Source organism: Bacillus sp. V5-8f (assembly GCF_002863565.1).
Lineage (GTDB): Bacteria > Bacillota > Bacilli > Bacillales > DSM-1321 > Peribacillus.
In genome coordinates this window covers 57,672-115,342 of the sequence record NZ_PGUW01000002.1, presented here as the reverse complement: position 1 = coordinate 115,342, position 57,671 = coordinate 57,672, and the positions used below count along the sequence as shown (strand labels likewise).

The following is a 57,671-nucleotide window of genomic DNA, read 5'->3' as shown; positions in this document are numbered from 1 at the left end:
ATCGGCCATTTACGCTCATCGTTTTTCCAGCCGTCAATGATAGGCGTGTTAATAACTCCTGGTGCAATAGCATTCACACGTATCTTTTTCCCTCCATACTCTAAAGCGGCATTTTTCGTTAAAATCTCTACCCCCCCCTTTGAGGCATTATATGGAGACACAAATTTTTTGCCTTTTAATCCAAGGATGCTTGACGTGTTTATGATCGAACCACCGCCCCGTTCTTCCATTAAAGGAAGTGCGTATTTCATGCCGAGAAAAACGCCCTTAAGATTTATATCTACAACACGTTCCCACTCTTCTATTGGCATGTCGGCAAGCTTCACCTCTGTGTTCCCTACACCGGCATTGTTAAATAAAATGTCAAGGCCGCCATATGCTTCAACGGTTTTACTGATCATCTCTTGCACGTTTTCGTGATTTGCCATATTTACCGTCACACAAATGGCTTCTCCGCCTGACGTTCTTATCATACTTACCGTCTCAATGGCAAGCTCTTCATTAATATCTGCCACTACAACCTTTGCCCCTTCCTTAGAAAAGAGACATGCGGTAGCTCGACCGATTCCTCCACCCCCGCCTGTAACAATTGCAATTTTATCCTCTAATCTCATCTTCTTTCACCTCTAAGATTATTTGTATTTTAAAAATCTATCTCTTGGGTCGTTTAAATACCAACTGGTTAGTATAATTATAACATAAGAGTGTATTCCTGAATATTCAATGTTTTAAGGATGAAAATCATACCTTCCTACCTTCTGTCCTTGGTTAAAGGGAGAAAACTAAATAGAACAAGCCAGGCGCCATTCCTAGGTAGACCCGGGCTTGTCATTGATAACTTCATCCGCTCTTGGTGATTTGTAGTCCTTCGACAGAAAGCGTGTAGGTTAACGCATGTTTTAACGTATTGAAGCATTTAAATTGTCTGATATCAATCTTGCTTTCTACCATCCCCAGGCTTACAGCAGGAGAAATTCCTACAAGGAAAGATTGTGCTCCTAGTAGCTTGACCGCCTGGGTGATGTTTCGTAAAATAGCAGGCGTGAATTCATCAAGCTCCTTCACAGCGGTAAGGTCAAGAAGCAGGTATTTGGCTTCGAATTTAATGATCCCGTTTAGGATCTTCTCAGTCAATTCAGCAGCAACCGAGTCTTCAAATTTGCCAAATAGCGGGATTACTACAATGTTTTCTAATACGGGAATGACAGGTGAAGATAGTTCCCTAATGGTATTGGTTAGTTCATTCTTTTTCTCTTCTACCAAGGTTTTGAGATATTCAATTTGTTCTTCCTCTTGGGTTCTTATAGGCTGGACAGGATAGTGGCTATTAGTGGATCGACTGATTTCGATAATGGAAGACATATGGTCTTCTTGTTTGTTCTCTGAAAAACGGTACCACATATTCTCATTGAAAAGGTAACTAAACAGGCCTGCGAAATGTGCAGAAAGAAAGATGGATAGATTAGTAGAAATCTCATTGGTTGAAGTGATTGCCAACCTCAATATCACTGTTTTCTTTTTTAGACATAAATGTTCAATCTCAACATTCCCCCAATCTGAAATTTTATAGATATGGGAGAGCCAATTTTCTATTTCTTGCAAATGATATGTTATATGTAATTTTTCCGCCAGGATTTTCCCCGTACGGAATCCCGCTGCCTCCAAAACGGATTCAGCCTTCTCTAAACCGTTAATTTCAGCTATTGTAGCCATGAAGCCATCCAGGAGGATATCCAGCTGTTCAATTCTTGTTTCCTCACTATCATAGGCGAGACTGCCTTGTTCTAGGTTATAGATAGAGTGTCTTCCGTTATTCATATTTTTCCTATCTTCAGACATAATCATGGCTCCTATCTTAAATTGAATAGTTTCCTACATGGCAAATTATAAAAGGGTAAATTTTTTCAAGTGTATATTGTTAATTCTAACCAAGATACGTTATCTATAATTTTATCGAATTTTCTGCCTAATTTACAAATATTTATTTTCCTCAACGCACGAACATGTTAATAAATAGAGGAGGAATTGGTTACCTGCTTGAAAAATCGTTTGGGTTTTTCCTATGCCTACTTTCCTGTATGATAAACAAATACGATGTAAGGAGGATACATAATTGTTTACGACAATTTCACCAAAAGATGGATATCTGCTATTCGAAAATGAAGATGAATATATTGCAAAAATCAGGGATTGGGGGCTTATTTCTGCTTCCGCTAAATCCCCTAAACGGGAGTTCCTTTACAAACGGGAAAACACTACATATATTGTATCAATCAAAGGATATGAAATGAATGGGACCCATGAGACAGCGGTGATCTGCTTTTCCAATGATGCTCTTCATTGTGTGCATCCCGCATACTTGAAGGAAATGCAAAGCCCTTCATTTGGCAGGGAGTCGGTTTTGGATGTACTTGATCAGCCATCTGCTGCAAAATTACCTGAATCAGGAGCGCGACTTCAGGACACAAAACCTGAGAAACCTAAAGCTAAGAAGCAAACAAAGGAAAATGACACAACAAAGGCGCTTGTTCTGCCAAGTGAAAAAGTATCAATTGAAGCTGTGTTAAAAGAGTTTTCAACAAAATATAACCATTTTAACGAAAGCGAGGATGAAATCCTGATACTCGAACAGGTTAAAATCGTTTCAGAAGATTCCCTTGACGTAGGAGACGCGTGGTGCGGTTATAGCAAAACCCTCAAGAAACTTGAACTGGAGGTTGGAGACTTTATCACGTTTGACGCAAAAATAGTGGATAAAAAATTAAATAAAGATATTCAATACAAAATTAATAATCCTTCTAAGATCACAAAAAAATCTTAAGAAAACCATAAAAGGATGACCAGATCTGTACTTTGGCCATCCTTTTAAAGCCCATTTCCTTCGAAACCATTTTGCTTTCTTAGGAGTAAGGTTAAATAATAAATAATTAGAACATAGAACTTTTTATACTAGGAGGAATTCCGATGTTTACACAAATTAAAAATAAATGGCCTATTCTTAGAATCTCCGTGGTCCTTCAATTAGTGTTAAATACAGCCCTCATCCTGTTGGCGATTATTCTTAGTGTATTACTCCTAAAAGAAATCGTGTATTTTATCAGTGTTTCTTTTTCAAACTCGGGCATGGATATTCATTATAAACTGCTGGAGCGTATTATGGTTTTCTTTTTGTATTTTGAGTTCATAGCAATGATCATTAAATATTTTCAGGAACAATATCATTTTCCGATCCGTTATTTTCTTTATATAGGCATTACAGCGATGATACGTCTTATCATTGTCTATCATGAAAATCCTGTCCACACGCTGCTGTTCAGCCTGGCCATACTTGTATTAATCATTAGTTTTTATATCATGAATTCTGCAACAGGTCGTAGAGGAAGGTATTAGTATATTCGTATAACTATTTTTATTTTGAAAATCCAAAAAGCACGGGCACCAAAAATAGCCCGTGTTTTTTAAAAGCTCTACAAATGAAATAACATTGGCGGGGTATTAGCCAATTAATTTCTTCTTTTCTTTCTTTGAAGTCATGCCCCCAGATAAAATAAACTTCATTGCATCTTCCGGTTTTACATCTATGGCTTCAATTTCATCTTTTGGAATCAAAAAAGTGAAACCTGCTACCTGAAAGGTTTGCTGAATATAAACAGCGACGTAGTCCTTTAAGGGATCATAGAGGCTTTCCAAGTCTTCTGATGTGATAAATCCCATGCTTTTCATATTCGTTCCGGGAATCGTAACAAGTACTACCTTTGAAAAGGACTTTTTCTCGCCAAGGAATGAATTGATGGTATCCTTGATGACAGAATAAACCGTTTTTACAAGCGGTATCTTTTCTAGAAGCCTATCGATCAGCCGAATAATGGTACCTGTTAGGAATTTAGTAGACAGCCAGCCTAAAATTGTGATGAGGGCAAGTGTTACAACCAATCCTATGCCCGGTATATAATCATCCTCTAAGTAGGGTTTCAAGTATTTTCCGAGGATTCCATCCAGAAACATAAAAGTTTTATACACCACATATACCACCAGAATAATCGGTACAATGGTTAAGACACCGTTAATAAAATTTCGTATTAGACTCTTCATTTCAATCTCCTGCACTTTTAAAGTTTATAAAGTTAGTTGCTTTTCCTATTATTCCATAATTATTTGTGCAGGACAATTTCTTATTATGCATCCATTACAACAACATGCTATTCGCTTCATCTTCTTTATTGCATGCTTTGGAAAGTCCTTGCCAATGTGTATTCAGTAACTTTTTGTCAAGGCTAAGCCATTGTTCTGCCTTTAGCCCTTCCATAATATAAGTCGAAAACTCCCAAACCGTATTCTTTATTTTCTGCCCATTTGTTTCGGCGACCAGTGATAAAGCTTTTAAAATGGAAACCATAACAGAAACATCAGCTCTTCCATAATGGCGGATTTGATAGAAGCTTCCGTACAAATAGTCTGAGAATGACGGCTGCTCCAGTATGACTCGTAAGTTTCCGTCTTCATCGCAATAATAAGGATTTTCAGGTTCGATATTAGCGATTTTAGTAAGTATTTGGCCCAATTGCTGAATGCAGTTTATCGCAGTTTCAGGGTCATTTTTCCCAGGTGCAATTGCCCTTAAAGCAATTTCAGCTAATTTTTGGATTCCGAGCTGTACATCTTCTATGGATTCTTGATCAGGTGTAAGGAAAATAAAATCAAGTAAATGTTGATTAAATGATTCATTACTGTTCCACACGGATACAAGAGGAGTATCTACATCCACATAATCCCCGGGAATTTTTTCAAATTTAATGATAAGGTTATTTTCTACTGAAAAGTCTATTAATTTTTCCAGTTCAATATATTGAATGTACCCTTGATCCTTGCTCCTTACTTCGTTTGCTTTTTTGCTTTCAAGCTGAAGATCTGAATATTTAGAGGAAGTACATGGCGAAGCTCCCATTTTACTCTTATGTTTATCCACCGAATATAGTGTTTCTTTCGTGATATAGGAAATTAAATTTCCAACCTTAATCCATTCTGTTACGTGGTGAATTAAAAAAACGAACATTCCTAGACACACAAAGGTTACCATTATGGCAAAAGACGGAATAATAAACACGTTTCCCGGCTCATTTTCTCTAACTTGGATGAGTAAGATCAGGGCGTACACATACCCACCAATAAATGTGCCTAGACCATGCTGTATTTTTGATTCGGCGTTGAAATTCTGTAAGGTACGGGGAGAATATTGCGCCAAAAATGTAGTTTCTACAACTAATACGGATGAAAAGGTGATCGTAGTCATTGTAAGCAAGGAAGTGGATATTGCACTTAAAATCGTTTGAGCTAATTCTTTATCAGTAAATAAAACAGCAGGAAGCCAGTTCATCAAACCGCTTTCAGTTGTTACGAAACGATCCAATTGCATCGTAAGAATTGCCAGGATAAAAAAACAAATACCGTATAGTGCAGGCAAAATCCAAAAATTTGCTTTCATTTTATTTAATACGAATTTCAGTGACATGGCACCATTCCCCCCGATAAACTAGTGGATAGAGCGTTGTTATAAATTTTTATATTACCCAATTTTTAATGTATGTAACATTTTATAAGTAAGTTTTTTGGATATGGAACGGCGAGAAAATCCATAAAAAAATAAACGACCTCCGAAAAACAGAGAATCGCTTCACTTTTACCTTGTTTTTATTTCTTGCATAAAGGTTATTTGGTTTTTGGCTAAGCCCTCACAGTTTTTTCAATAAAGAGCGGTCGATTTCCTGGATTGATTTTTTTCCTGCTAATGCCATTGTGAGATCAAGATCGGCTAGTATATTCCTTAGTACCTGCTGTACACCCTTTTCCCCTGCCAGTGCTAGTCCGTATATGTATGGGCGGCCAATTAATACGGCTTTGGCCCCTAAAGCAAGCGCTTTCACGATATCAGCGCCCCTGCGGATCCCACTGTCCATCAATACTGGGATGTCATCACCTACCGCCTCACAAATTTCAGGCAGAGCATCCAACGCAGCAATCGCTCCGTCCACCTGTCTTCCACCGTGATTACTGACGATTATGCCATCTGCTCCATGTGCTCTGGCAAGCTTTGCATCTTCAGGATGCAGAATACCTTTCAGCAAAATAGGCAGGGAGGTGTGCATTCGGATGTACTCAAGATCCTTCCAAGTGAGAGATGGATTTCCAAATACTTTAGACCACAACATAATGGCTGATTGCATATCTTCGTTTGGAGGGCACTCAAGTCTGGAGCAAAACACCGGGTCTTCAAGGTAATTCCCGATTCCTTGTCCTAAAAGAAAAGGTAAATAGGCGTTTTCAATGTCCTTTTCCCTCCAGGCCATCATTGGGGTATCCAGAGTAATGACAATCGCACTGTAGCCTGCCTTCTCCGCTCTTTTCACCATGCTCGCCGCAATTTCACGATCTTTACTCCAATACAATTGAAACCATTTGACTCCATCCCCTGCTGCTTCTGCCACCTTTTCCAGGCTATGGGTAGAAGCAGTACTGGATATAAAAGGGACCCCGGCTGAGGTAGCTGCCCGTGCAGATGCCAATTCACCCTCTGGATGAACAATTGACTGGACTCCTACAGGAGCACATAGTACAGGAAATGGTAGGGTTTTTCCGTAAAGCTCAAGACTTAAATCCCTTTCGTCCGTATCACAGAACATTCTCGGTACGATTTTCCATTTATAAAAAGCTTCACGGTTGGCCCTCGCCGTTTCTTCTGCACCTGCTGATGCAGCTACATAATGGTAGGGACCGGATTCCAGCTTGTCCATTGCCTTCTTTTCAAGTTCTTCGTAGGTTACCGGCACTACATTTTTTTCGATATTTTGATAGACTTTTAGTTGGACTGTATTGCCAAACTTCATCTCTTCTCCTCCTTCTCCCCTGTCCTTTATTGTTTTACCCTCCCTTCTATTTTACCATATGTAACCAGATGCGGTTTATATTTTATAAAAAGCTGTTTCTATTTTCCAAAATTTGTTGGGGGACAGACCCCCAACAGGATTATTGGCGCCCCTCTTCACGATTCATTGATCCACTTTTCTCAATAGACACATGATTAGGTTGTTTAGGATAGTTACGTTTTCCTGGATCATCAGGGCCGGTTAGGTCTTGCCTTTGGTCTAAATTACTGTACTCCGTCTGGTTTCTGAATGGCATAGACGTTTCACCTCCTTGGTTTAGGATTGATGAAAACCAATGCTTAAATTCAGGTAATTTCTACAATATACTTAGGTGGCCAACCGAAGATGACTTTATTTGTGGCGGCTTCATTCCTTATTGAATAAACTGTGCCTTTCTTTCATGAGTAGAAATTAATTGTTATGTGTTGGGATACCATAAGGGTATATGTAAGTTTTCTTACATAAAACATTCAGGAGTAAAAATATCATTAGTTGGAGGAAAGAATCCGTTATGGAAAACCAAAACGATGTAAACCAGCACCAATCTAGCGAAATGCAAAAGGAGATTTTTGAAACACATACGTGGGAGTGGTTTTTTGCCAAGGAAGCGGAAGGTATAACCGCTTCAAGTGCAGGAGTTGAATACTCCCATTTCATCAAGAGGCATTTTGGGTTAGATATCGATTATAGCAAGCTTATTATGGAGTCGGTAAAAGAACTTTCTGAAAAGGTACATGAAGATTTCAATGAAACTTCGATCAATGGCTTACTTGCACAGTGTGAGAATATCAGGAGTCGTTACTTAGACTATCTTGAAACGAAAATCAAGGGTGATGCAGGGATTGTACGAATTCAAGAAGACAAATTGTTAGAGCTTGAAAAATCAGCTGGGAATACGGCAAGTGACACAACCAATCTGACACCCATTACACCTGTACTCGGCCTTATTAGTTATGCATGCTCCTTACATTTACTGGTGATTATTGAAGTGATACCGGCAGCTGCGGAATTTAATGAGACACTGACACGGCTGGCAGCTGAATATGGAACTATTTTGGTAAGTGGAGCTAATGAAATTGGTGAATCCATAGGAGGCAGGGAACAAGAACTATTCAGAAACCTTGCAAGTGCATGGCGGCTGCTGCCTAATAAACATGGACTATAAAACACTGAAGAGGCTGGGCGAGCCTCTTTTTGGTGTTACACGAGTTAAATTTTGTACATATGGGATGCACCAAAACATGTGGGAATTACTAATACATTTTTTAGTTCATCCTCTCTCTCCATAGCTGCTAAAATAGTTGTGTATAAGCCTCCTGAAACCTTTGAATACTTCGGAACAAGCTAAATCCATGGATTTCCCTCCCTCATCCATAATATCGAACAGGCATTTCCAAATCACGAAGAATCACTCACCTAGTTAACGAGCGCATAATATATTATAGATAGGTGGGCATATGCATTTTGGAAATAGCCCTGTATGAAAAAATAACAGCTGAGTAAACTATTTATAAAATATGCTATTATTCTTTACCTTTTTATAGAAGAAAATTAATAATCTGCTGATAATCTTAAAAAGTAGTTTAAAAGAGATGGGAGATGGGCAGATTGAAAAAAAAATGGATGTCGGCGCTAGGTGCGCTGGTAATTGGGATTGGTATTGTGGCAGGGGGAGAAACAAGTATGGCAAAGGAAAAACATAAAGATATTGTGAACGTTTCCCATCGGGGAGCTTCTGGTTATGCGCCTGAACATACGATCCTCTCTTATGAAATGGGCGAAAAAATGCATGGTGACTATATTGAAGTTGACTTGCAAATGACAAAAGACGGCAAGTTGATCGCAATGCATGACGAGAAACTTGATCGAACAACAAATGGAACAGGTCTTGTAAAAGATTACACACTTGAACAGATCAAGCAGCTGGATGCAGGCACATGGTTTAATGAAAAATACCCGCAATATGCAAAGCCTGAATATGTTGGAGTCCAGGTCCCTACCCTAGAAGAGGTTTTCAAAAAATTCGGTAAAAATAAAAGTTATTATATCGAAACTAAATCACCTGAGGTTTATCCTGGAATGGAAGAAGAATTACTAAGACTTGTTAACAAGTACGACATTAATAAAAGAGCACTTCTTGTGCAATCATTCAGTGACGAAAGCCTGCTAAAAATGAATAGTTTGGATCCTTCCATCAAACTGATTCAATTGCTTTCTTATAAGTCTAACGCATCTATAACTGAGGAGGATATCGCAAAAATAAAGCAATATGCTGTCGGTGTCGGCCCGAATTATACATACCTCAATCCAGAATATGTCCAAAAGGTTGTAAACAGCGGTCTAGATATCCATCCTTATACCGTGAATGACAAGGAAACGATGCAAAAACTGATTGACTGGGGAGTAACCGGAATGTTCACAAATTTCCCGGACCTCCTTCATGAGGTAAAGAAAGGAAAGTAAACTTGTTTCGAGGATATTCAAAGAAAAGTGTTACCTCCATTAATTATAGGGCCTACCAAGGGATAGAGTAATTAATCGCTCTATCCCTTTATTTAGTAATCCCGATATATTTCACACAACACTGTAGGAAAATATGTCACCTCGTTATCTTTTACTTTTGTGCATCTCCTGTATGACCATATATAACCTCCCCTCCCCTTCTACGACGCTTCAAAAGGACTTCCCTTTCTCTATTCAAAACGCAACCAACTAGTAAATATGTTATCACTTTACACACCATTTTCTAAGAAAAGAGTCGTTCCTTCCGTATTAAGACAATAGTTTACTAATGTCTACGCTAATGATGGTTATTTCTAACCTTATTTCTTTTGGGTTTTAGGTGTGTTGTAGTCAGTATTTCCATTCAATTTATATTATGAAGTTTTTTAAAATTTATTTAAAATGTTAGCACGCGTCGACGAAAGAACTTTACACTTCTTTAACACCGCTTGCTGTCAGACGGTGATTAATAAGTAGATAAACTAGGAGCTTGTATCTCAGTAACCCCTTTCCCTATGTCCCTCAGAAAAACACCTCTTAATTTATGTATAAAATTTCCGTTTAATGAAGAAATTATATCTGTTGGTAATACTTATACATATATGCCATGAAAAGCGATTCATTATGTATAACTTGGTTCTGCAGACATAGTTCACATAGTGATGCTGCTGCAGAAGATCACTATGTTGTATTACCTGTACAACACTCTTGTAGGACATTCGGTTATCATGCATCATGTTAAAACCAATCCATGATGTACCGGGACTGTCCAATAGAGCGTATCAGCAAGGAGGATTGGAATGGAAAAAAATGAAGAAAATTTTGGGACAAATGTAGAAGGTGTGGGCGGTCCTGATGATGATCGATTGGGCAAGGGAGAAGATAAGAATACATTAACCAATCGTCAGGGACACCCTATTACCGATAATCAAAATGTTAGGACGGTCGGCAATAGAGGTCCAACAACTTTAGAGAACTACGATTTTTTTGAAAAAATCACCCATTTTGACAGAGAACGTATTCCTGAAAGGGTAGTCCATGCACGCGGAGCAGGAGCACATGGATATTTTGAAGCCTATGGTAAGGTTGGAAATGAATCCATCTCAAAATATACACGCGCCAAACTATTTCAGGAAGAAGGAAAACGAACTCCTGTATTCGTAAGGTTCTCAACAGTGGTAGGTGCACGGGAATCATCTGAAACTGCCCGGGATCCACGAGGGTTTGCGGTAAAGTTTTATACAGAAGATGGAAACTGGGACTTAGTAGGAAACAATTTGAAAATATTTTTTATCCGTGACCCAATTAAATTCCCTGACATGATCCATGCTTTTAAGCCAGATCCAGTGTCAAACCTGCCAGATCCACAAAGAATGTTTGACTTTGTCTCCCAATCACCTGAAGCAACACATATGATTACCTTTGTCTTTTCTCCTTGGGGCATACCTGCAAATTACAGGCAGATGCAAGGATCAGGTGTCAATACATACAAGTGGGTAAACAATGATGGTGAGGCGGTGCTGATTAAGTATCACTGGGAACCAATAAAGGTACCTATTAAAAATTTGACACAAAAAGAAGCTGAACAGATCCAATCTAAAACAACGAACCACGCTACCCAAGACCTGTATGAAGCCATCGAACGCGGAGAATACCCTGAATGGGAAATGCAGGTTCAAATCATGAGTGATGATGAACATCGGGAGCTTGATTTTGATCCGCTTGATCCGACAAAATTATGGCCGCCTGAGAAATTTCCGTTTTTACCGGTTGGAAAAATGGTACTTAACAAAAATCCGGAAAATTACCATGCTGAAGTTGAGCAGGCTGCTTTTGGAACTGGGGTACTAGTGGATGGATTAGATTTCTCTGATGATAAACTTTTACAGGGTAGAACCTTCTCCTATTCAGATACTCAGCGTTACCGTGTGGGAACTAACTACCTGCAACTTCCGATTAATTCACCAAAGAAAAGGTTTGCCACTAATATGTGGGGAGGCAAAATGCTTTATCGTGTGGATCGCGGGCCAAACCAAAATCCTCATGTCGATTATGAACCTTCTACACTTGGCGGCCTGAAGGAAGCCGAACAAATCGGTAAAGTCCATGAACCTTTTTACAGCGGGAAATTAGTCCGTGAAGGAATAGACAGGCCGAACAATTTCGGCCAGGCCGGTGATACCTACAGGGCCTTTGAAGAATGGGAAAAGGCTGAGCTTATCAGCAACCTTGTTGACGCCCTTAAAATATGCGAACCGCAGATCCAAGAGAAAATGATTGAGAATTTTACCAATGCAGACCCTGATTATGGACGAAGGGTATCTGAAGGCTTAGCCCTAGCTAACCAGACTGGTACAAAGGAACATACAAGTTCTGCGGACGCAGATCAGGCAACACAACAGGCTAAACAGATGGGCCATGAAGCAGATCCATATTAATCCATAAGATATAAAACTAGCCCTCGATTTTCATAAATCTGAGGGCCGTTTTTTTGGATTAAATTTGTGAATCATTCAATTAAATATTTTGCAAAAAAAGTAATGGACTTTTTGCATTGGCACTTATTATTCTAAGCTATCTAATGCTTGTTTAAGATGACCAAACGTTGCAATGGAAGAAACATTAATTGTTGCTTTTACCACTGTTTTAACTAACTCAGGCCGCAATCCTGTTATAATTACTTTCACCCCTAACAAGTTGAGTACACTTGATATTTGATTGAGGTAGAAAGCAACTTCTTCATCTATATCCAAAATTCCTGAAAAGTCGGCAATCAGGTAATCTAACTGAAGGTTTGCAATTTTGGGAACAACATTGTCCATTATATATTGTGCTCTGTAATGATCAATGGAACCAATTAAAGGAAGAACGGCGATACCCTCTCGAATGGGAACAATGGGTGCTGATAATTTAGCCATTTCCATTTTATTCTCTTCCAACATTTTTTCGGTACGACGCTCAAATGCAAAGACAGCTTCATTTAGGCTGATGTCTAGCAATGAATTGACTCGTTTTATTAAAAAACTGTTTTCTTCAAGAGAAAGCTTTAACTCTGTTCCGATTTTCGTTAAGATATCGGTGAAGACTTCCCTCGTTGGCGGGTAACGAACGACTTCGTTCGAAATCTTTTCTCCTGCAGCAGCTATTCTTTCGCCATTTTCTTTACTCCACTTAAGAAGTTCAGCGGGTACTCCCTCTTTATCTTCAGAGAAAGCGGTCCCTAAAAAACCGATGAACTCCACATACATTTTCATTGCTCGTTCTTTTTCATGTTCACTTATGCTTCCATTTATTTTCTGAATAACGCCATTAACGATTTCAACAGCTAGAGATTGTGCTTGATCGATAAAGTATTAAGAGACTTTTAAAGTCATTGTCATTTCTTTCGCCCACACCTTCTAAGTATTTAATATAGTTTATTAAAAGTGAAGGAACTTAATTTAACTTGTATTATACTATATTATTATAAATGTGTATGCTGAAAAAAGCCTTTGTTGTGATTCTTAATCTGTTAGAGCTTAGTAAGTGGACTTAATTTGGACGTTATATATTAAATCCTAATCGTCACTACGATATCGGATATAGTCATAATAATTGGTAGGAATTCTTTTTAGAACTGTTCCGTCTTCGGATTTATATATCTCCACCTCCTGGTATTTCTCAACAATTTCCCCGTCGATTGTTTCCGATTCGACCAAAACCTTTTCGAATTCCGGCATGATTCCTGACGTATCATCTTCTTCTGCTTCACTGTTAACCGGTTCCTCCATCTGGCTCATGGGAATATTGGCCGGGAGCTTTTCCATCACCTCATGGTCTTTCGTTTCTATATATGAAATGATTGCTATCCCAAATAATATCACGATTAGTGGTATACTTTTTATATGCATTAAGTCGTCGTCCTCCCTTGATTTAATTGATCAAAATTAATAAAATTTATGGAGTTTGGCCAAAAAATATGACAAAGCTATTCACGATTGTCTTTCATCTGTCCAAAAACATTACATATAGCATAAAAGGATGAGTAAAAGTACATTGTGTTTTCTTTATACAAAACATATCAGAAGGTGAAGACAGTAAAGAAATGGTTAGTGCCGTGTAGATGGTGTCACAACTTATAAAAAGCGTTTGCCCGCTTACAGCAACCGCTTCAAATGAACAATGGATATTCCCGTTTATTTTGTTTCAATGTATATCAGGAAAGGCTCTTTTTGCCGTTCTATTTAGTCCTTGAAATTCCCCTGTTTACCAAAGTAGTTTGCTTTTGGTTTTTAAAAAAAGGTTGTTAGGGATTTGATATCTTTTCCATTTCCTGTTACTATAATATTGAATTATTTTTGTTCGGTGAAATGGACAGTAAAAGTTTACACATTTTGTCTTATCTCACTAAGAGCAAGGATAGTAATATTTTGTGTGTTAACGCACTAGGAGGCAACAAAAATGGAACAAGGCAAAGTAAAATGGTTTAATGCAGAAAAAGGTTTTGGTTTCATCGAACGCGAAGGTGGAGATGATGTATTTGTCCACTTTTCAGCAATCCAAGGAGAAGGCTTCAAAAGTCTAGAAGAAGGACAAGAGGTTTCTTTTGAAGTAGAACAAGGCTCTCGCGGACCTCAAGCTGCCAACGTTGTAAAATTATAATTGCTAGAAAATATACAAGCAGGCTCTATACTTAGGGCCTGTTTTTTTGCGTAAGCTTCAGGAAACTCCCTAAGGTTTGATCCACTTTTTTGCAGGCTTTCCATCATTTTCTTTCGATGAATAGAAATCCACTCTTAACCTGATTAATACGTCTATCCCTTATTACCATGCATGAATATATTGCTCATATAAATGTAAAGGAGGAAAAAGAATGGCTGATTCAGATAGCCGCGCACGCGCGGACTTTGATGTTGACAACAATTTTGATAATGAATTTGATTCACGAAATAGAAACGATGTAGAAAACGATAATAAAGTAAGAAATTCCGACCACAATAGAAACGTTGCTAAACTTTCAAATTCCGGAAATTCCAGAATTTCACTCGATATTGATGTAGATTCTGATTCAAGAGCACGTGTACGTTCTAGATCCACTTCCAACTCCGATTCAGAGGCAGATCAAGAGCAAGATACTAACCAGGACCAGGAAGCGGACCAAAACCAGAACGTTGACGTTGATAGATAAGAACCCAGTCAACCAGAGCTTTCTGGTTGGCCGTTTTTTTTATTTCATTATTCTACTGTCCTTTCGTTATGCTGGGTACTCCATAATCTGTTTGTTTATAATTCAAACGAATGTATGTAATCTCCGTATCTAAAAGAAGCAACAGCAGTAATTTGGGAAGACAAAAAATAACTCGTTGAACTTCATGATGTAAGTTTTGTTTAGATAGAGGATTAATTAGTGGGAGCCTAACAAAAAGAAGGCAGACTGCGCTAACACTCGTTTGCCTTCCTGAAATTAACGGCCGTTTACAATGGTATGACGGTAAATCACTATTAGATAAACAATAACAAGCTAAGGGCCATCACTGCCATCCCACCTATCAGTCCATAGATGGATAAGTGGCCTTCATCATACTTTTTTGCTGCAGGCAGCAGTCCATCGAGGGAGATGAAAACCATTATGCCTGCAACAGCGGCAAAAATCAGGCCAAACATAACATCGTTTAAAAAAGGCATTAAAATCAAATAAGCGGCTAATGCTCCGATCGGTTCAGACAAACCAGATAAAAATGACAGTTTAAATGCTTTTTTCTTATTACCTGTAGCAAAATAGACCGGTACAGAAACGGCAATCCCTTCCGGTATGTTGTGTATCGCTATCGCCACAGCTATCGCTATGCCAAGCGCAGGGTCCTGCAGTGCAGAAGTAAAGGTAGCAATTCCTTCAGGGAAGTTGTGAATACCTATGGCCAGAGCTGTAAATGTCCCCATTTTTAACAACTCCTGCTCCTTTATAGGTTGGTTCATATCCTCAACACTCTTTAATTCATGTGGATTCCCCTGCTTTGGAATCAACTTATCGATCAAAGTGATTAAGAGCATTCCGCCAAAAAACCCCGCAGCGGTGACCCAGTTCCCTAACACATTTCCCAAAGATTGTACAAGAGCATCCTTCGCCTTAACAAAAATCTCAATCATAGACACATAAATCATGACACCCGCTGAAAACCCGAGAGTTAAAGATAAAAATTTTTTATTGGTTGTCGATGTAAAAAAAGCAATGACACTTCCGATTCCAGTAGCAAGGCCGGCGATTAAGGTCAGCCCGAATGCCAACAATAAATTTTCTGCCATATCTCCCTTCTCCTCTAACATTTTTTTGCTGAAGCATTAATTTACATTTCACTTGATACAATAGTATGCGATTACGCTAAAAATGTTTCCCTCACGAAACATTTTACACCAAAGTTAAAATATTGATCAAAGCCAAATGGTTATACGTAAAAAAAGCAGTGGACAATTTCCACTGCAAGCTGACTACTATGCATTGTCAGGAATCTTTACGGTTACGAAAAGAAAGAACAGCAATGACAAACATCCCAAAACTAAGCATCAATGAAATGACTTCAAAAGTGTCCATCATTTAGCCCGCCTCCTCTTAACATCCTGCCCCAATTAAAGATTGTCCTATACGGACTTGGAGATAAAACAGTACAAATTAAACTATGTACACTTCTAATGACGAAAGACTGCTTTACATGGAGTTTGTACATTATAGTGGAAGAATGAAAAGATATTTAAACAGATTTTCAAATGAAAAAAATGCACCACCAACTGTTGATCTTATCCAAACAATTGGGGTGCAGCTTACCGAAAGATCCTGTTATTTAATAGACTTAAAGACTTTTTTAAGCCCTTCTATACGTACGGTACAACATCATTCCGGCAAATATCATACATAAGCCGAGCAGGGCGTTCATTGCATAGTTGCCCGCAGTTTTTGGCAGCTTGCCACCCTTTTCGGTTTTTACTTTTGTTGATTTTACTTTTGTTGATTTTACTTTTGTTGATTTTACTTTTGTTTTTTCTTTTACGACGTTTTCCACTTTCTTCGTTGCCGTTCCAAGATCTTGTCCGATATCCCTGACAGTATCCCCATCTACCATTTCTCCAGTGATGAGAAGGTCAGCCAAAAGTTTTCCTTCTAAATCGTAGATATTGATCTTTAACTTAGCATTGAAAAGCTCTTCCATTTTTAAAACTTCCAATAATGTAATTGGAGTTTGCTTGCCATTTTTCACAATCACAAAATCCAATTTCATGTGCATCATGGTGAATAATTCATCATAAATAGCAAGTATTTCACTTACTTGTTCAGGTGTTAAGTCATCCAGTGTCTCAAAGTCTTCAAACGCCATCATTCTTTCTGCGAGCTGTTCAAACTTCGCTGTGGCTTCCGGGGTGGAAAGTTCTTCCTCTAATGACATTAAATGTTCTTCCAGATTTGTCAGTTCCTGTTCGGTAAGACCAAGTTCTTCTTGAAAAGCAACCAAAAGGTCTTCAGTGAATTCCTCATCGAATTCTTCATCAAATTCTTCTTCCGGGTTTAAATAGAATGCCACTGATTGTGCTAGGTCATCGACGAAAATGTAATCCTCGATGGATTCACCATATTCAACCAATAACGCTTCTAATTCTTCCATAGTCATTTCATAAGCAGACAGCATGTCTTCAAGGTTGCTGTAATCTGCTGCAATTACTTCTCCAAGGAAATCTGTTAGCCCCTCTTCCCCTTTGACGCTTTCAAAATTAGCCAACTCTTCATCATACAAGTTGTAAAGGACGTTTTCGATATCATCCTTGGTGACCTCAAAACCTCGGATGTCGCTAATTTCTTGTAAATAGGCTTCTAGATCATCATTAAAGGTTGGACTCTGTGCTGCGAACGATTTCACAGGCAAGATTGATAGAAATAAAATGAATGCAAGTACACTACCAGTAAGTTTTTTCATCCGTTTCCCTCTTTTTCCGTATGTAAATAATTACAGACTAATTATATTCTATCTATATAAAACAAGGCTACAACCAAAAAAAGGATATAATAAACTTTATTTGATGCAGATTTCTTTTCTATAAAAATAGTTGTAACTTTCCATTGGCAGCTTTTGAGACATCCCACGCTCCCATTGGTCTCCTGAGCTTTAGGTGAATTGTTTGACAGTGCGGCTACTGCTTTTCCTTTTGAATCTTTCACAAGAATACTAACCTTTGCAGTCTCGTTAATTTCGTGTTTAAAATATACCTTGTTAACCTCTGAATCAAAAGATATTGCTGTATTTTTGATCGATGAAGCCACTACATCCTTGGATAGAGTAAAAGGAACAAACGTGTTAACTTGCTCTATGGTTGGTTCATAAGCTTGCTTGATCGTCGTATTTTGATAATAGAAGGCAAGGATTTCTCTATACGATTTTCCAAACTCACCGGCAATTTTTGCTCCGTGTTGGCTCAATCCAACCCCATGTCCGTACCCTCTCCCAGAAACATTACTTATATCTCCATCTGTGTCAACTTTATCGACAAGATAACTCCTCATAAAATCCAAGCCGTTAATAGCCCTGATTTTTGAAGCACAAACGTCTACTAGATGAATACTCTGCTGTACTGCTATCTTACTTTACGAGGAATTCAATCAAAATACTCCCTTTACCTTACCCTTCCGCCTGATGTTTGAGCATGAAGCGATAGGAACGGGACAATGATTCCATGTTCCAGGAAGCGGGCATTTCAGCTGGGACAACACTTTTTAATTGTCTTCCAGATCAACAATGTTTATGGAGCGAACATATTTCCCGCATTCATTCGAAAAAGAAAAGCTTCCTAAATAAAAGTGTCCATCTATTGAAAGCGGACCGTTCCCTTTTACAGATTTTACTTCTATTTGGGCAGCTTTCCCCAACATGCTCGGCCATTCTAAAAGAGAGGGTTCAGCACCATCGATTTTCATAGTGTATGTCTGGTTTGCCTCCAGTTTAATAGTATCTATGCTGGCTATGTATGAAACTTCCGGTTTGTATATGGTTAAAATAAGACTAATCGGGGAAAAGAAATTCTACACTTAAAAATAAGGAGGAAAAGACATGAAAAATAAAAATATGATGATGGGAACCTTAGCCTTAGGAGCAGCTGCATATATGCTAAGAAATAAGGAATCCCGCGACAAAGTGATGACTCAAGTCCAATCCTTGGCAATGCCGGAGAACATTGAAAAAATCAAAAATCTCCCATTTCTTAGTAATGACTATGGCAGATCCATTTTAAATACACTTCAAAGTACTTTAAGTAAAAATACTAGTAACAATGGGACTTCATACAAAGACCAAACTATTCAAAAAGGGGCATCCGTAACGGATCGACCAACTTCATACAAAGAAGACTCTCTGCTGGGAACGGATTTTGCACAAAAAGAAGAAGACGACACACATTCCCTGGCAGAGGCCCCTAAACTCTTATAATCGTGATGCGGCCAGCTCACAACCAGCTTTGCAGCGGATGGGGCTTGTCATAACTATGATTATTTCGAATATCACAGGGTATAAGAAAACTATTCTATTATATTAGGAGGTTTTTTATGAAAGCAGTTACCTTTCAAGGAGCAAAGGATATTCAAGTAAAGCAGGTAGAGGACCCTACTCTACAGAAGAAAGATGATATTATCGTACGAATTACATCGACAGCTATATGTGGCTCAGATCTTCATATTTATCAGGGAGCCCTTCCGACCCGGCCTGGATATGTGATTGGGCATGAACCGATGGGAATTGTTGAAGAGGTAGGCCCGGAAGTGACAAAAGTAAAAAAAGGCGACAGAGTAGTCTTGCCATTCAATATCTCTTGCGGCCAATGCTACTATTGTCAGCATGATATGGAAAGCCAATGTGATAATTCTAATCCTAATAAGGAAATCGCTGATACCGGTGGTTATTTTGGATTTACTGAACGCTATGGAAATCATCCAGGCGGGCAAGCCGAATTATTGCGAGTACCATTTGGCAATTTTATGCCGTTTGTGATCCCAGAATCGTGCGAACTTGAGGATGAAGCCTTGTTATTTATGTCAGACGTCCTTCCTACAGCCTATTGGAGCGTCGAAAATTCAGGTGTTAAGCAAGGTGATACTGTTGTTGTGCTTGGTTGCGGACCGGTTGGGTTAATGACACAAAAATTCGCCTGGATGAAAGGCGCCAAACGCGTTATCGCTGTGGATAACATCCCCTACCGTTTGAACCATGCAAAAAAGATGAACAATGTAGAAATTGTTAATTTTGATCAATTTGATGATACCGGAGCACACATAAAAGAAATAACTGAAGGTGGAGCAGATGTAGTGATCGATTGTGTCGGAATGGATGGAAAAAAGTCTGTTGTCGAAGCGGTAGAGCAAAAGCTAAAGCTACAAGGAGGAACGATTAGCGCCATTAAGATTGCCCTAAATGCAGTGAGAAAGTTCGGAACGATACAGTTAACGGGCGTATACGGCTCCGTGTATAATATGTTCCCGCTTGGTAACATATTTGAAAGAAATATAAACCTCAAAATGGGACAGGCACCTGTAATCCATTACATGCCAATGCTATTTGACAAAATCACGTCCGGCGAATTTGACCCAACTGAAATAATTACGCATAAACTTCCGATTGATGCGGCAAGTGACGCTTACAAGATATTCAATGATCATGAAGATGAAGTTATTAAAGTTGTTTTAAAACCTTAATAGCATAAAATCCCCTTTGGTTTAAATCCTGGGATTTTTTAATGCTTTCTTTCGAAATAATCTTCCTATATTTGGAATAGGAAAATGGTTTCCATCTAACTCAGGAAAGGTAATGTAATAATAAGAACACTATAACGAATAATGGAGGCGATACGAATGGCAAAGGATGTCCTTTGTGAGGTAAACAATTGCAAGTATTGGGCTACAGGGAATAAATGCTGGGCTGATTCCATTTACGTAGTTAGCCACAAAGGAAAACAAGCATCAACTATGGAAGAAACCGATTGTAAAACGTTTGAACCAAAGCTGTAAAATAAATAGGGGCAACCTCGGCAGGTTGCCCCTATTTATTTTCTATTATATTAACAAATTGAGTCAGTCGATTTTGGGTTTTTCAGCCCGAATAGAGGACGGATGTACAGTGCCAAGAATGTGCCAAGCATCGCCATGACCATCCATACCCAACCATGGAGACTAAAGGATGCGATTCCTCCAAAATAAGCCCCAATATTACAGCCAAATGCAAGGCGAGCTCCATAACCCATCATGAGCCCTCCAATGATGGCTGCTCCTGCTACACCAGGCTTAATTTTCTTAGGCTTAAACGTTCCTTGGAAAGCAGCCGAAATGAACGCGCCCAACATGATACCAAAGTTCATTACGCTTGTAGAGTCAGCTAATACCGTTTGAGTTAAAGCCACTCCGTTTACCCCTTGGAAGTAACCCCAGCTGGCTACATCAACTCCAGCTATAGAAAGAGCTTTTCCACCCCATAAAGCGAAAGCGGAAGTAATCCCCCATGGATTTCCCCTGATTGCTAGCGTCAGAGCATTTAATACAGCTAGAATGATGGCAGCTGCGAATAGCGGCCAAGATCCACGGAAAATCTTTTTCCAACCTGATGTGGTAGGCAGCGGCTTCATCATCGGTGGGTTTTTCTTTTTCGCAATCTGAACTGTTATCCAGTAGATAGCTGCAAACATCGCCATTTGAACAAGCCAGGCCCCAAAATAACCGAGTCCGGTAGATTCAGCGAGGGAAATTGGCTGAAGCTTTGGCATATCTTCCATCCAGAATGTGAAATGATATGCACCAAGAACAGAGCCTGCAATGAAAGAGATTAGGGTTAAAACCATCGAAGACGACCCTCCGCCTACCGAATACAATGTTCCGGAAGCACAGCCATTTCCAAGCTGCATCCCTATTCCAAAAATAAATGCTCCAAATATTACACTCGCCCCTACAGGCGAAACATAGCCTGCCGGTTTAATCCCAGTGAAACTAAAACCGGTACTCAATATAATGGCAAATAATGTTGTGGCAATTGCAAGCATAAGCATATGTGCTTGGAGTCCCTGTACATTTCCAACTGAAACAAGCCTGCGGAATGCTGATGTAAACCCAAAGCGGGCATGCAATAAAGTTGCACCAAGGGCAAGGCCGATTATAAACAAGATACCCTGGGTCCAGTTTGCCATGTTGACAATTGCTATTAATAGAATGATAGTTGCTAGAATCCCGGCCGCCACTAATGGCTTTTGCACCGGGCTAAGCTTCGTGACAACTGTTGTGGATTTATGATCCCAGTTTGCGGGCGTATTTAAAGTAGTCTGTGCCACTGAACTCACTCCTTATCCAATAAAATTACTCGGATTTTGATCCTTATATACCATAATCCCATTCTGCTTAAATGTAAAGTTCCTTGCTTAAGTAAAATGATTAGGAAAACGTAAAATTTTCTGTAACATCAACATTAATATTCTGGACAGTGTCACCAATGAATCCATTGGTAAAAAAGCTTTCTCAAAAAAAAAACGGCCGCCCTGTTAAGAGCGGCCGCCTTCCCCTACTAAAATCCTTTTCTACTTGGTTTGCTTTGTTTCCAACCATTTCACGCTCTCTTGCTTTTCTTGATTCACATGCAATTGAAATACATCAGGCCGTGAATAATGTCCCACGACATCAAAATCAAACTGGCTGGAAGCAATATCCCTTATATCCAAGTCGGCGATCAGGATATCCTCTTTGCCGAATACGGGTCCCGCTAGATAGTTACCCAATGGACCAACGATGGCACTGCCCCCGATGCTCATCTCGTCTTGTGAGGAAGCCAGTTCTGCGTAGCAGGCTAAATCTGTTGGATACATATCCTTTGTTACATATTGGTTAGAGGACAAAACAAAGCATCTTCCCTCCGCAGCAATATGGCGGATAGTCGATTGCCATAATTCCCTAGCATCCGCAGTCGGGGTTATGTAAATTTGGACACCTTTGGCATACATAGCTGTTCTCGCCAATGGCATGTAGTTTTCCCAACAAATTAATGCCCCAATACGACCATACGGTGTATCAAAAACGGGCAGTGTGCTTCCATCCCCTTCTCCCCAGATCAAGCGCTCAGAGGCTGTCGGTTTTAATTTTCGATGTTTCCCAAGAAGAGCCCCATCCGGTCCAAAAAATAATACGGTGCAATAAAGCGTCCCTCTGCTGAACTCATTATCTTTCTCGATAACACCAATAATGAGATAGACTCCAGCTTTGCGTGCTGCCTCCCCTAATAGGTTTGTCTCTTTCCCGGGCACACTTATAGAATTCTCCCAGTAACGAAGCCAGTCCTTTCTCCCCTCCTGTGAGCGGCTGCCAATGCTTGTACCAAAGCTTAGGCCTCTTGGATAAGCAGGAATGAATGCCTCAGGAAAAACTACAATGTTCGCCCCTTTTTCCCCCGCCTCCAGTGTCAAAGCTATAGCCTTTTTTGTACTTGCTTCCATGTCCATGATTACAGAAGCTGCTTGAATTACAGCCACCCGCACTTTACTTATTTTGTTGGCCATTTTGAACCTCCTTTTCCTTAGATTATATCTTCTTCTTTTCAGTGTTCAGAATCTTGGTTGTATTCAGATTATAATATATTTTAGAGGTTTAAGCATTTAGAGAAACGGGAAAAGTGTTGCATACTTTTTAGATGTTTAAACTAACAATACAGTATGCCTTTTCTTTTGTGCCTTATAATATCATCAATGATTTGAAAGTTAGGATGACATCAAATGAATAATATCAGAAAGTTCTTGTTAAATCTTATAAAAGTCAGGACCCAGATTTTTTTCCCTTTTTTTCTAATTTACATAATCACTGCAGCCTTTATCGCCTATTACTTGGAGCCGGACACATTCGGTTCTCTCCTCACCTCTTTTTATTGGGTGCTGACAACACTTTCCACGATTGGATTTGGTGATTATGCACCGGTTACGGATGCCGGGAAAATCTTCACCATTTGTTTGTATATTTCAGGGATAGGTCTTGTAAGTGTTTTTATTGGAAAAGTCGTCCGTTCGGTGAATCATTTTGAAAAACGCAGAGTTGGTGGAAAAATGGATTATACAGGAAAAGGGCATATCATCTTAATCGGATGGAGCAATAAATCGAAAATAGCCACGGAAGAAATACTGCAATCCGATAAAAACACGGAAACTGTCATCATAAGCAATCTTGAAAAATCACCTTACGATCACGACCGTGTTTTTTTTGTACGCGGAGATGCAACGAACCAAAGGACATTACTGCGTGCTAATTTGCAAAAAGCAAAAGGGGTTATCATTTTTGCAGACCATATCATGCAGGATCATTACACTAAAAAAGATCCGTTATTGATTGACGGGAAAACTCTTTTGGTTGCCACGGCAATCACTTCGATTGAAGAAGAAATGAACCTATCAATCCATGTTACGGCAGAGGTGATTGAACAGGAGCATATCCGCTTATTTAAACATGTTAACGTTGATGAATTTGTACCTACCCAGGAAATGATTTCCCAAGCGGCAGTCAGCTCCCTATTTCACCATGGTGTCACCCGTATGTATACGGAATTGATGAGCAAGCAATACGATGAAGGCATGCATGAAATAAAAAGGCGCCCTGAATGGAATACCTACCGTGATGCCTTCATCGACCTTCTTGATAAGGGAGCCACGCTAATAGCTGACCATAATGACCTCAAAATCCATAAAAAGCTTAGCCACCCAATTCCTGAAAACGCACAGCTGTTTGTCATTTGTGATAAAGAAACCCTGAAAAGAATAAACTCCGGAACTTAACATATTCCCTTCATTTAGATATTTTTTAAGTTGAATACTTTTAATAGAAAGAAAGAAGGCAATAGGTAAAAAGGTTGAATTGTCTTAGGGAAATATGCATAAAAATAAGTATTACGCTTATTTGAAAGATTAAGCATGTATTTGTTAAGACAAAGACCTGGGAGTGGAGAAAATGGAGCAAAAACCGTTTTATTATGATGGAAGTGCAATGCCCACCCATGTAAAAAGAAATGAAGAAAACGAAAAAATACGCATCAAGATTACACCTGACATGCGCAAATATATTTGCTGTAACCCATATCATATTTCCGGAGAACAATAAATCTAGTAGTCCACTGAAAACCCCCAATCCATTGGACGGGGGTTTTCGGGTTTTCTCTTTCTATTTAATTTGCTTCAGACTGCCAGACTTTTGGGTTAATACTTCCGGTCCCTCAAGCTTGGCCTTTGGTTTGCGGGAGGAGAGATATACACCTGCGAAAATAATCAAGAGGCCAACGATGACATTTGGCGTTATGGATTCACCAAGCAGTACATAGCCCCACACCATGGCGGTACCAGGAATTAAGTATGTTACTGTCGCAGCTAACTCAGGGCTTCCCTTCTTATTTATGTAGAAATAGATAAGCTGGCCTAGGCCGGAACCAAAGCAGCCCAGGCCAATAACGGCAAATATGGCAATAGGATCCATCAACTGCTTCATATAAATGGGCTCCGTCAACAGCATCCCTGTCAAACCAATCACCGCTCCGGTCAACAAGGTGAATGCTGTAATGACCAATACACCAATATTTGAAAGATACCGTTTCGTCAATTGTCCTGCAAATCCATAACAAATGGAAGCCAGCAGCATCGTGCCAATCCCAATAAACTCCTTGCCAAAAAGCTCACCTACTTGAAAATCCATTAAGACCAATATTCCAAAAAAACCGATTACGATACCTGACCATTGACGGGCAGAAAGCACATAAGAAAATACAATAAAGCCAATGAGCCCCGTCCATATTGGAGTCGTTGCATTGAGAATAGATGCCGTATTGCTATTGATTTCGGTTTCACTTAAGGGAATGAGTGCCCAGGCCAAACCGCAATTAAAGATGCCAACAATTATTAATGCCTTCCAAGGTAATTTCCAATTAATTTCTGCCCTCTTCCGCCATAAGACAGGAAACAAAACTGCAGCACCTGCTAAACAGCGAAGAAACACAATCCCCCAAACTCCGGCCACAGGAAGCAGCCATTTCATGAACACAAAAGATAAACCCCATATTAGACTTAGCCCGAATAAGGCTGCATATAAGCGAAACATGATTTCACTCCTTTCAACTATTATTATGGCAAAATTTTAACGATATTTCATATGAATTCTTGCTTTTTAATTCATAACAACTTTAACACCGTAAATTCTGGTATTTTATTTTTTGTTTACATAATATTATTATAAAGTGATAATTACCACAAAAAACGCAAAAAAGTGGAAGGTTCTTTTTCATTAATTGAACCTTCCACACTCATTTTTTATATTATTATGTGAATCTTTTAATTTCTTTTCGCTAAATCTTTGCCCTCAAAATCTTGCAGAGAAGTCTTATCGATTCTAAATTTTATTCCAACAGATGCCAATTATACATGGCTCCCACGGATATTAAAATATCTTCACGAAACGTGTAGAAGCCGGCATAAACAGACATCGTTCATCTACCAATCTCCAATATGTATAGATTTCCTATACTATTGGATATAGCTGTATTTGTACAGGATATCCACCCCACAGGAATTGCCGCCTGGTGTATTAAATTCCTATTATGAAATTACATATATTGGTATCAAAAATATTGTTATTTCCCATTGATTCTATGGATTACCTCGCCAAGCACACTTTCGGCAGCCTTCTTCTCATGTTGGGTGAGGGTAGACAGTTAATGAGATACCTTAACACTAACCCCAAGTTCAATTGCTATTGTGGTTTCTCCTATCAACTCCCTCTGTACATTTACCGATTAAATCAATACCCAGTCATTTCTATTGAACTAAATTTCGAGAAGGAACAAATCCGGCTGTTCCAGAAATTCGATGACTCTCTTTAAAAAATTGGCTGCAAGAACACCATCGATTACTTGATGATCAAATGCCAGAGAAAGTCCGACAACATCGCCAATAGCAATCTCATTATTCACAATGACGGGCTTTTTATGAATTTTATTTACGCCTAAAATGGCTACCTCTGGATGATTTACGATAGGTGTACCATACTTCACCGATCTTGTCGCACCTATGTTGGAAATAGTAAAGGTACCGTCCTGCATGTCTTCCAGTTTAAGTTTATTATTTCTTGCTTTTTCACTGAGTGAAACAATTTCTTTTGCCAACCTGCGAATGCTTTTTTTATCGGCTTGTTTAATGACAGGCACCATTAGGCCGCTTGGTGTATCAACTGCTACGCCAATGTTATATCTTTTTTTAAGGATAATTTCCTGCGTTTCCAAATCAATGGTAGAATTCAAATAAGGATATTCCTGCAAGGCAGTAACCACTGCTTTGATGATGTAAGGAAGATATGTTAATTTAACCCCTCTTTTCATTGCCTTCTCAGCCATTTTCTCCTTCAAGGAAATAAGCTCAGTAATATTTGCGTCATCCATTACGGTGCTTAGTGCAGCTAAGGACGTGGACTTCATCATATTTTGTGCGATTTGCTTCCGGATTCCTTTTAATGGCACCCGTTCATCCAGCTCAAACTGTTCTTCGCCCAAACTTTGAGGATTCTCGATATTAATCGTAGTCTCCTGAAGTTGTCTTGATTGTGAATTATCTAAAAAGGATCTTACATCTTGTTCTGTTATGCGGCCACCCTTTCCCGTTCCTGTAACCATTGTAAGGTCAACCTTCAGTTCCCGAGCCAATTTCCTTACTGAAGGAACGGCTATTGGAAGATACTTTCCAGGTTTCCTTTTTTGGGCTGAACTTGTTTCAACAGACATACTCGTGGAGATTTCAGATGATGTTTTGCTTATGTAATTGTTTTTTTCACTGCTTTCTTTTGGCGGCTCAGATTTTGTGGATTTATTCGTTTCTATGGAAACCAGGATGGATCCTACTTCAATGTTTTCCCCCTCGTCACCATGGAGTTTTTCTATTTTTCCTCCTACCGGAGAGGAGATTTCAACAATTGCCTTATCGGTTTGCACTTCTACAATTAGCTGGTCTTCAACAATAACATCATTAGGTTGGGCGTGCCACTTTACTATTTCTCCCTCGGCAATACCCTCCCCCACATCAGGAAATTTGAATTCATATAACATAACATGTTCACCCTTCCTTTTAGTAGTCCATCACTTCTTGAACCGCCCGGATTAATCGATCCTTGTTAGGTAGCCACTCTTCTTCAACTTGGGTGAAAGGATAAGGTGTATCATATCCAGTCACTCGTTTAATCGGGCATTGCAAGTAAAGAAAAGCTTCTTCCATGATCCTTGTAGCAACCTCCGCCCCGAAACCGTTTGTCCTGACCGCCTCATGGGTAATAATTACCCTGCCCGTTTTTCTTACAGAATTCATTACAGTTTCATAATCAAACGGAACCAGACTTCGTAAATCTACCACTTCAATAGACACGTCCATCTTTTCTGCACAATATTCAGCGGTTTTTCTGGCCGTTCCAACCGGTGCGCCCCAGCTGATTAATGTAATGTCCTCTCCTTCCCTAATAATGTTGGCATCGCCAAGGGGAATACGGTAAGGTTCATTTGGAACTTCTACCTGAAAAGAACGGTAAAGTCGCATAGGCTCAAAAAAGATTACTGGATCCGGGTCATCGATAGCTGATAATAACAAACCCTTGGCATCATACGGATTGCTTGGTATAACTACTTTTAAACCGGGCGTATGTGTAAAAAATGCTTCCATGCTATCGCTATGAAGCTCCAGCGCCCTTACTCCTCCCCCAAATGGCCCGCGGATGACAATAGGTGTTGAAAAGCTTGCCCCTGTCCGCATTCGGCTTCGGGATAATTGTGAACATACCTGATCCATCGTTGAATACATGAATCCCATAAACTGAATTTCTACTATTGGTTTAAAGCCATTTGCCGCTAATCCAATTGAAGCACCAACAATACCTGATTCAGCTAAGGGCGTGTCAATGACCCGACTCTCACCAAATCTTTTTTGAAGATTATCGGTTACCCTGAACACTCCCCCGTTTGCCCCTATATCCTGGCCTAACGCAAGAATGGAAGTATCGGCTTCCATTGCCTGTGAAATAGCTTCATTGATTGCTTGAACCATTGATTTCATTGCCATAAACCATTACCTCCCATCTTTTCCATATAAGGCTTGAACTTCTTGTTTCTGTTTACGAAGATTTTCTGGCATCTCTGTATAAACCATTTCAAAAATTTCTTCTAGTCTTGTTTTTGGAGTTTTTTCAAATTCCTCTACAGCTTCTGATATTTCTGCATTAATTTTCATCAGTTCCTTTTCCACTTCAAACCTTTCCCAAATGCCGTAATTCTCCAAAAACTTTTGGTACCTCGCTAACGGATCACGCAATTTCCAATCCTCCACAACAGAACTTTCTTGATAGCGGGTAGGGTCATCCGATGTCGTATGAGGTTGGACACGATATGTCAATGCTTCAATCAATGTTGGCCCAGCTCCTCTTCTTGCATGCTCAATCGCTTCTTCAGTAACCTTTCGGACAGCTAGAATATCATTGCCATCGACAAGAACACCCTTCATCCCGTAAGCAATTGCTTTTTGGGCTATTGTTGGGGTAGCTGTTTGTTTAGAATAAGGTACGCTGATTGCCCATTGATTGTTTTGGCAAAAAAATACAACAGGGGCTTTCATAACTGATGCTATGTTTAAGCCTTCATGAAAATCGCCTTTTGAGGTTGCACCATCACCAAAATAAGTCAGGGCTACATTTTTCTCATTACGTAGCTTAAAAGCCCATGCAGCTCCCACCGCCTGAGGGATTTGCGGCGGAATCATAATCCCATACGGAAATATATTTACACCATTCCTAACAGTACCTCCTGTATGATGCCCGGAAAAATATAAGAGTGCAGTAACGAGATCTTTTCCAAACATTAAGGTCGCACAAAGATCCCTGCCATATGGGAACATCCAGTCAGATTTTCCAAGTACAGTAGCACTACCTACCTGCGCCGCTTCTTGTCCTCTATATGGAGGGTATGTACCAATTCTTCCTTGACGTTGTAATCGGAAGACTTTCTCGTCTAGCACTCTTGAGAAAAGCATTTTTTGATACAAATCCAATAAATTTTCATCCTCTAAATCTACTGAATATCCTTCTGCGATACTTCCATCGTCATTTATCACTCGAATCATGTCGAAATCTGAAACATAACCCAACCTTTACACCCCATTTTTAGGATTTTATTAAGTGTTTATTTAAGCGCTTTTATTCAATTGCATGAATTAATAGCTAAATAGATTTCTCGGTGAAAAAGTGATTCTAATTCTATTCTATTCATATAATAAAAATGATACAAATATATAATTGACTGAAAATTAATACTTATGAGATATTAATCAAAAAGGGAGAGGATTGAAAATGGAACTAAGATATTTGAAATATTTTATCGCGGTTGCGGAAGAGTTGCACTTTGGCAAGGCAGCTAAAAGGTTACATATGGCTCAGCCACCATTAAGCATCCAGATTAAAAACCTGGAAAAAGAGCTAGGAGTCCCGCTTTTTAACCGAAATAAGCGAAATGTTGAATTAACAATTGCCGGCACATTATTTTTGGAAGAAGCGCGAAAGTTGCTGTTACAGCTAGAGCATGCACAAAATATTGCAAGGTGGGCTCATCGTGGAGAAACCGGGAAATTGGTAATGGCTTTTATAGGATCTTCCAATTATGACATTATTCCGATAATGAAAGGGTATCGCAAGCGGTTTCCTAAAGTGGAAATTACCCTATTACAAATGTATACTCCAGTCCAATTGGAGGAACTGGAAAAGGGGACGATTGATATCGGCATCATGCGCCCTCCCTCTACCAATACCTCTCTTAACTGTGAAACGATTCGACGTGAGCGATGGGTAGCCGCACTTCCGGAGGGACATCCTTTACTGGATTTAGGCGAACCTTTACCCCTGATTTTTCTAAAAGAAATGCCTATTATTTTGTATCCCCGAAACCTGGTTGGGCCGAGATTCTATGATGCCATTATGAAACTATGTTATGATGCTGGTTTTAGCCCCAATATCGTATATGAAGCACCTGAAATGCAAACCGCTATTGCACTTGCCGCATCAGAAATCGGCATTGCATTAGTTCCCTATTCCACTCAGTTCTTATATAGTAAGGGCGTAGAATACCGTATGTTGGATGATCCTACCCCAAGCGCAGAAACTATTGTAGCTTGGCGCAAAAAAGAAACATCCCCGCTTGTGTACTCCTTTCTTAATTTTTGTAAAGAAATAGCAATCTTCCAAGACTAGAGTTCTATTATTCAAATGGCATATATATAGCTTAATGATTGAGAACAATAATTCGGTTTGAAGCTGACCTCTTTATTAATAAATGACAGAAAATAAAAATAGGCATATGCCTGTTACATAAATTTTCCCTTTCAAAAGACAAGGGTGTCAGCTAATCAGCAGAGCGCCAAGACCATCTTATTAGGTGACATCTCTATCTATGATTGTAGATGAAAAAAAATAAAGCAGTGCAGTTGAAATAGGATAGTAAAATAAACTCTAATATATCTTCAGGTTCATCTTCTAGCATCATATTCTATAGTAATCGCGGTTCTATTAACATGATACCGCTTGATAAACAGACATATAAAAAAGATGAGGTATTCCCCATCTTTCAAATCAAAAATTTCGTTTTGCTACAACTCCAAAAAACTTTGCTTTAACGTACGCACAATGAAGGCATAGTCATCATCGGTTATACTTAGCGGCGGTGCCAGCGCTATTACGTTATTGAATCCTGCGACTGTGTCTCCGTTCTTCCCAATAATAAGTCCCTTTTCTTTGCACAACCCAATTACCTTGTTTACCTTTTCGATTTCCAGAGGGGCCTTTGTTTCTTTATCTTTTACTAATTCTATGCCGACAAGGAGCCCTTTTCCGCGTACATCCCCGACCAATGGATGATTCTTTAATTCTTGTAAGTCAGCCAAAAGCTTTTCTCCCAATATTCTGGATCTTTCAATGAGGTTTTCATTTTCGTATATTTCTAAATTTTTTAAAGCGAGCGCACATGCAGCCGGATTTCCACCAAAGGTATTCACATGGCGGAAACGGTCATACGTGTCTGCCCCAGCGTAAGCCTCGTAAATATCCCGTTTTACCGCGGTCGCCGATAACGGTAAATACGCACTTGTTATTCCTTTTGCCATTGTGATAATATCCGGCTTCACTCCGTAATTCATAAACCCGAATGGTTTACCGGTTCTTCCAAAACCGCAGATAACTTCATCGCAAATCAGCAGGGCTCCATGGCTCTCACAGATTTCCTTCACCCTGGCCATATATCCTTGTGGCGGCATAATGATTCCTCCACCGGTAATAATAGGCTCCATGATCACACCTGCAATGGTTTCACTAATTTCCCATGTCATCACCCGGTCAATTTCTTCAGCAGAAGCCAAAGTAGTCGAATCTTCCGGATTCCGGTAAGTATCAGGAGGGGCTACATGTAGGAAACCTTGCCCAAGAGGTTCATATTTATATTTTCTTTCCGCCTGCCCTGTTGCCGCTAACGCCCCCATTGTATTCCCATGATAAGCTCGATATCTTGAGATGAATTTATAACGGTTGTGCCCTCCCGTTTGTTGATGGTATTGGCGTGCAATTTTAAATGCAGCTTCATTTGCTTCTGATCCGCTGTTTGAAAAGAAAATGACATACTCGTCACCGAGCCACTCATTTAATTTTTCCGCTAGTTTTATGGCCGGGATGTGGCTTTGAGTTAAGGGAACATATGCTAATTCCTGCAATTGTTTAAATGCTGCTTCCGCAAGCTCCTGTCTTCCATAACCAACGTTTACGCACCATAAGCCTGACATTCCATCAAGGTATCTATTGCCCTCGGTATCAGTGATCCATGCACCGCTTCCCTTGGTAAATACTGTATTTGCCTGCCCAGGGGCTGAACCTTTCATGGAATGCCATAGAAACTTTTCATCCGCCTCTTGAAGTGTATGAGTCTTTTCTAGATTTTTCATCACACCAGCTCCATATTAATGAATTTGTAACGCATTAATACCGGGCAGTAAGCATTTTTTTACGGGTATAAAACTCCACTCCGTCCTTGCCATTGGCATGAAGATCTCCGTAAAACGACTTTTTATAACCTGAGAATGGGAAAAATGCCATTGGTGCAGGTACACCCAGATTTACACCCAGCATGCCTGCATCCATGTCATCCCGGAATTGGCGGATTGCTTTCGCACTGTCTGTATAAAGGCAGGCACCATTCGCAAATTCAGATTCATTAGCAAGTTCAATGGCTTTATCAAGACTTTCAACCCGGACAACAGATAATACAGGCGCAAAAATTTCATCTTTCCAAATTTTCATGTTTGTCTTTACGCTGTCAAATATGGTAGGCCCAATAAAGTATCCTTCCTCAGATACTTCGTCATTTCGTCCATCCCTGATTATTTGGGCTCCCTGTTCTTTTCCTGATTCGATATATTTCAGGGTTCGTTCCTTATGCGATTGCCGAATGACAGGCCCCAGGAATACCTCCTTGTCAAGGCCATTGCCTATTACAATTTCATCAGCGGCTTTTTTAAGCCTGTTCACAAGTTCATCCGCAATATCTCCAACCGCCACAACAACGGAAGCAGCCATGCAACGTTCACCGGCAGAACCGAAGGCAGCCATCGTAATATTTCTAACCGCATTCTCCATATCCGCGTCCGGCATAACAATTGAATGGTTTTTCGCCCCGGCAAGTGCTTGAACACGCTTTCCATTTGCAGCCGCAGTCTTATAAATATATTCTGCAACTGGTTGTGAGCCCACAAAAGATATCGCCTTGACATCTTCATGTTCAAGCAATCCGTTTACTACATCATGTGCACCATGAACCACATTTAGAACCCCATCTGGCAAACCGGCCTCTTTCATAAGTTCCGCCAATCGGTTTGCTAAAAGCGGTGTCCTTTCTGAAGGCTTCAATATAAACGTATTTCCACAGGCAATAGCGAGCGGGAACATCCAGCAAGGTACCATCATAGGGAAATTAAATGGTGTGATTCCCCCTATTACCCCAATTGGATAACGGTACATTCCTGATTCAATTCCTGTTGCAATGTCCGGTAGCTGGTATCCTTGCATGAGAGTTGGAACACCTGAAGCAAACTCCACGCACTCGATACCGCGTAACACTTCCCCGTAAGCTTCTTCATAGCTTTTTCCATTTTCCTGGGTCACCAGCGTAGCTAGATCGTCCCAGTTTTCCGTCAAGAGCTGATGGTATCGGAACAGAATTCGTGCCCTTTGAGGAACAGCTATATTTTTCCAGTATTTAAACGCTTCTTTCGCTACAGCCACTGCGTGATTCACATCTTCACGTGTTGAAATCGGAACTTTTGCTAGTAATTCACCTGTTGCTGGGTTAGGAACATCTTCAAACTTTTCACTTGAAGACTCGACCCAGACGCCGCCTACAAAATTCTTTAGAACATCTACTGCCGGTTTGGTAAGACCCATATCATTTACCTCCATAATCATTCCATAGATATATAACTTTTATTGTCCTCATTATATACGGGAAAGGAAGGTCGGTTCATTAGACATTTTGTATACAAATTATTGAATATTTGTAACAGAGTGTAAGTAAATTTCGATAGGGCTGCGTATCATCTTCTATATAACGAAATAGAAGCCCCCAACGGAGCTCCAGCTAAATTTCATATCGTAACAAATCTTCTTTCTTAGTGCTCAATAAATAATCATGTGCCAATACCATAAATTCAATAGCCAATCGCCTTTCCGACTGCATAAAGTCTTTTCCAAGGAGCTTTTCCAGCTTTTCCAGCCGATGATATAAAGTCTGCCGAACGATAAATAACCTTCTTGAAGTTTCTTGTTTGGAACCATTACATCTTAAATAAGTTTTTAACGTGACCATCAATTCCCCGTTAAATTGTTTATCGTACAGTATTACAGGCTCAAGGTATTCTTTCACAGTTTCCTCCAGATTACTATGCTCTTTTATTAGTGACAGAATCCGGTACATATGCAAGTCCTGATAAAAATAACTTTTATTTTCTTGGGTTAACTTATCCTGCAAAACAAGTGCCTCTTTTGCTGTTTTATAGCTCTTATACAAGTCTCCAAGATTAGTCACATATTTTCCCACACCAAAGGCTATACCTGAGCTTCTCTTTCTACTAATTCTCTCAGAATTAATAATGCGTTCAAAGGCGTCGGCCATTCTGTCTTTCCAGTTTTCCGGGGAACGTTTATCACCCATAATAAAAATCAGATGATGCTGCATTTCTGTTGGAAATATCAAAAAGCCCGCTTGTTCAAATACTGTTCTGAACAATAATTTGAAATACGTACGGTCTACTACTGCATTGTTTCTGGTCGCAGGCGGAAGTTTACAAATGCAGACGGCTGCCCCATGGAGTTTTATTCGGGGATGACTGAATGATAGTTGGTTTCGGATCGCCTCATCGCTATGCTCTCCGTCTAGCCAGCTCCTAATCCATGTACCTTCTTCCACATTTTTTTTCTCTTCCACATATAAATCACGCAAAAAATGTTGTGCAAGAGCAGTGGCCGTTCTATCTAGGATAATCAGATCAAACTCATTCAATTCCCTCTGCTTTGAAAAGATGGCCAGTTCCGCATAAGCTTCACCAAGAATCTGTATGGATTGCCTGGAAACACAAGGATCAGATAGGTTCTCCGATTCTTGTATCTTTCCAATAAGTTGCCTTAACACATCTCCTCGGATATTTGGACAAGCTTTAAATTCTTGGTTATTAAATAAAATCAAAACCTGTACCTCTAAATAGTTTTGTAAAAACTTCAAAATCTGGTCGTAATGATCGACTTCAAGCAACATCTTATTAAGTTCCTGGGAATAGCTTTCTATGCTGGAGATAAGTAGGTATTGTTTGTTTATTATGACGGAATGCAAATCGTGGGTAATTTCAACAAAGGGTACTTCCTGATGGAAAAGTATGATTGGAAAGTTGTAATGGTTTGCTAGTATGATTACGTCTTGAGGTATCTTAGAAATATGGGTTCCTATTTCAATGCAAAGGCCAGCAGCATGGGTGTTGATCAATTGCTTTATAAAGGGGATTAAAAGCGTTTCATCATCCTTCCAGCCTAATCCGGTAGTCAGGATCAGCTCATTTCCATTTAACAAATGCGTTATTTGGGTTGATTCCACTACATGAACCCATTTTACCAACCTTTTTTTTCCCTCTTTTCCTGCCAGCATTTCACTTTTATCGAAATATTTTCGTCTTAAGATTTCTTCAATGGTCATAAAAGATTTCATCCATCCAACCCCTTTACCTAAGACTAACTAATTCCATTATAAAGAAATACTGGTTGGTGCTCTACTTCTTTGTTAGTTTTTCTTACACCAAAAAAAGACAAGATTTTACCTTGTCCCCACTTTTACAATCGGATGCCTTACTTATTCAAGAGAATGATAGAAAAGTACTTTCTCCCATCCGCCGTTTTGATGTGGAGCTGCTTCAAGTCGCCATCTTTTTTCGATATAAAGTCCACAAAGGCTCCGCTAAGATTTTCTGTTACATTTACTATACGATATCCCTGGCCTATTAATAAATCCATTTGTTCCCTTTCAGCCAGAAATTCCTGATAATCCGACATATGCATCCCTCTTTTAATGAAATCCCCCCCTTTATCGGGGGGCACGTGAAACTCTTTACCTTATGATAATCAGTGATTTTAGCTTTTTGACAGATTAAACGGACAAACCTTCTTTTTCATTTATCGACTGAGCACTTCCATATTTATCCCTTTTCAGATATAGCCCTTTCCCGGGTGTACCTACAAAACTTTTGTCCCGAATGACAAATTGTCCTCTTGATAATACAGAGACTGGCTCCCCAGTTACTTTCATCCCTTCAAAGGCATTATAATCAACGGCCATATGGTGTGTACTAGCTGAAATTGTTCTTTCTGAAACAGGATCAAAAATAATGATATCTGCATCAGCTCCAACTGTTATGGTCCCTTTTTGCGGATAAAGTCCAAATAACTTGGCAGCTCTAGTTGATGTAATTTCTACAAATTGATTTAAGGAGATTCTCCCTTTGGTAACCCCTTCCGAGAACAAGATACTCATGCGGTCTTCGATCATGGGACCACCATTCGGGATTTTTGTGAAATCATCTTTCCCAAGATCCTTTTGCCCTTTGAAATCAAACGAACATTGGTCGGATCCGATTGTCTGCAGCTGGCCGTTTTTCAATGCGTTCCACAGGACATTCTGATGCCGTTTTTCCCGAAGCGGCGGGGACCAAACATACTTGGCACCTTCGAAATTTGGCTTCTCTAAGTAGGATTGGTCAAGAACTAAATACTGCGGACAGGTTTCCCCCCAAATATCAAAACCCTTGTTTCTGGCTTCTATAATTCTTTCAACCGCATCCTCGCAGGAAACATGGACTACATATAGCTGAGAATTGGCGAGGCCGGCCAACTGAGCCGCCCTACCTGTTGCTTCTCCTTCTATTTCAGGTGGCCTGGTTAACGCATGATAGATCGGTTCCGTCTTTCCTTCGTCCAGAGCTTTTTTTGTTAAGTAGTCTATTACGTCTCCATTCTCAGCATGAACCATGACAAGCGCTCCATGTTCCCGGGCAGTGACCAAGGTTCGAAATAGGGTTTCGTCATCAGCCTGGAACACGTTTTTATAAGCCATGAACACTTTAAATGAGGTGATCCCTTCCTCATCTATTACACTTGGTATCTCTTGTAAAACATCGTCATTTATCTCTGAAATCATTAGGTGAAAGCCGTAGTCAATGACCGCTTTATTTCTTGATTTATTATGCCAGGTTTCGATTGCGCTTTTTAAGGGTTTTCCTTTTTCGGTCAAACAGAAATCTATCACAGTAGTTGTTCCGCCAAAAGCAGCTGCTATTGTACCCGTTTCAAAGTCGTCTTTTGTTACAGTGCCTCCGAATGGCATCTCCAGATGTGTGTGTGGATCAATTCCACCCGGGAAAACATAAAAACCGGAAGCATCGATAACCTCAGCGCCTTCAAAGTTCAGGTTGGCTCCTATTGCCGTAATCTTTTCATTTTCAATTAATATATCTGCTGAATAGGTATCAGCAGCGGTCACGATTGTGCCGTTTTTAATTAATTTCCTCATCATTATGCCTCCCTATTTAACTAAATCTCTTCGGCTAAACGAACTAATAGCAGATTGCCTCTCGTTCCATGTCATTGGCGGCAAACTCGTCTTCAATTCAACCATATCAATGGCTCCGTCTACAGGGCAAACAATGGAGCAAAGATTGCATCCTACACAATCATCCTCTCGAACCCTTAAGTAAGGATTTCCATTTGAGTCTTTCAGCATATCAATGCATTGATGGGAAGTATCCTCACAGGCTATATGGCATTTGTTGCAATTAATGCAAACATCCTTATTGATCCTGGCAACAATCTGGTAGTTTAAATCCAGGTCCCCCCAATCGGAGTATCTTGGCACCGATTTTCCTACCAAATCATTAATGGAAGCAAGCCCTTTTTCATCTAGATAATTGGACAACCCCTCTATCATATCCTCGACAATGCGGAACCCGTGGTGCATGGCTGCTGTACAAACCTGAACTCCTGTTGCCCCCATCAATATAAATTCAACAGTATCCTGCCAATTGGAGATGCCGCCAATTCCGGAGATAGGAACATTCACCAAAGGGTTCCTTGCACATTCGGCAACCATATTTAAGGCAATTGGCTTTACTGCCGGGCCGCAATAGCCACCATGTGCCCCTTTTCCGCCAACATGCGGTATCGTGTTCCATGTATGAATATCAACTCCAGCAAGGCTGTTTATGGTGTTGATCATACTCACTGCATCCGCTCCGCCTCTTACAGCCGCTTCCGCTGTTACGGTAATGTCCGTAATATTTGGCGTTAATTTAACTATAACCGGCGTATTGGCTGCCTCCTTAGTCCAGTAGGTTTGTTTTTCCACTAATTCTGGAACCTGACCAGAAGCTGAACCCATTCCCCTTTCAGCCATACCGTGAGGGCACCCGAAATTTAGTTCTAAACCATCCACCCCGACAGCCTCCACGCGCTTTACGATTTCATGCCATTTCTCTTGCTTTGGCTCTACCATTAAAGAAGCGATGATAGCGTGATTGGGAAATTTCTTCTTGGTCTCCTCTATTTCCTTCAAATTTACCTCAAGGGGTCGGTCGGTAATCAATTCGATATTGTTAAAGCCTGCAACCCTTTGTCCATTAAAGCTGACAGCAGCGAAACGGGAAGAAACATTTAAGATCGGATCTCCCAATGTCTTCCAAACTGCTCCTCCCCAGCCGGCTTCAAATGCCCGTTGTACTTGGTATCCCGAATTCGTGGGGGGTGCAGAGGCTAGCCAAAAAGGGTTCGGGGATTTTATTCCAGCAAGGTTAATGCTTAGATCTGCCATATTATACCTCCTTTATCTGTATTTTCATGCGGTTTCTATTCTCTGGTTAAATAGCTTCTTATGAATTTCATATGCTAGCTTCTTTCCTTGCTGTGCGGCTGACACGACCATGGCTTCCCCCTGGCCTTTTCCAAATACAACATCTCCGCATGCATATACTTGATCATTGGAGGTTTTGAATGAGTCATGTGATAGCTTAACTACTCCATCGTTATGGTCAAGTCCAAACTCCTCAATCAACTGTACACGCCTGGATTGTCCAATTGCGCGAATGACTGCATCGACGGGTATTACGAATTCTGACCCCTCCACTTTGAGCGGTCGGCGCCGGCCGTCTTCACCTGGATCACTTAATGCCATTTTTATGCATTCGATTCCGGCCACCTTTCCGGTTTCATCGGCAAGGATCCTGTTAGGCGCGGTTAACCAGTGAAATTCAACACCATCCTGTTTAGCAAACTCGTATTCAAATTCATAGGCGGTCATTTCTTCAAACGTTCTGCGGTATAGGATTTTCACATTTTCCGCACCGAGGCGTACCGAACAGGTTGCAGCGTCAATCGCGGTATTGCCTGCTCCGATCACGGCTACCCGCTTTCCGATGAATTCCCTTGTAAGTTCACCGGTTTTTGTTTCTTTAACAAACTGGATCGCATCGTAGACCTCCGGGAGGTCTTCCCCTTCAATACCCACTTTAGGAACTTCGGACATGCCTATAGCCATTACTACGGCATCGTAACTTTCAAGCAGTTCTTTCGCCGAAATATCTTTTCCTACTCTTGTATTTGTGCGTATCTCAACATCCAGGCTTTTTACCTGTTCCACTTCCCAGAAAGAAATTGCTTGCGGCAGCCGGAAAGAAACAATGCCATACGTATTTAACCCTCCTGCTTTTTCTTCGGCTTCAAAAATAGTAACCTTATATCCGAGGATCGCCAATTCACGGGCGGCAGACAGACCGGCGGGACCACTTCCTACAACTGCCACTGATTTTCCGTTCCTCGTTCCGGCTTTAAAAAGTACCTGTTCGTTTTTAATCGCCCAGTCTGTGGCATACCGCTGCAGATTCCCAATCATAATCGGCGCTGTAGAATGATTTAGTACACAAGCACCCTCACATAGCTCCTCCGTCGGGCAAACCCTAGCACAACTGGCACCGATAGGGTTGGCTGTCATGATGGTTGTGGCAGACCCTTTGAGATTTCCCGTAGCGATTTTTTTTATAAAGGTTGGAATATCAATTCCTGTAGGGCATGCTTTAATGCAAGGAGCATCGTAACAGTATAAACATCGGTTCGCTTCTTCTATTGCCTGGCGATTTGTTAAACCAAGCTCTATTTCGTCAAAGTTCTTTTCTAACTGATGCAAGGAAATTCTCGCTACATTACTCAATCAATCCACCCCTTTGCATTCATTGGTTTGATGATTCAAGCACTCAGGTCACGGAAGTAGTGCAGTCATGTCTTGATAAGTTTCCGGGCGACGGTCACGATAAAATTGCCAAACATCCCTTACTTCTCGAATCAACTTTTTATCCATTTCACCAATTACCACTTCATCACGATCGCGGCTTGCCTCTGCCACAAAGTTACCTCGCGGATCGGCGAGATAAGATTGACCATAAAACTCACCCATGTTCCATGGAGCTTCGAAGCCTACACGGTTTATCGCAGCAATATAATACCCATTGGCAACGGCATGGGCCGGTTGTTCAAGCTTCCATAAATATTCCGAAGTCCCAGCTACTGTCGCTGAGGGATTAAATACGATTTCAGCTCCCTTTAGTCCTAACAAGCGGGCACCCTCTGGAAAATGGCGGTCATAACATATATACACGCCTACTTTTGCATAAGCCGTATCGAAAACAGGATATCCCAGATTACCTGGTTTAAAATAGTACTTTTCCCAGAAACCGTATCCCTCCTCACCAGCCTGTACGTGAGGAATATGATTTTTCCGGTATTTACCTAAATATGATCCATCTGCATCAATAACAGCGGCCGTATTGTAATATGTTGCAATACCCTCCCGTTCGTAAATAGGCAAAATGATCACGACTTCCAATTCTTTTGCCAGCTCCTGAAAAAGCTTAACTGTAGGCCCATTTGGCACTTCTTCTGCAGCCTCATACCATTTCGGGGTTTGTTCAGCACAGAAATATGGGCCATAAAAAATTTCCTGTAGGCAAATGATTTGAGCTTTTTTTGCTTTTGCTTCTCTGATTAGCTTAATGTGCTTTTCAATCGCTTTTTGTTTGTGCACCTCTACCGATTCATTCCCATGGATGTCATTGGATGCTTGAATCAGACCAATCATCACTTTGTCCGACATTCTGAAACCCTCCTCCTTCACCGTGCTTTATAATAAAAACTCTATGTAACGTTGGATTAATTTTATTATTAAGACCTGGTCATTTCATTACACAATCTGTAAGGAATGGACGATGCGTTTCATACACAATGTAAACTTATTACGTTTGGGCTTGACTTTGAGTCTTCATATAACACTTTGTCAAAAAACAGTTTTCCGAACGCCGGCCAAGTCCACGTTCTTTCAAAAAAATAAGCGGGCCACATTAAGGATGAGCCCGCTATTATTGGATATGCGATTACTTCCGTTGGATAATGCCCAGCACTGTTTGGTATAACAGCTCTGTTCCGATTGCGATGTCTTCATGGGTGGAAGACTCAAGCGGATTATGGCTGATGCCGTCCTTGCAGCGGACGAAAATCATTCCATAATCACAGTGATTAGACATTACTAGCGAATCATGAAAGGGGCCGCTCATTAATTCAGTTGGCTTATAGCCCATTTTGCCGGCTGCATCACGAATCATATCCTTAATCCAGTCCGCGCAATAACGTGGTTCTGTATTCGTATCCTCTGAAATCGAAACTGTTAGCTTGTGTTCCTCAGCTATCCTCTGAATGGCACGGTGGAGTTGTTTTTCATACCGGTCTCTTCGCTCCAATTCGATATCCCTTAAATCCACTGTGAAAGTAACCTTTTCAGGAATGATGTTTCTGGAATTTGGGAATACCTCAATATTTCCCACCGTGGCGACAGTTGGACTTCCTTGTTCTTGCGTTGCGATTTCATTTAGGGCGACAATCACTTTGGCAGAACCTAATAAGGCATCCTGGCGCATTGGCATCGGCACACTTCCGGCGTGTCCGGCAAAACCTGTCATCTCAACGGTCAGCCATAGGGGGCCTGAAATTCCCGTTACAATTCCAATTGGTTCCTGTAGCCTATCAAGCACTGGACCTTGCTCAATATGCAATTCCAGAAATGCTGCAACACTGCCTGGTTTGTATTCCGATTCGCTAAATTTTTCGGGATCACAACCAAAATCAATAAGTGCTTGCCTTCTTGTAATCCCGTCTTTGTCCTTTCTATCCAATTCGCCCGGTTCCAATGCTCCCCAAATGCCCCGGACCCCAAAAATCCCCTTATTGAACCTACAGCCTTCTTCATCACAAAAAGCCACAACCTCAATAGGTGCTTCGGGGACAATTTTCTTTTCTGCCATGGCTTGCACTGCTTCAATGGCGCCCAAAACCCCAATTGCACCATCAAAGCGTCCCCCGTAAGGCTGTGAATCAATATGCGAACCCAACATTATTATTGGTTTATCGGGATTTTTCCCTTCCATTCTTCCTATTAAGTTACCGAAATGGTCAATCCTTGTTTCCATTCCCGCTTCTTCCATCCAACCCTTTACAACATCGACTGCCTTACGATCTTCCTTTGACAAAGCTAAGCGGCAGACCCCGGTGTCACCGATTTTTCCAATTTGAGCTAGCTTCTCAATTCTGTCCTGCAGTCTTGAAGTATTGATAGCATGTGTTTTGATCATAATTTCACCGCTTCCACAATAAAGTTTATTTCTCGTTTATGAAACCTCTCTATTATTATAGTTATCATAAAATTTTAATTGGATAGACATTTTGTAAAGTAATAGACAAACAAGTTTTAACAAATCGTCCGAACTACAGTTTTAAATGTTTGCACTCTATTTAATAGATACGAACATTTTATGATTCTTTCAGTTGTAATTTGGAAAGTTGATAAGTGTGATAGGCATTAGTGCAAGGCTGACCATTTGAAATCTCCAGTGTCTTTGTTGATAAATTCATTATGATGGAAAATACAGTACCGCAGGCTGTACTCCTTCCTAAATCAACAGGATATGATTCGCCATGGCGGCAAATTGAATCAGGATGGCCGAAGTGATCGGAAAAGATAGTTTTAAGAGTCTGTGCATCGATGTTAGCTGCGGAAACTAAATTATGGGAGCGCCAGTATCTTACATAGGTATCGGGGAATTTCAGCCTGGCAGTATCTAATATGTCCATCCGGGTACTTAAAAAATGATTTGTATGGTTGATGGTCCCATCGGAAGGATACAAAACATCAAAATCAGTAGAAGTTGCCTCAATATCGAAAGCAACTCCTTCCCCGTGAGCAACAAGAAAATTAGCAGCTGTACCACGTTGCAGCCTTCCTACCTGGCCGACTGCCTGAGATAATGAATGACTGTTTAAAATGCCACGGAGTATGATATGGATAGGCACCCCCATTTTGTTGTTTGCTGTTCCAAGTAAATTTAAACAAACGCCAACACCTTTACTGTTCATCCCTATTTTCCCTACAATGCCTGCTTCTGTAGCCATTAATATCGTCGGGCGTGGGTCCTGATCTATTTCAAGGATAATGACACCTGGCTTAATATCATCAATCCAGTCCCAATTTTGTCCAAGCAGCGTATGCTGGTGTTTTGTCGCTATGGGCAAGGCAGCTAAACTTGTGCACCCGTCGGTGTTTATTATAATTTCACTTCTAGCATTTAACGCAACAATATCCAATAGCGGCTGATTCGAGCCCTCGCTAATCCCAATGATTTCATTCATAATTTCTTGGTCATATTTTTCAATCCAAGGTATATATTCTGCCGCCCGTTTCGTCGCGGTTTCCCAGTCTACACCAGCCATATCCTTAAAAATCCTTTTATAGGTGTTAATATTGTGAAGGATTTGCTCTTTAGCTCTACTTCCTATTTGTCTCCCTCGTTCAATTGCAGATCCGCTTACTGCAATAAATGGAAATGACTTCATAATTATTCCCCCTAGTTAAATGATTCGTTTATTCAATTTTATTAGGTGACAAGATAAAGCTTATAATTCTGTTATCGTGTTCCCCTATATTGTTTTTTCTACATTCAACGCTTTTTTCCTTTTGAATTTATTGGCTCTCATGTATACGTAAAAAACCTGAGAATTTGATCTCAGGCCCTTTACTTGAATTTATACTTATTTTGTTACAACTGAATCGATAGGATTACTGCCAGGCGTTTGTGCTAAATTTTCCTTGATTGTAATTTTTTCATATTCCCCAGTTTTCAAAACACTTTTATCGCTTCTCATTAAGTAGACATATGCAGCAATTGAAATGATTAATCCGGCTGTCCAGGCGTTATCCCAGAGAAATCTAAGACTTGGAATAATCAATCCAAGAACGGGAATAACTACTCCGATAATAAGTGCATAAATCCCATTTTTATTATACCCGCTGCTATAGTTGTACCTTCCGCCTGGTTCATATAATTCACTGAGTGCCAACTGCCTTTTGCGAACCAACCAGTAGTCTGCAATGGCAATGCCGTCAATCGGGCCTAACAATGCCGCATAAGCACCAAGCCAGCCAAAAATATAGTTGCCAAAGTTAGACATGATATACCAAGGCTGCATTAAGATGGTCACAATTCCGGTAATCAGGGCACCCATTGCAAAAGTGATACGTTTCGGGTTTAAGTTTTCTACTGCACGGGCAGGCGCTACAATGTTTGCTCCAACATTAATCGTCAAGGAAGAAAGCACAATGACAATAGTGCCTAAGAAGATAACAAATGGCGGGAAGTTCGCTATCAGCTGTACTGGATCCCAAATAGCCTGCCCAAATATAACAATTGTTGCGGACGTTACTGCTATGCCAATAAAAGCAAAAATACTCATTGTCAGCGGAAGAGAAATGCTTTGGGCAACCATTTGTGATTTCTGGTTCTTTGCGTACCGGCAAAAATCAGGAATATTTAAAGCTAAGGTTGCCCAAAACGCAATAACCCCAGTAAGGGCTGGAAAAAATACTTTGAAAAATTCGCCCGTGGAATTGAATTTGGAAGGCTGCTCTAGAATAGGCCCCCAGCCGCCTGATTGGGTGAAAGCCCAAATAAGGAGAATGATTGCTGAAATACCGACTACCGGTGCTGCAATTGCACCTAGAACCTTCATAGCTTGTGGGCCTTTGTAAGCCACGCCTACATTCAGTGCCCAGAAAAAAGCAAAAACAATTGCCGTATGTCCTGGTAAGTTCGCCCAAGTGGAAAATGAGGCTGAAAGCAATGTATCGATTGCACCTGTTCCAATCCACGTATTAATACCAAACCATCCTGCTGCGACAAGCGCTCGTGCTAACGCTGGAATGTGTGCACCTTTATCCCCAAACCAAAGGCGGGCAAAAACTGGATATGGAATGCCAAACTTTGTCCCTGCATGCGAATTTAAAAGAATAGGGATAAGAACAATGACGTTTCCCAGGAAAATCGTTAAGACAGCCTGCCACCAACTCATTCCTAATGTTATCAGCCCGCTTGCCATAGTGTAGGCAGGGATACATAAACACATCCCAATCCACAAAGTAGCAAAGTTCATGCCGCTCCATGAATGTTCCTTCAAAGTTGTCGGCCGCAAATCATCATTCCATAAATCGCTGTGCTTCAATTTTTCTGTTGCAGTGTCTGTCAAGGTAACAATTCCATTTTGTTGAATTTGCGTTTTCATTAAACCCCTCCTTTTTTAATGCTGAGATTTCCCAATCCTCTCAAGAAAAACCCCTTTTTCCGAGAGGCCGGACCAAAAATCGATGCGACAGCGTTAGGAAACACCAAAAAGGAAATCAACTATTATGTCAATGATACTTAACAGCTAATTTAATTATATATAATTTGAGAATTCGCACATTGAACAAAATGTAACATTCTTACTATTGTTTTTTAGATGTTTTGTCTTTTGTTAAAAAAAATAACGGAAAGCAACTATCTGCTTTCCGCCTATAAATATTTATATTATTCATTTGGTTTCATCGCCAGTAACATACTTAGCACTTCCGGCCTCCATACCCATAATAAACAAAGGAACGGCCCCCGCGCACAAGATCACTAAAGGAATTGTCCAGCTATGTGTGATATCATGAATGAAGCCAAATAGTGCGGGGCCTATAGCTGCCAATAAATACCCAATTGATTGCGCCATTCCCGATAACTCTGCAGCCTGTTGAGCATTATGTGTACGTAGTACAAAAAACATGGTGGCAAGACTAAATGCTGCTCCTAAAAAAATTCCAATGAGCATAACAAATAATGGCGCTAACCAGGTGATCCCACTAAGAAGACCAATATAGCCAAAGATTAAACAAAGTACGATGATCATCACCAAACCCCGCTGGCTCGAAAAGCGTGCTGCCAGTATCGGGACAATAAAGGTTGCAGGAAGGCTTACAAATTGTGTTAAGGATAGAAGCCAGCCAGCCGCAGAGTGGGAGATTCCCTGGGAATGAAGGATAGATGGCAACCAGGTTATCACAGTATAAAAGACTGTCGACTGCAACCCCATAAACAAGGCGACCTTCCACGCAAGAGAGGAATGCCAAAGTGATGGGCCGGACCGCTTGATCGAATTACCTGGTCGATTTGAAAACCTTATTTGAGGAATCCAAAAAAGGATGGCGATGATAGATAAAAAAATCCAGCAAACAAGAGCATTTTGCCAGCCTAAACCTAGGCCTTGTGAAATTGGGATGCTGACCCCTGAAGCTATTGCCGCCCATAAATTCATAGACAGGGAATATGTACCTGTCATAAGTCCGACTTTTTCGGGGAATGCCTGTTTTACCAATCCCGGCAAAAGCACGTTACATACCGCTATCGCAATACCAATCAATGCAGTTCCCAGAAACAATGTATGGATATAAGTAACGTATCTAAGTAAAATTCCAGCTGTAAGCAAAAACATAGCGCCAAATATCGTAGTTTCTAATCCAAATCGGCTGGCGATTTTGGGTGCAATTGGCGAAATAATGGCAAATGCAAGCAATGGAATCGTCGTCAACATCCCAGCCAATGTACTGGATAAGCCCATGTCCTGCCTGATTGTATCAATGATAGGCCCAACGCCGGTAATAGGTGCTCTGAGGTTCGCTGCAGCAAACACAATACCCAAGATGAGTACAATGATACTAACACGAGAAGTGACACGGGAATCAGATAATTTTTCCTTCGCAATCATAAAACAGTCCTCCAATTAATTAAACGTAGCAGGCTGGATAAAATAAACGTATTAGAAAAATTATAACACTTGTGTAGGATCCGTGGGCATTTAAAAATTAATCGCGGTATTACCCTTTGTTCATAATTGATAGAATAACGTACGGATTATAAAGGAATAAGTAATCTGAATAAGGAGGTAATTTTTCATTGATCTTTCATGAAGCGCGTTTTGAGCTTTTTTATAAGAAGATTGAACAACTGTCCCATCAAGAGTCGCTAACTAAGCAAGATTTACTGACAGGAAAATTCTTACTAAACACACAAGGGGATTTAGAAATGTATTATTCCCCTCATAATGAATATTTGAACCCCGATGCAAAAATTGTGATTGTCGGCATCACTCCTGGCTGGACACAGATGAAAACTGCCTTTCAACAAGCTGGGAATAGCCTTCATAACGGTCATTCTATCCCAGAAATCCTTCGGTCAGCAAAAAAGGCAGCGAGCTTTTCCGGTAGCATGCGTGTCAATTTGATATCAATGCTTGATGGGTGCGGAGTGCCTGCTGCATTGGGAGTTAACAGTTCAGAAACATTATTTTACGATAAATGGGATTTGTTGCATACAACATCTGTCATTAAATATCCGGTGTTTCACCAATATAAAAACTACACCGGCCACCGCCCTAAGATTGAGCACTCATCTCTACTTTCGTATTTTGCTTATGAAATATTCCCAAAGGAACTGGGAATGTTAAAAAACCGTTCGCTGATTATTCCTTTGGGTAAGACTGTGGAACATGTATTTGTTATGCTAATTGCCCAAAAAGAGCTACCGGCACATCATCAATATCTTTTTGGTTTCCCCCACCCTTCCGGTGCGAACGGACATCGGAAAAAGCAATTTGAAGAACAAATCCAAACCTTCCAAAAGATTGTTGAGAAATGGGCAAAACAATTGTAACACCCTTAGTAAAGTTGTTGGAAGCGCTCTGCAACCAGTCTCCAATCTTCAAGAAACAAGCTCCATAGATTTGGCCTACGCCTTATAGCTAGCGGATGATAAGCAACAGCTGTCGAAAAGCCTGATATATCATGCCATGTGCCACGCAGTTTTTTCACTTCCGCTTCCTTATCCCTGAAAAAGGATTGTACTGCAACGTTTCCTAAACATAAAATCATTTGGGGCTTTTTATCAGAAAGCTGTTTGCTAAGATGCATCATGCAAGTATTACGAGCCTTTTCCTTATCATAAGCACGGATCGGCCTTCTTTTAAGTATGTATGTCACATACAGATTATCCATTCGAAAACCAGTCTGGTGTGCAGCCTTCTGTAGTGTTTGCCTTGTCCCGCATACATATGGGATTCCTTCCCTGTCTTCCCTAGCTCCTGGGTTATCAAGAATGAGCATAATTGGTGCATTTGGATTACCTTCACCCCAGACCATACGTGATCCATGCTCATAAATTCCGCATTCCCGGCAACATTTCATATCATCTGGAACTGGTTCCTCTGGACAAATTACTGGACAATATTCCTCCAAAACATTCACCTCATTGTAGTTTTTAAATAGTTTTCCCTTATACGGTAATCTTAGTGGTCGTACAGCATAAACTCCAATGGTTCAAAACGCAATGAGAAAAAACATCATTTCTTTCCATATGAGTGCCTTAATCTTTTCGTCGTGGTAGGACAGACTAAGAACCATTAAGTTTATAAAGGAGATATGTAAATGGAGATAAAAATCGACCAGCTTATGCAGGAGTTACCTGATTTTAATACGCACAGTGAAGCGAAAGCTTGGTTTGAAGAAAGGTATCATGACCGGTTTGTGTTAGGAACAACCGATTTAATTGAAGAAACTAAGGTTTATTACTACCATATAGTGAAGGATCAACAAGAGTATAAGGACTATATGGCTGCAGTTTCAAATGGTAATCAAATAGAGAGCATGTATCCCTTCCACAGCTATTCCACTGTGGAAATTGCCGAAAACGGAGGTATTAGCATTAGTCTATAAATACATGGAACATTAAAAAAGAGGAGCCAATTTTGCTCCTCCTTAAAATATTTTATTCGTAAGGGAATTGTGATGAATAGTTGCTGAATTGTTTGTAAGCTTGGTCGATTTTTTTCTGCTCTTCAGCCTCAAGTTTGTACCAGCCATGCTGGAACATTAAATTATACATCTCGCGGCAGCTATCATGCGTTTCATTAAGAATTTGAACCATATCAGCAAAAAGCTCCTTATGGCTTGCTTCTCTTACTGCGATATTAAGGCTGTCGGTTAAGTATTTGCACATGGCTAGGCCATCATTTAAAAAGTCCCGGTCATTCATATCCGGACCTTTTGTTTTTGGGAGTTCGCCTGTTTGCGGGTTGGCAATTTTGCTGTTATTTTTTGATTGATCGTTTTGCATGATATCACCTCAGACGCTTATTGTGACAAAGACTTGGTCTGTTTTGGACTTGGAATTTCTGCCATTACTTCATCATTATTGATTTGAAGATGCGTTAATAGTTTTTTAAAATGGTTTTGATGCATTCTCCCTGCACTATCGAAGGCTTCTTTAAAAACAGGATTGTTCACCTGTTTTGCATAAAAACTAAACTTTTTAAACGCCAGAAGCTCCCAGGATAGAGCATCTTTTAAATACAGTAAATCCTTTGTTGTAATGGCGCGCGGTGGATTCGGTATTGGTGGTTGTTGATCTTCCATGTCAGGATCCCCCTTTCCTCCTTATAACGATAACTTTATTATGGACAAAAGTGCCGCCCGTTATTCTGAACTTACAAGCTCTCCTATTTTCTCCGCCATGCCACATTCTGAAACAAGGAAAATTGGATTTTATAAGTGTTTACGACATCAATAATCTTTGTGGATAAAAACTGGCAAATTACAGCATATATAACAATTTTTAAATCAATGATTAAAGCTGTTAGGATAAATATGGAGATATTAAGCCAGAACATCGCTTTTCCCGGAGACATTTTTTTATACATTGCCAGAACAAGCGCAAACACAACCATTCCCCCACTAGAAGAGCCATATCTGATTAAGATTCCAACGCCTACACCGTAAAATAAAGAGCCACAAATAAGATCGATCATGATGTTCCATTCAGGAATATACCAAAAAGCTGTCACCCAGTTTACCGTAAAAGACGTAATTGAAACGGAATATATTGTCCTTAATGTCCATTGATACCCGAAGTATTTTATAGCCAATGTTAATGACATTAAATTGGCAAACCATAAACACACTCCGATGGAGAAATGCAGGAAATGATTCATTAGAATGGCAATCCCTGCAGCTCCTCCAGAAGGTATAGAGTTAGGAAATAAAAATAATGACATTCCAATTCCTTGAATGATAGCGCCTACAGTTAAGTATCCATAAGAAATAATTTCCCAGTAAAACATTTCACCTAGTAACCGATTATTTCGTTTCCCTTTTTTTGACAATGTCTTCATTGCCTCCGTTCACCGTCTGCGGACATTTTTACTCCTTGTCCATAATATGAAAAATAAAGAAAAAATATGTTGGATTTCCCTTTTAGCAGCAATCTTAATCCACCACACATTACCATCGTTAAAATTAATTAAAAATAACAGGCTAAGTAACAATACATGTTAAATGAGGTGTACGGAATGGCTAGGATGCGTAATTATGCAATAACTGGTTTTGTGGTTTTGCTGGTGGCAATTGGAATCACAATGATGATGCGGGGCGACGGGGAAAATAATGAACAAAATAGACGTGTAAATCCTTTGTCTGAAGCCAATCTGCGAATACTAAATGATAGGACAAATAAGGATTTATTGCACATTAATAGCCTAGAAGACGGCATAAGTTTGAAATCACACCTGCGTTCCCACCCGGAAATATCTATTATTAAACATAATGCGTCGGACGAAAGCCACTTTCATGAGCATGAGGTGTCCGTTAAATTCAAACATTATCCAGATAAAAAAGAACTGAATGAAATCAACAAAAGAATTCAAGGTCAAATCATCAAAACATATAATTCAACAATTATCTTCCGGTCGAAAAGGTTATATACAGATGAATTGCTGCAATATTTCAACCATCAGGATTATGTTGACTACGCAGAGCCTAATTACATTTATCTTCAGAATGAAGCAACCATCCCGAATGATTCTCTCTACCGCCGAAGATATCAGTGGAACTTCCCTGCAATTCAAGCAGAGGAAGGCTGGGAAATTACACGAGGAAGGAAAGATGTTATCATAGCGGTAGTGGACACTGGAGTGGATCTGGACCATCCGGATTTAAGGCGAAGATTGACTGCTGGTTACAATGTAGTCTCAAATACACATAATCCAGATGACGATAACGGACATGGTACCCATGTTGCAGGCATTATCGCTTCCGAAACAAATAACTTGCGCGGAGTTGCAGGATTAACGTGGTATAATAAAATCATGCCAATTAAAGCCATGGCTGCTAAAGGCTATGGAAATGCATTTGATATTGCTCAAGGTATTATCTGGGCAACTGACCACGGAGCAGATATCATAAATTTAAGCTTGGGGAATTACCAGCCCTCAGCTGTAATGCATGAAGCAGTTCAGTATGCATATAAGAAAGGTGTCGTGATTACTGTGGCCGCTGGAAATGATAATACGGATCAGCCAAGTTACCCCGCTGCATACCCGGAAGTACTAACTGTTGCAGCTATTGACTTTCAAGGGAATAAAGCACCATTCTCAAACTATGGAGAACATGTAGATGTTGCAGCACCAGGCGTTGAGATCCCAAGCACCTATTTTCACAAACAGTATGCTGCCCTTTCAGGAACGTCGATGGCATCGCCGCATGTTGCCGCGCAAGCCGGTCTGATCAAGTCACAAAATCCTGATTTAAAAAATACCGAGATCATGAATGTCATTAGGACTACCTCATATGACCTTGGGCCTTCGGGTTTTGACCCTTTTTATGGCAGTGGGATCATTGATATACAGGAATCACTGCGCAGTGTGAAAAAACCCGAAAACCAACAACGCGCTGGGTTTTGGGAAGAACTAAAACGTTTATTTCAATAAAAGTTACTAACATCACATCGTATTATATAGACGCCGGTGTGATTATCCGGCTTTCATCTTTAACTGTTAGAGCTGTATGTGCACTACTAAAGATAGGCATGGGATGTTACTACGCTTTCCATATTACTTTAAAAAATAAAGCGCCATGCATGGCGCTTTATTAATTATTGCTGTTTTGTTGGTTGCTTTGCTCCATGCCAAACGTCTCTTTAAAGGCATCTTTAATTTTACTTGCTGCTCGATCCATGCCTTGCGTCATATCACTTTCATCATTTCCAGTATTGCTGTTGCTTTGGTTAAAGTCTTGTTTTTCCATATTTCACACCTCCGTTATAGGATGTGATATATGACAATCATTATCCAAAAGCGTTTTAAAGATTGAAAATTCACAAAAGTTAACATAATAAAATTATTTTCCAATCAGTTAACGGTTATTTTAAGGTGTTTACCCCGTGTTCTATTCTTAAAAACCCTAATCAAGTCTCTTTAATAATAATTTCTCACCCATACCCTGAGCATTACTAATCAATTCGCAACCTTTATCGACATCTCTCATCGTTGCAATCACATGAAACCCCCTCTTCGCAAATTCCAAGCAAGTCAAAAAACCAAAAGCCACTGGAAGACCCGGTCACAACCACAACTTGATTTCCCCAAAAAAATCCCCCTTATTTAAAGCAAATTTCTCCAGTTCAAATAAACTAGGGGTCAGGCTTCAATAGGTTAATAAGGTAAATCAACGGTGATCAGACCCTAATTTATTTAATAAAATGATGAAAGTTAAAAATGAGAACGTAGTACTATTTTTATGAATAAATTTAGATAATAAGCTAACTTTAAGATATATCAGCATGAAGCGAGTATTTTTCGATTAATTCTACTGTATAAGGAATCGAGACTATGATAAACAACGATGAGGCACTTATTTTTTTAGATGAAATCGGCCGTTTGATTGATGACTACTATAGGTGTGAAGTACGTGAAATAAAAGAACAAATTTTTAAGGATATCCAACTTTTAGCGAGTGCACTTTCCCCCGATACTACTGAACAATAAGGATCTTTGTTAGAAAATAGCCGTTTTACATCTACATTTGTATAAGAAAAAAAGAGACTTTTTTATTCAAAAAAGTCTCTTTCCACCACATTATTGAGGATTTTCCTCTAGTTTCATTTTCTTTTTTCGTGCTTTTTCATTTTCCACTCTTTGTTGCTTAAAGTTACCGGCAACAATAACACCAATTACGATGAAGGCTTCGAACCCATATTTCACCAGCGGGTTAGCGAAGTAATCATGCAGGAACGGCTCGTTTACAATCATCTTGGACGCTGTCCATCCCAGAATACCGGCACCGATTGTAACAATGAATGGGTACCGTTCAATTAGTTTCAGGATCAATGTACTTCCATACATAACTACCGGAATAGATACAAGAAGCCCTATAATAACCAAAAGCATGTTACCGTGAGCTGCACCGGCAACAGCCAATACATTGTCCAATCCCATTAAGGCATCGGCAATTATAATCGTTTTAATAGCACCCCAGATGGAGTCAGCCGCTTTTACGTCATGCTCTTCTTCATCTACCAATAGCTTATAAGCAATCCATACAAGCAACAATCCTCCGACTAAGTGTAAACCAGGTACATCTAATAGAACGACTACTAGCAATGTAGCAATGATCCTGATGATAATCGCCCCTACTGCACCCCATATAATAACCTTTTTTTGTTGTTCTTTTGGAAGTTTTCTAGCTGCTAGGCCAATCAGAATCGCGTTATCACCCGCTAGAACCAAATCTATCAAAATGATTGATATAAGTCCTGCAAAGAATTCTCCTGATAAAAAATCCATTATAATTCCTCCTTTACATAAAAATGCTCACTAGGAGCAGCCAGGATGAAAACTGAAAACAGTGCCATGATTAGTAAAAGTGAAAAACTTTCCTTTTAGCGCAAAAATAAAGAGACCAGTGCCATTGAAAAATGGCAAAGGTCTCGCTGAGCACTAAATCATTAGGCCAATAAAGCCGGTGGAAAAACCACGTAATGACGACTTTATTTCAGGTCTCCCTGACGCTACTCCCCTTTACGGGACTACTACTGTATCGATAGACTAACCATTCCTCCGCTGCCCATAATGGTAGTCTACTAACAAGTTCGTTATTATTATACCAAATATTTGTTCACAGTAAACCAAGAAAATGAGATTTTTACTAGAGGAGCTATCCTGAAATTCCTCTGAGGCCTAAAATATTATATCCTTATATTATTCATTGACTTGGCTAATCGGAGGTATTGTTAAACACACTGGTCCTTCTCTGATTTTTTGAAACTGCTAAAACTAGAGTACAGCCAATTAATAAGAGAAAGAGTATCAATGCAATGACTCCAATCCAATGAAAATGCAGCCAGAAATACCCTCCAAATGATCCAACCATGCTGGAGCCCAAGTAATAGAAAAGAAGATACAGAGATGAAGCCTGCGCTTTATTCTGTAAGGCATATTCCCCCACCCAAGAACTCGCTATCGAATGGCTGCCAAAAAAACCAAATGTAAAAATAGATATCCCCAATATTTTCCCAATAAGCGAAGGAAGAAGCGTAATGATTGCTCCAACTAGCATGATAGCAATGGAAAGCTTCAAAATAAATGAATATCCATATTGGTCTGCCTTTTTCCCCATATATACGGAGCTGTATGTACCGCAAATATACACGATAAATATAAAACCGACCACTGTTTGGCTTAACTCATAAGGTGGTTCCATAAACAGGAAACCAATATAGTTATATAACGTTACAAAACTTCCCATTAACAAAAACGCTAAAAAAAATAAGGCTAGCAATCGTTTATTTAAGAGGTGCGTTTTATAGGAATTGAAAATGTAGCTCCATTCCAGCGTTTTTTTTCCAGCATGTCGTGATTTAGGCAAAGACATCCCAAAGATCATACTGATAATTAGCGTTAATCCTGCTAAAGCTATTACAGCAATTCTCCATGTGAAAATATCAGAAAGCACTCCGATAAAAATTCTTCCCGCCATGCCACCTATCGTTGTCCCGCTAATATATAGCCCCATAATCCTCCCAATTCCTTTTGGATGAAACTCTTCTCCGATATATGCCATTGCAATCGAGGGGACTCCTGCAATAAATATCCCAAGCAACGCCCGTAAAACTAGAAGCGTGATAAAGCTTGGGCTAAAGGCTGTTAATAATGCAAGAAAAGATGTTAAAAACATGGAGAGAACCATGATCTTCTTCTTCCCAATAGAATCTGAAATGGCAGCTGCAAGCAGCATGGAAACCGCCAGCAGACCTGTCGACAAAGATAAGGACAAACTGGCGAGCGGTGCTGAAACATTGAATTCTTTTGCTATGACCGGGAGTAAAGGCTGCGTTGTATACAGGATAGAAAATGTAACAAAACCACCAAGAAATAGTGAAAGGCTTGCCTGTGTATATTCTTTTGACCCTCTTCTTATATATGCCATAAGCATCTCCCCTTTCCCTGCTGTCTATATGGGAAAGCGTTAATTTTCAGAAAAGCAACTAGGCTCTTTTGCGCTCTATTAGACACGACAATGTTCGTTCCTTATGTAATGTCAATTTTTATCAAGAATATCACAGATCATAGGAAAACTGTCGCTCAAACACTTAAGTATAAATTTCCCCGTTTAATAGTCTGTGTAAAATATTGATATATTTTATTACGTAATGTCAAATTTTGCGCTTTCCCAAGAAATAGTAGGAAATTTCCTAATCATACATTTCAAAGTTTTTAAACCGTCCGTCCTCTTTCCACGATCTTTTTGTTAAAATGACGGTCAAGAAACGATCCGTAAAAAGAGGCCAATATTTGTTGGAAAAGCATCCCAATTACAACTGGAACTGCTACAGGGGCGGGAAAAAAGGAGACGGCCAGAACAGCGCCTGCACTAATATTTCGCATACCTCCGCTGAATGTTAACGCAATGACCGTTCCTTGGTCACTCCTCAATAGCTTTCCAATCAGGAATGACAGAAGGTACCCTGTAAAAGCAATCAAAAAAGCTACAAGGGCAATCTTTATCAACCTGTAGTCAACCTCTTTCAAATATGGGGCAACCACCGCTGCATTGATCATGACAACCAGCGCCAAAAGAATTTTGGAAACAGGCGAGAGCCTTGGACTTAACACTTTAACTACTCTACCTTTTGTTATTTGATTCAAGGCCATCCCCAAAAGTGATGGCAACACAATCATCAAAAAGAGTCCCTTCATGATACTTACTACATCCATTTCCACATGCTGTCCAACCAATAAAGATAATGTTGAGGGCACGATAAAAGGTGATAGTACCGTATCAATTAAAATAATGGAAAGCGTAAGAGCGATATTTCCCCGATAAATGGAAACCCATACAAAACTGGTAATTCCTGTCGGTATCGCCATAGCTAGCACAAGACCTGTAATTGTATAGGTATCACTGCTGAATGAAAGATGCCCAAATCCCCACGCCCAAACCGGCATGACGAGGTGCAAGATTATCACTGCCCATATTAATGGCCTTGGATGAGTGACCGCTTCCTTAAAGGAAACAAAGTTGGAGCTAAGGCTGCCCGAGAAAGTCATAAAGGCGAACAACCAAGGAATAAGGAACGAAAGCCCCTTAAGATTTTCAGCGAGCAACACACCTAGGAAAACACTTATCGGAGTAATGAAGGGCATCAGTTTCTCCAGTTGTTTGTTTATTTTATGTATCACTTATCCACCTCTCCTGTTAAAAAATCCTGTTTGCAAGGCCTAGTAAGCCCTATCATTTTATCCGATTATTTTTGAATAATCTATTTTTTTACTTGTTCTACTATTAAACATGAAGAATAGAGAACGGTTGATTCTATCATTAACAGCCCAGTAGGAAAAATTGGAATGAAATTACTGGAGTTTACACATCCTTACCCAGCATCAACAGTTTTAAGACGTCCCCCTCCCATTTTATCCTCTCTTTTGTATCATGCAAATTAATATTTTTCTTTGCTGGTTTGGAAACATCAAAATTGGTGAATAAGTACAATGGCGAAATCTATCAAAATACGCGCCCTAGCAATTATAGGTAAATATTATTTTTTAAACATTTATTTAAAAATAGGGAGGTTTTATTATGGGAGCAAGGCCCCTTCAAATTTCTTCGATTAAGGAAGAAAAAGTAACGCCAATTCATCCTTCACAATCTATTGAGGACATCTATGGAGTGAGTTTCGCTTATAATCCAAAGCTCTATGCAAAAGATTATAAGCATTTCTCAAGTGATTTAATTAACCTGGAAGCTTTAACAGGAAGGGAATTAAGCGTTGCCGGGGACGCACCGGTTGTATGCCATGCGGGTGCTGCCACTGAACCTGCAATGGACTTAC

General features: G+C 40.0%; 56 protein-coding genes and 1 pseudogene (2 of these 57 cut by a window edge). 18 read left to right on the top strand and 39 right to left on the bottom strand.

Going from position 1 to position 57,671, the window contains the following annotated elements:
* Positions 1-614: the 5' portion of an SDR family NAD(P)-dependent oxidoreductase gene (locus CUU64_RS02290; protein WP_101631665.1), read on the bottom strand. The gene continues 139 nt to the left of window position 1, outside the view; 614 of the gene's 753 nt are visible here — the first part of the coding sequence; it begins with the start codon at positions 612-614; its stop codon lies beyond the left edge, outside the window.
* Between the two features lie 226 nt (positions 615-840).
* On the bottom strand, positions 841-1,839 hold the full coding sequence (locus tag CUU64_RS02285; RefSeq protein WP_180954435.1) for an STAS domain-containing protein: 999 nt from the start codon (positions 1,837-1,839) through the stop codon (positions 841-843).
* A gap of 274 nt (positions 1,840-2,113) precedes the next feature.
* Here CUU64_RS02285 and CUU64_RS02280 point away from each other — a divergent pair, with 274 nt between their 5' ends.
* Both CUU64_RS02280 and psiE read left to right on the top strand, forming a co-directional pair.
* A complete protein-coding gene (locus CUU64_RS02280; RefSeq protein ID WP_101631663.1) occupies positions 2,114-2,821 on the top strand; it encodes a hypothetical protein in 708 nt (235 codons plus the stop codon).
* A 143-nt stretch (positions 2,822-2,964) separates the two neighbouring features.
* Positions 2,965-3,390 carry a phosphate-starvation-inducible protein PsiE gene (gene psiE / locus CUU64_RS02275; protein WP_101631662.1) on the top strand — a complete coding sequence of 142 codons (426 nt, stop codon included), beginning with the start codon at positions 2,965-2,967 and terminating at the stop codon, positions 3,388-3,390.
* 105 nt (positions 3,391-3,495) lie between these two features.
* Here psiE and CUU64_RS02270 read toward each other — a convergent pair whose 3' ends face one another.
* From CUU64_RS02270 to CUU64_RS21810, 4 genes are all read right to left on the bottom strand, one after another.
* Positions 3,496-4,092 (bottom strand): DUF502 domain-containing protein, encoded by a 597-nt coding sequence (locus CUU64_RS02270; protein ID WP_101631661.1) that lies wholly within the window; start codon positions 4,090-4,092, stop codon positions 3,496-3,498.
* A gap of 94 nt (positions 4,093-4,186) precedes the next feature.
* Positions 4,187-5,509, bottom strand: a complete 1,323-nt coding sequence (locus tag CUU64_RS02265; RefSeq protein ID WP_101631660.1) for a DUF2254 domain-containing protein — start codon at positions 5,507-5,509, stop codon at positions 4,187-4,189.
* Positions 5,510-5,729: 220 nt separating this feature from the next.
* Positions 5,730-6,881, bottom strand: coding sequence for a lactate 2-monooxygenase (locus CUU64_RS02260; RefSeq protein WP_101631659.1), 1,152 nt, complete (start codon positions 6,879-6,881; stop codon positions 5,730-5,732).
* 139 nt (positions 6,882-7,020) lie between these two features.
* A complete protein-coding gene (locus CUU64_RS21810) occupies positions 7,021-7,176 on the bottom strand; it encodes a hypothetical protein (protein WP_180954434.1) in 156 nt (51 codons plus the stop codon).
* A gap of 255 nt (positions 7,177-7,431) precedes the next feature.
* Between CUU64_RS21810 and CUU64_RS02255 the strand changes: the two genes are divergently transcribed.
* The 3 genes from CUU64_RS02255 (at position 7,432) to CUU64_RS02245 (ending at position 11,860) form a co-directional block, all read left to right on the top strand.
* On the top strand, positions 7,432-8,085 hold the full coding sequence (locus CUU64_RS02255) for a hypothetical protein (protein WP_101631658.1): 654 nt from the start codon (positions 7,432-7,434) through the stop codon (positions 8,083-8,085).
* A gap of 434 nt (positions 8,086-8,519) precedes the next feature.
* On the top strand, positions 8,520-9,383 hold the full coding sequence (locus tag CUU64_RS02250) for a glycerophosphodiester phosphodiesterase (RefSeq protein ID WP_180954433.1): 864 nt from the start codon (positions 8,520-8,522) through the stop codon (positions 9,381-9,383).
* A gap of 839 nt (positions 9,384-10,222) precedes the next feature.
* On the top strand, positions 10,223-11,860 hold the full coding sequence (locus CUU64_RS02245; RefSeq protein ID WP_101631657.1) for a catalase: 1,638 nt from the start codon (positions 10,223-10,225) through the stop codon (positions 11,858-11,860).
* A gap of 126 nt (positions 11,861-11,986) precedes the next feature.
* Here the strand turns inward: CUU64_RS02245 and CUU64_RS02240 are convergent, their stop codons facing one another.
* The gene (locus tag CUU64_RS02240) at positions 11,987-12,676 is read right to left on the bottom strand and encodes an STAS domain-containing protein (protein ID WP_101631656.1); all 690 of its coding nucleotides are present in this window, start codon (positions 12,674-12,676) and stop codon (positions 11,987-11,989) included.
* Positions 12,677-12,979: 303 nt separating this feature from the next.
* Positions 12,980-13,312: a hypothetical protein gene (locus CUU64_RS02235; RefSeq protein ID WP_101631655.1), complete on the bottom strand. Its 333-nt coding sequence runs from the start codon at positions 13,310-13,312 to the stop codon at positions 12,980-12,982.
* A 550-nt stretch (positions 13,313-13,862) separates the two neighbouring features.
* On the opposite strand from CUU64_RS02235, the gene cspD reads away from it, so the two are divergent.
* Both cspD and CUU64_RS02225 read left to right on the top strand, forming a co-directional pair.
* A complete protein-coding gene (cspD, locus tag CUU64_RS02230) occupies positions 13,863-14,063 on the top strand; it encodes a cold-shock protein CspD (RefSeq protein ID WP_101631654.1) in 201 nt (66 codons plus the stop codon).
* A gap of 211 nt (positions 14,064-14,274) precedes the next feature.
* A complete protein-coding gene (locus CUU64_RS02225) occupies positions 14,275-14,589 on the top strand; it encodes a hypothetical protein (RefSeq protein ID WP_101631653.1) in 315 nt (104 codons plus the stop codon).
* Positions 14,590-14,903: 314 nt separating this feature from the next.
* Here the strand turns inward: CUU64_RS02225 and zupT are convergent, their stop codons facing one another.
* From zupT to CUU64_RS02205, 5 genes and pseudogenes are all read right to left on the bottom strand, one after another.
* Positions 14,904-15,704, bottom strand: coding sequence for a zinc transporter ZupT (zupT, locus tag CUU64_RS02220; protein WP_101631652.1), 801 nt, complete (start codon positions 15,702-15,704; stop codon positions 14,904-14,906).
* A gap of 196 nt (positions 15,705-15,900) precedes the next feature.
* Positions 15,901-15,993 carry a putative holin-like toxin gene (locus tag CUU64_RS22305; protein ID WP_257985375.1) on the bottom strand — a complete coding sequence of 31 codons (93 nt, stop codon included), beginning with the start codon at positions 15,991-15,993 and terminating at the stop codon, positions 15,901-15,903.
* A gap of 265 nt (positions 15,994-16,258) precedes the next feature.
* Complete coding sequence (locus CUU64_RS02215) at positions 16,259-17,362, bottom strand: processed acidic surface protein (RefSeq protein ID WP_101631651.1); 1,104 nt, start codon at positions 17,360-17,362, stop codon at positions 16,259-16,261.
* A gap of 413 nt (positions 17,363-17,775) precedes the next feature.
* Positions 17,776-17,892: pseudogene (locus tag CUU64_RS23040) on the bottom strand (hypothetical protein); the annotation flags it as partial.
* 264 nt (positions 17,893-18,156) lie between these two features.
* Positions 18,157-18,357, bottom strand: a complete 201-nt coding sequence (locus tag CUU64_RS02205) for a hypothetical protein (RefSeq protein WP_101631649.1) — start codon at positions 18,355-18,357, stop codon at positions 18,157-18,159.
* Positions 18,358-18,490: 133 nt separating this feature from the next.
* On the opposite strand from CUU64_RS02205, the gene CUU64_RS02200 reads away from it, so the two are divergent.
* The 3 genes from CUU64_RS02200 (at position 18,491) to CUU64_RS02190 (ending at position 20,436) form a co-directional block, all read left to right on the top strand.
* Positions 18,491-18,865 carry a hypothetical protein gene (locus CUU64_RS02200; protein WP_101631648.1) on the top strand — a complete coding sequence of 125 codons (375 nt, stop codon included), beginning with the start codon at positions 18,491-18,493 and terminating at the stop codon, positions 18,863-18,865.
* A 116-nt stretch (positions 18,866-18,981) separates the two neighbouring features.
* Complete coding sequence (locus tag CUU64_RS02195) at positions 18,982-20,124, top strand: zinc-dependent alcohol dehydrogenase (protein ID WP_101631647.1); 1,143 nt, start codon at positions 18,982-18,984, stop codon at positions 20,122-20,124.
* A gap of 156 nt (positions 20,125-20,280) precedes the next feature.
* A complete protein-coding gene (locus CUU64_RS02190) occupies positions 20,281-20,436 on the top strand; it encodes a DUF1540 domain-containing protein (protein WP_101631646.1) in 156 nt (51 codons plus the stop codon).
* Between the two features lie 50 nt (positions 20,437-20,486).
* Here CUU64_RS02190 and CUU64_RS02185 read toward each other — a convergent pair whose 3' ends face one another.
* Together CUU64_RS02185 and CUU64_RS02180 are read right to left on the bottom strand one after the other, a co-directional pair.
* Entirely contained in the window at positions 20,487-21,743 is a 1,257-nt protein-coding gene (locus CUU64_RS02185) for a YeeE/YedE family protein (protein ID WP_101631645.1), read from the bottom strand.
* Positions 21,744-21,986: 243 nt separating this feature from the next.
* On the bottom strand, positions 21,987-22,958 hold the full coding sequence (locus CUU64_RS02180; protein WP_101631644.1) for a carbon-nitrogen hydrolase family protein: 972 nt from the start codon (positions 22,956-22,958) through the stop codon (positions 21,987-21,989).
* 213 nt (positions 22,959-23,171) lie between these two features.
* Between CUU64_RS02180 and CUU64_RS02175 the strand changes: the two genes are divergently transcribed.
* Both CUU64_RS02175 and CUU64_RS21805 read left to right on the top strand, forming a co-directional pair.
* The gene (locus CUU64_RS02175; RefSeq protein ID WP_101631643.1) at positions 23,172-24,218 is read left to right on the top strand and encodes a potassium channel family protein; all 1,047 of its coding nucleotides are present in this window, start codon (positions 23,172-23,174) and stop codon (positions 24,216-24,218) included.
* A gap of 172 nt (positions 24,219-24,390) precedes the next feature.
* Positions 24,391-24,540, top strand: a complete 150-nt coding sequence (locus tag CUU64_RS21805) for a hypothetical protein (protein ID WP_180954432.1) — start codon at positions 24,391-24,393, stop codon at positions 24,538-24,540.
* A gap of 60 nt (positions 24,541-24,600) precedes the next feature.
* Here the strand turns inward: CUU64_RS21805 and CUU64_RS02170 are convergent, their stop codons facing one another.
* The 4 genes from CUU64_RS02170 to pdhA all read right to left on the bottom strand — a co-directional run bounded on the left by CUU64_RS02170 (position 24,601) and on the right by pdhA (position 29,597).
* On the bottom strand, positions 24,601-25,527 hold the full coding sequence (locus CUU64_RS02170) for a DMT family transporter (protein WP_101631642.1): 927 nt from the start codon (positions 25,525-25,527) through the stop codon (positions 24,601-24,603).
* 721 nt (positions 25,528-26,248) lie between these two features.
* Positions 26,249-27,520 (bottom strand): dihydrolipoamide acetyltransferase family protein, encoded by a 1,272-nt coding sequence (locus tag CUU64_RS02165; protein WP_101631641.1) that lies wholly within the window; start codon positions 27,518-27,520, stop codon positions 26,249-26,251.
* Positions 27,521-27,539: 19 nt separating this feature from the next.
* Positions 27,540-28,520 (bottom strand): alpha-ketoacid dehydrogenase subunit beta, encoded by a 981-nt coding sequence (locus CUU64_RS02160; protein WP_101631640.1) that lies wholly within the window; start codon positions 28,518-28,520, stop codon positions 27,540-27,542.
* A 6-nt stretch (positions 28,521-28,526) separates the two neighbouring features.
* Positions 28,527-29,597 carry a pyruvate dehydrogenase (acetyl-transferring) E1 component subunit alpha gene (pdhA, locus tag CUU64_RS02155; RefSeq protein WP_308302324.1) on the bottom strand — a complete coding sequence of 357 codons (1,071 nt, stop codon included), beginning with the start codon at positions 29,595-29,597 and terminating at the stop codon, positions 28,527-28,529.
* Between the two features lie 202 nt (positions 29,598-29,799).
* Between pdhA and CUU64_RS02150 the strand changes: the two genes are divergently transcribed.
* Positions 29,800-30,693, top strand: a complete 894-nt coding sequence (locus tag CUU64_RS02150; RefSeq protein ID WP_101631639.1) for a LysR substrate-binding domain-containing protein — start codon at positions 29,800-29,802, stop codon at positions 30,691-30,693.
* A 395-nt stretch (positions 30,694-31,088) separates the two neighbouring features.
* Here the strand turns inward: CUU64_RS02150 and CUU64_RS02145 are convergent, their stop codons facing one another.
* From CUU64_RS02145 to CUU64_RS02090, 12 genes are all read right to left on the bottom strand, one after another.
* A complete protein-coding gene (locus CUU64_RS02145; protein ID WP_101631638.1) occupies positions 31,089-32,429 on the bottom strand; it encodes an aspartate aminotransferase family protein in 1,341 nt (446 codons plus the stop codon).
* Between the two features lie 34 nt (positions 32,430-32,463).
* On the bottom strand, positions 32,464-33,924 hold the full coding sequence (locus CUU64_RS02140; protein ID WP_101631637.1) for a CoA-acylating methylmalonate-semialdehyde dehydrogenase: 1,461 nt from the start codon (positions 33,922-33,924) through the stop codon (positions 32,464-32,466).
* A gap of 193 nt (positions 33,925-34,117) precedes the next feature.
* On the bottom strand, positions 34,118-35,734 hold the full coding sequence (locus CUU64_RS02135) for a PucR family transcriptional regulator (RefSeq protein ID WP_101631636.1): 1,617 nt from the start codon (positions 35,732-35,734) through the stop codon (positions 34,118-34,120).
* A 137-nt stretch (positions 35,735-35,871) separates the two neighbouring features.
* Entirely contained in the window at positions 35,872-36,075 is a 204-nt protein-coding gene (locus tag CUU64_RS02130; protein WP_101631635.1) for a hypothetical protein, read from the bottom strand.
* A gap of 94 nt (positions 36,076-36,169) precedes the next feature.
* Positions 36,170-37,588 carry a dihydropyrimidinase gene (gene hydA, locus CUU64_RS02125; RefSeq protein ID WP_101631634.1) on the bottom strand — a complete coding sequence of 473 codons (1,419 nt, stop codon included), beginning with the start codon at positions 37,586-37,588 and terminating at the stop codon, positions 36,170-36,172.
* 12 nt (positions 37,589-37,600) lie between these two features.
* The gene (preA, locus tag CUU64_RS02120) at positions 37,601-38,881 is read right to left on the bottom strand and encodes an NAD-dependent dihydropyrimidine dehydrogenase subunit PreA (protein ID WP_101631633.1); all 1,281 of its coding nucleotides are present in this window, start codon (positions 38,879-38,881) and stop codon (positions 37,601-37,603) included.
* Positions 38,882-38,905: 24 nt separating this feature from the next.
* Positions 38,906-40,273: an NAD(P)-dependent oxidoreductase gene (locus CUU64_RS02115; RefSeq protein WP_101631632.1), complete on the bottom strand. Its 1,368-nt coding sequence runs from the start codon at positions 40,271-40,273 to the stop codon at positions 38,906-38,908.
* Positions 40,274-40,321: 48 nt separating this feature from the next.
* Complete coding sequence (locus tag CUU64_RS02110) at positions 40,322-41,212, bottom strand: nitrilase-related carbon-nitrogen hydrolase (RefSeq protein WP_101631631.1); 891 nt, start codon at positions 41,210-41,212, stop codon at positions 40,322-40,324.
* A 277-nt stretch (positions 41,213-41,489) separates the two neighbouring features.
* Complete coding sequence (locus CUU64_RS02105; RefSeq protein ID WP_101631630.1) at positions 41,490-42,740, bottom strand: M20 family metallo-hydrolase; 1,251 nt, start codon at positions 42,738-42,740, stop codon at positions 41,490-41,492.
* Positions 42,741-42,918: 178 nt separating this feature from the next.
* On the bottom strand, positions 42,919-43,998 hold the full coding sequence (locus CUU64_RS02100; RefSeq protein WP_101631629.1) for a C45 family autoproteolytic acyltransferase/hydrolase: 1,080 nt from the start codon (positions 43,996-43,998) through the stop codon (positions 42,919-42,921).
* 195 nt (positions 43,999-44,193) lie between these two features.
* A complete protein-coding gene (locus CUU64_RS02095) occupies positions 44,194-45,720 on the bottom strand; it encodes an NCS1 family nucleobase:cation symporter-1 (protein WP_101631628.1) in 1,527 nt (508 codons plus the stop codon).
* A 288-nt stretch (positions 45,721-46,008) separates the two neighbouring features.
* Positions 46,009-47,223 carry a CynX/NimT family MFS transporter gene (locus CUU64_RS02090; protein ID WP_101631627.1) on the bottom strand — a complete coding sequence of 405 codons (1,215 nt, stop codon included), beginning with the start codon at positions 47,221-47,223 and terminating at the stop codon, positions 46,009-46,011.
* Between the two features lie 188 nt (positions 47,224-47,411).
* On the opposite strand from CUU64_RS02090, the gene CUU64_RS02085 reads away from it, so the two are divergent.
* Positions 47,412-48,167, top strand: coding sequence for a uracil-DNA glycosylase family protein (locus tag CUU64_RS02085; protein WP_308302323.1), 756 nt, complete (start codon positions 47,412-47,414; stop codon positions 48,165-48,167).
* 5 nt (positions 48,168-48,172) lie between these two features.
* On the opposite strand, the gene CUU64_RS02080 is transcribed toward CUU64_RS02085, so the two are convergent.
* On the bottom strand, positions 48,173-48,748 hold the full coding sequence (locus CUU64_RS02080) for a uracil-DNA glycosylase (RefSeq protein WP_101631626.1): 576 nt from the start codon (positions 48,746-48,748) through the stop codon (positions 48,173-48,175).
* Between the two features lie 189 nt (positions 48,749-48,937).
* On the opposite strand from CUU64_RS02080, the gene CUU64_RS02075 reads away from it, so the two are divergent.
* Positions 48,938-49,225: a hypothetical protein gene (locus CUU64_RS02075; protein ID WP_101631625.1), complete on the top strand. Its 288-nt coding sequence runs from the start codon at positions 48,938-48,940 to the stop codon at positions 49,223-49,225.
* Positions 49,226-49,277: 52 nt separating this feature from the next.
* On the opposite strand, the gene CUU64_RS02070 is transcribed toward CUU64_RS02075, so the two are convergent.
* The 3 genes from CUU64_RS02070 to CUU64_RS02060 form a co-directional block, all read right to left on the bottom strand.
* A complete protein-coding gene (locus CUU64_RS02070) occupies positions 49,278-49,625 on the bottom strand; it encodes a spore coat protein (protein ID WP_101631624.1) in 348 nt (115 codons plus the stop codon).
* 17 nt (positions 49,626-49,642) lie between these two features.
* Positions 49,643-49,924, bottom strand: coding sequence for a ferritin-like domain-containing protein (locus CUU64_RS02065; RefSeq protein ID WP_101631623.1), 282 nt, complete (start codon positions 49,922-49,924; stop codon positions 49,643-49,645).
* An 83-nt stretch (positions 49,925-50,007) separates the two neighbouring features.
* Positions 50,008-50,679, bottom strand: coding sequence for a YitT family protein (locus tag CUU64_RS02060; protein ID WP_257985372.1), 672 nt, complete (start codon positions 50,677-50,679; stop codon positions 50,008-50,010).
* A 177-nt stretch (positions 50,680-50,856) separates the two neighbouring features.
* Here CUU64_RS02060 and CUU64_RS02055 point away from each other — a divergent pair, with 177 nt between their 5' ends.
* Complete coding sequence (locus CUU64_RS02055; protein WP_101631622.1) at positions 50,857-52,272, top strand: S8 family peptidase; 1,416 nt, start codon at positions 50,857-50,859, stop codon at positions 52,270-52,272.
* A gap of 160 nt (positions 52,273-52,432) precedes the next feature.
* Here CUU64_RS02055 and CUU64_RS21800 read toward each other — a convergent pair whose 3' ends face one another.
* Positions 52,433-52,588 carry a hypothetical protein gene (locus tag CUU64_RS21800; RefSeq protein ID WP_180954431.1) on the bottom strand — a complete coding sequence of 52 codons (156 nt, stop codon included), beginning with the start codon at positions 52,586-52,588 and terminating at the stop codon, positions 52,433-52,435.
* Positions 52,589-53,172: 584 nt separating this feature from the next.
* Here CUU64_RS21800 and CUU64_RS21795 point away from each other — a divergent pair.
* Complete coding sequence (locus CUU64_RS21795; protein ID WP_180954430.1) at positions 53,173-53,328, top strand: hypothetical protein; 156 nt, start codon at positions 53,173-53,175, stop codon at positions 53,326-53,328.
* Between the two features lie 90 nt (positions 53,329-53,418).
* On the opposite strand, the gene CUU64_RS02050 is transcribed toward CUU64_RS21795, so the two are convergent.
* The 3 genes from CUU64_RS02050 to CUU64_RS02040 all read right to left on the bottom strand — a co-directional run bounded on the left by CUU64_RS02050 (position 53,419) and on the right by CUU64_RS02040 (position 57,021).
* The gene (locus CUU64_RS02050; RefSeq protein WP_101631621.1) at positions 53,419-54,126 is read right to left on the bottom strand and encodes a TerC family protein; all 708 of its coding nucleotides are present in this window, start codon (positions 54,124-54,126) and stop codon (positions 53,419-53,421) included.
* Between the two features lie 430 nt (positions 54,127-54,556).
* Positions 54,557-55,768 carry an MFS transporter gene (locus CUU64_RS02045; protein ID WP_101631620.1) on the bottom strand — a complete coding sequence of 404 codons (1,212 nt, stop codon included), beginning with the start codon at positions 55,766-55,768 and terminating at the stop codon, positions 54,557-54,559.
* Positions 55,769-56,055: 287 nt separating this feature from the next.
* Positions 56,056-57,021: a bile acid:sodium symporter family protein gene (locus CUU64_RS02040; protein WP_101631619.1), complete on the bottom strand. Its 966-nt coding sequence runs from the start codon at positions 57,019-57,021 to the stop codon at positions 56,056-56,058.
* A 397-nt stretch (positions 57,022-57,418) separates the two neighbouring features.
* On the opposite strand from CUU64_RS02040, the gene CUU64_RS02035 reads away from it, so the two are divergent.
* A protein-coding gene (locus CUU64_RS02035; protein ID WP_101631618.1) for an ATP-grasp domain-containing protein crosses the window boundary here: on the top strand, positions 57,419-57,671 show its 5' portion. Its footprint extends 983 nt past the window's final position; the window shows 253 of its 1,236 coding nt (coding positions 1-253); the start codon lies at positions 57,419-57,421; the stop codon falls past the right edge of the window.

Excerpts from the sequence above, each read along its gene's own strand:
- CUU64_RS02285 (WP_180954435.1), bottom strand. The coding sequence starts at position 1,839 with ATGTCTGAAGATAGGAAAAATATGAATAACGGAAGACACTCTATCTAT.
- psiE (WP_101631662.1), top strand. The coding sequence starts at position 2,965 with ATGTTTACACAAATTAAAAATAAATGGCCTATTCTTAGAATCTCCGTG.
- CUU64_RS02270 (WP_101631661.1), bottom strand. The coding sequence starts at position 4,092 with ATGAAGAGTCTAATACGAAATTTTATTAACGGTGTCTTAACCATTGTA.
- CUU64_RS02265 (WP_101631660.1), bottom strand. The coding sequence starts at position 5,509 with ATGTCACTGAAATTCGTATTAAATAAAATGAAAGCAAATTTTTGGATT.
- CUU64_RS02260 (WP_101631659.1), bottom strand. The coding sequence starts at position 6,881 with ATGAAGTTTGGCAATACAGTCCAACTAAAAGTCTATCAAAATATCGAA.
- CUU64_RS21810 (WP_180954434.1), bottom strand. The coding sequence starts at position 7,176 with ATGCCATTCAGAAACCAGACGGAGTACAGTAATTTAGACCAAAGGCAA.
- CUU64_RS02255 (WP_101631658.1), top strand. The coding sequence starts at position 7,432 with ATGGAAAACCAAAACGATGTAAACCAGCACCAATCTAGCGAAATGCAA.
- CUU64_RS02250 (WP_180954433.1), top strand. The coding sequence starts at position 8,520 with ATGGGCAGATTGAAAAAAAAATGGATGTCGGCGCTAGGTGCGCTGGTA.
- CUU64_RS02245 (WP_101631657.1), top strand. The coding sequence starts at position 10,223 with ATGGAAAAAAATGAAGAAAATTTTGGGACAAATGTAGAAGGTGTGGGC.
- CUU64_RS02240 (WP_101631656.1), bottom strand. The coding sequence starts at position 12,676 with ATGAAAATGTATGTGGAGTTCATCGGTTTTTTAGGGACCGCTTTCTCT.
- CUU64_RS02235 (WP_101631655.1), bottom strand. The coding sequence starts at position 13,312 with ATGCATATAAAAAGTATACCACTAATCGTGATATTATTTGGGATAGCA.
- cspD (WP_101631654.1), top strand. The coding sequence starts at position 13,863 with ATGGAACAAGGCAAAGTAAAATGGTTTAATGCAGAAAAAGGTTTTGGT.
- CUU64_RS02225 (WP_101631653.1), top strand. The coding sequence starts at position 14,275 with ATGGCTGATTCAGATAGCCGCGCACGCGCGGACTTTGATGTTGACAAC.
- zupT (WP_101631652.1), bottom strand. The coding sequence starts at position 15,704 with ATGGCAGAAAATTTATTGTTGGCATTCGGGCTGACCTTAATCGCCGGC.
- CUU64_RS22305 (WP_257985375.1), bottom strand. The coding sequence starts at position 15,993 with ATGATGGACACTTTTGAAGTCATTTCATTGATGCTTAGTTTTGGGATG.
- CUU64_RS02215 (WP_101631651.1), bottom strand. The coding sequence starts at position 17,362 with ATGAAAAAACTTACTGGTAGTGTACTTGCATTCATTTTATTTCTATCA.
- CUU64_RS02205 (WP_101631649.1), bottom strand. The coding sequence starts at position 18,357 with ATGAAAATCGATGGTGCTGAACCCTCTCTTTTAGAATGGCCGAGCATG.
- CUU64_RS02200 (WP_101631648.1), top strand. The coding sequence starts at position 18,491 with ATGAAAAATAAAAATATGATGATGGGAACCTTAGCCTTAGGAGCAGCT.
- CUU64_RS02195 (WP_101631647.1), top strand. The coding sequence starts at position 18,982 with ATGAAAGCAGTTACCTTTCAAGGAGCAAAGGATATTCAAGTAAAGCAG.
- CUU64_RS02190 (WP_101631646.1), top strand. The coding sequence starts at position 20,281 with ATGGCAAAGGATGTCCTTTGTGAGGTAAACAATTGCAAGTATTGGGCT.
- CUU64_RS02180 (WP_101631644.1), bottom strand. The coding sequence starts at position 22,958 with ATGGCCAACAAAATAAGTAAAGTGCGGGTGGCTGTAATTCAAGCAGCT.
- CUU64_RS02175 (WP_101631643.1), top strand. The coding sequence starts at position 23,172 with ATGAATAATATCAGAAAGTTCTTGTTAAATCTTATAAAAGTCAGGACC.
- CUU64_RS21805 (WP_180954432.1), top strand. The coding sequence starts at position 24,391 with ATGGAGCAAAAACCGTTTTATTATGATGGAAGTGCAATGCCCACCCAT.
- CUU64_RS02170 (WP_101631642.1), bottom strand. The coding sequence starts at position 25,527 with ATGTTTCGCTTATATGCAGCCTTATTCGGGCTAAGTCTAATATGGGGT.
- CUU64_RS02165 (WP_101631641.1), bottom strand. The coding sequence starts at position 27,520 with ATGTTATATGAATTCAAATTTCCTGATGTGGGGGAGGGTATTGCCGAG.
- CUU64_RS02160 (WP_101631640.1), bottom strand. The coding sequence starts at position 28,520 with ATGGCAATGAAATCAATGGTTCAAGCAATCAATGAAGCTATTTCACAG.
- CUU64_RS02150 (WP_101631639.1), top strand. The coding sequence starts at position 29,800 with ATGGAACTAAGATATTTGAAATATTTTATCGCGGTTGCGGAAGAGTTG.
- CUU64_RS02145 (WP_101631638.1), bottom strand. The coding sequence starts at position 32,429 with ATGAAAAATCTAGAAAAGACTCATACACTTCAAGAGGCGGATGAAAAG.
- CUU64_RS02140 (WP_101631637.1), bottom strand. The coding sequence starts at position 33,924 with ATGGGTCTTACCAAACCGGCAGTAGATGTTCTAAAGAATTTTGTAGGC.
- CUU64_RS02135 (WP_101631636.1), bottom strand. The coding sequence starts at position 35,734 with ATGAAATCTTTTATGACCATTGAAGAAATCTTAAGACGAAAATATTTC.
- CUU64_RS02130 (WP_101631635.1), bottom strand. The coding sequence starts at position 36,075 with ATGTCGGATTATCAGGAATTTCTGGCTGAAAGGGAACAAATGGATTTA.
- hydA (WP_101631634.1), bottom strand. The coding sequence starts at position 37,588 with ATGAGGAAATTAATTAAAAACGGCACAATCGTGACCGCTGCTGATACC.
- preA (WP_101631633.1), bottom strand. The coding sequence starts at position 38,881 with ATGGCAGATCTAAGCATTAACCTTGCTGGAATAAAATCCCCGAACCCT.
- CUU64_RS02110 (WP_101631631.1), bottom strand. The coding sequence starts at position 41,212 with ATGTCGGACAAAGTGATGATTGGTCTGATTCAAGCATCCAATGACATC.
- CUU64_RS02105 (WP_101631630.1), bottom strand. The coding sequence starts at position 42,740 with ATGATCAAAACACATGCTATCAATACTTCAAGACTGCAGGACAGAATT.
- CUU64_RS02100 (WP_101631629.1), bottom strand. The coding sequence starts at position 43,998 with ATGAAGTCATTTCCATTTATTGCAGTAAGCGGATCTGCAATTGAACGA.
- CUU64_RS02095 (WP_101631628.1), bottom strand. The coding sequence starts at position 45,720 with ATGAAAACGCAAATTCAACAAAATGGAATTGTTACCTTGACAGACACT.
- CUU64_RS02090 (WP_101631627.1), bottom strand. The coding sequence starts at position 47,223 with ATGATTGCGAAGGAAAAATTATCTGATTCCCGTGTCACTTCTCGTGTT.
- CUU64_RS02075 (WP_101631625.1), top strand. The coding sequence starts at position 48,938 with ATGGAGATAAAAATCGACCAGCTTATGCAGGAGTTACCTGATTTTAAT.
- CUU64_RS02070 (WP_101631624.1), bottom strand. The coding sequence starts at position 49,625 with ATGCAAAACGATCAATCAAAAAATAACAGCAAAATTGCCAACCCGCAA.
- CUU64_RS02065 (WP_101631623.1), bottom strand. The coding sequence starts at position 49,924 with ATGGAAGATCAACAACCACCAATACCGAATCCACCGCGCGCCATTACA.
- CUU64_RS02060 (WP_257985372.1), bottom strand. The coding sequence starts at position 50,679 with ATGAAGACATTGTCAAAAAAAGGGAAACGAAATAATCGGTTACTAGGT.
- CUU64_RS02055 (WP_101631622.1), top strand. The coding sequence starts at position 50,857 with ATGGCTAGGATGCGTAATTATGCAATAACTGGTTTTGTGGTTTTGCTG.
- CUU64_RS21800 (WP_180954431.1), bottom strand. The coding sequence starts at position 52,588 with ATGGAAAAACAAGACTTTAACCAAAGCAACAGCAATACTGGAAATGAT.
- CUU64_RS21795 (WP_180954430.1), top strand. The coding sequence starts at position 53,173 with ATGATAAACAACGATGAGGCACTTATTTTTTTAGATGAAATCGGCCGT.
- CUU64_RS02050 (WP_101631621.1), bottom strand. The coding sequence starts at position 54,126 with ATGGATTTTTTATCAGGAGAATTCTTTGCAGGACTTATATCAATCATT.
- CUU64_RS02045 (WP_101631620.1), bottom strand. The coding sequence starts at position 55,768 with ATGGCATATATAAGAAGAGGGTCAAAAGAATATACACAGGCAAGCCTT.